49 protein-coding genes (2 of these 49 only partly in view) are annotated in these 57671 nt (G+C 72.4%); 30 read left to right on the forward strand and 19 right to left on the reverse strand.

Annotation, left to right across the window (positions count from 1 at the left end; all coding sequences use genetic code 11):
• On the forward strand, window positions 1–735 hold the 3' portion of the coding sequence (locus tag ACH4S8_RS19960; protein ID WP_398395682.1) for a DUF4232 domain-containing protein. The gene continues 36 nt to the left of window position 1, outside the view; only the last 735 of its 771 coding nucleotides appear in the window; its start codon lies off the left edge, out of view; its stop codon occupies window positions 733–735.
• A gap of 50 nt (window positions 736–785) precedes the next feature.
• Here ACH4S8_RS19960 and ACH4S8_RS19965 read toward each other — a convergent pair whose 3' ends face one another.
• Entirely contained in the window at window positions 786–1220 is a 435-nt protein-coding gene (locus ACH4S8_RS19965; protein ID WP_398395684.1) for an RrF2 family transcriptional regulator, read from the reverse strand.
• Between the two features lie 200 nt (window positions 1221–1420).
• Between ACH4S8_RS19965 and ACH4S8_RS19970 the strand changes: the two genes are divergently transcribed.
• Both ACH4S8_RS19970 and ACH4S8_RS19975 read left to right on the forward strand, forming a co-directional pair.
• The gene (locus ACH4S8_RS19970; RefSeq protein ID WP_398395686.1) at window positions 1421–2092 is read left to right on the forward strand and encodes a DUF3105 domain-containing protein; all 672 of its coding nucleotides are present in this window, start codon (window positions 1421–1423) and stop codon (window positions 2090–2092) included.
• Entirely contained in the window at window positions 2089–2730 is a 642-nt protein-coding gene (locus ACH4S8_RS19975) for a DUF305 domain-containing protein (RefSeq protein WP_398395688.1), read from the forward strand. Before ACH4S8_RS19970 ends, ACH4S8_RS19975 begins: the two co-directional genes overlap by 4 nt.
• A 231-nt stretch (window positions 2731–2961) precedes the next feature.
• Here the strand turns inward: ACH4S8_RS19975 and ACH4S8_RS19980 are convergent, their stop codons facing one another.
• Window positions 2962–3201 (reverse strand): sigma factor, encoded by a 240-nt coding sequence (locus tag ACH4S8_RS19980; RefSeq protein ID WP_398395690.1) that lies wholly within the window; start codon window positions 3199–3201, stop codon window positions 2962–2964.
• A 302-nt stretch (window positions 3202–3503) separates the two neighbouring features.
• Here ACH4S8_RS19980 and ACH4S8_RS19985 point away from each other — a divergent pair, with 302 nt between their 5' ends.
• Together ACH4S8_RS19985 and ACH4S8_RS19990 are read left to right on the forward strand one after the other, a co-directional pair.
• Complete coding sequence (locus ACH4S8_RS19985) at window positions 3504–5462, forward strand: protease pro-enzyme activation domain-containing protein (protein WP_398395692.1); 1959 nt, start codon at window positions 3504–3506, stop codon at window positions 5460–5462.
• A gap of 177 nt (window positions 5463–5639) precedes the next feature.
• Window positions 5640–7706, forward strand: a complete 2067-nt coding sequence (locus ACH4S8_RS19990; RefSeq protein ID WP_398395921.1) for an NAD(+) synthase — start codon at window positions 5640–5642, stop codon at window positions 7704–7706.
• Window positions 7707–7865: 159 nt separating this feature from the next.
• Here ACH4S8_RS19990 and ACH4S8_RS19995 read toward each other — a convergent pair whose 3' ends face one another.
• The 4 genes from ACH4S8_RS19995 to ACH4S8_RS20010 form a co-directional block, all read right to left on the reverse strand.
• The gene (locus ACH4S8_RS19995) at window positions 7866–9086 is read right to left on the reverse strand and encodes an MFS transporter (protein WP_398395694.1); all 1221 of its coding nucleotides are present in this window, start codon (window positions 9084–9086) and stop codon (window positions 7866–7868) included.
• A gap of 202 nt (window positions 9087–9288) precedes the next feature.
• Window positions 9289–10326: an endonuclease/exonuclease/phosphatase family protein gene (locus tag ACH4S8_RS20000; RefSeq protein ID WP_398395696.1), complete on the reverse strand. Its 1038-nt coding sequence runs from the start codon at window positions 10324–10326 to the stop codon at window positions 9289–9291.
• Window positions 10327–10526: 200 nt separating this feature from the next.
• Window positions 10527–11147, reverse strand: coding sequence for a TetR/AcrR family transcriptional regulator (locus ACH4S8_RS20005; protein WP_398395698.1), 621 nt, complete (start codon window positions 11145–11147; stop codon window positions 10527–10529).
• A 126-nt stretch (window positions 11148–11273) separates the two neighbouring features.
• Complete coding sequence (locus tag ACH4S8_RS20010) at window positions 11274–12875, reverse strand: DHA2 family efflux MFS transporter permease subunit (protein ID WP_398395700.1); 1602 nt, start codon at window positions 12873–12875, stop codon at window positions 11274–11276.
• Window positions 12876–13111: 236 nt separating this feature from the next.
• On the opposite strand from ACH4S8_RS20010, the gene panB reads away from it, so the two are divergent.
• The 3 genes from panB (at window position 13112) to ACH4S8_RS20025 (ending at window position 16199) form a co-directional block, all read left to right on the forward strand.
• Window positions 13112–13996, forward strand: coding sequence for a 3-methyl-2-oxobutanoate hydroxymethyltransferase (gene panB / locus ACH4S8_RS20015; protein WP_398395702.1), 885 nt, complete (start codon window positions 13112–13114; stop codon window positions 13994–13996).
• Window positions 13997–14343: 347 nt separating this feature from the next.
• Window positions 14344–15378, forward strand: a complete 1035-nt coding sequence (locus tag ACH4S8_RS20020) for an ATP-binding cassette domain-containing protein (protein ID WP_398395704.1) — start codon at window positions 14344–14346, stop codon at window positions 15376–15378.
• A complete protein-coding gene (locus ACH4S8_RS20025) occupies window positions 15375–16199 on the forward strand; it encodes an ABC transporter permease (protein WP_398395706.1) in 825 nt (274 codons plus the stop codon). Before ACH4S8_RS20020 ends, ACH4S8_RS20025 begins: the two co-directional genes overlap by 4 nt.
• A gap of 68 nt (window positions 16200–16267) precedes the next feature.
• Here the strand turns inward: ACH4S8_RS20025 and ACH4S8_RS20030 are convergent, their stop codons facing one another.
• A complete protein-coding gene (locus ACH4S8_RS20030) occupies window positions 16268–20041 on the reverse strand; it encodes a BTAD domain-containing putative transcriptional regulator (RefSeq protein ID WP_398395923.1) in 3774 nt (1257 codons plus the stop codon).
• 14 nt (window positions 20042–20055) lie between these two features.
• The gene (locus ACH4S8_RS20035; protein WP_398395708.1) at window positions 20056–20658 is read right to left on the reverse strand and encodes a DUF6578 domain-containing protein; all 603 of its coding nucleotides are present in this window, start codon (window positions 20656–20658) and stop codon (window positions 20056–20058) included.
• 113 nt (window positions 20659–20771) lie between these two features.
• On the opposite strand from ACH4S8_RS20035, the gene ACH4S8_RS20040 reads away from it, so the two are divergent.
• Window positions 20772–21569 carry a site-2 protease family protein gene (locus ACH4S8_RS20040; RefSeq protein ID WP_398395711.1) on the forward strand — a complete coding sequence of 266 codons (798 nt, stop codon included), beginning with the start codon at window positions 20772–20774 and terminating at the stop codon, window positions 21567–21569.
• A 51-nt stretch (window positions 21570–21620) separates the two neighbouring features.
• Here the strand turns inward: ACH4S8_RS20040 and ACH4S8_RS20045 are convergent, their stop codons facing one another.
• From ACH4S8_RS20045 to ACH4S8_RS20055, 3 genes are all read right to left on the reverse strand, one after another.
• Window positions 21621–21782, reverse strand: coding sequence for a hypothetical protein (locus tag ACH4S8_RS20045; RefSeq protein WP_167347425.1), 162 nt, complete (start codon window positions 21780–21782; stop codon window positions 21621–21623).
• 107 nt (window positions 21783–21889) lie between these two features.
• Window positions 21890–22594 carry an NADPH-dependent F420 reductase gene (gene npdG / locus ACH4S8_RS20050; RefSeq protein WP_398395714.1) on the reverse strand — a complete coding sequence of 235 codons (705 nt, stop codon included), beginning with the start codon at window positions 22592–22594 and terminating at the stop codon, window positions 21890–21892.
• A 68-nt stretch (window positions 22595–22662) separates the two neighbouring features.
• Window positions 22663–23802, reverse strand: a complete 1140-nt coding sequence (locus tag ACH4S8_RS20055) for an exo-alpha-sialidase (RefSeq protein WP_398395716.1) — start codon at window positions 23800–23802, stop codon at window positions 22663–22665.
• 116 nt (window positions 23803–23918) lie between these two features.
• On the opposite strand from ACH4S8_RS20055, the gene ACH4S8_RS20060 reads away from it, so the two are divergent.
• Window positions 23919–24521, forward strand: a complete 603-nt coding sequence (locus tag ACH4S8_RS20060) for a hypothetical protein (protein ID WP_398395718.1) — start codon at window positions 23919–23921, stop codon at window positions 24519–24521.
• A 138-nt stretch (window positions 24522–24659) separates the two neighbouring features.
• Here the strand turns inward: ACH4S8_RS20060 and ACH4S8_RS20065 are convergent, their stop codons facing one another.
• The gene (locus ACH4S8_RS20065; protein ID WP_398395720.1) at window positions 24660–24896 is read right to left on the reverse strand and encodes a hypothetical protein; all 237 of its coding nucleotides are present in this window, start codon (window positions 24894–24896) and stop codon (window positions 24660–24662) included.
• Window positions 24897–24954: 58 nt separating this feature from the next.
• Here ACH4S8_RS20065 and map point away from each other — a divergent pair, with 58 nt between their 5' ends.
• Window positions 24955–25812: a type I methionyl aminopeptidase gene (map, locus tag ACH4S8_RS20070; protein WP_398395722.1), complete on the forward strand. Its 858-nt coding sequence runs from the start codon at window positions 24955–24957 to the stop codon at window positions 25810–25812.
• A 218-nt stretch (window positions 25813–26030) separates the two neighbouring features.
• Complete coding sequence (locus ACH4S8_RS20075) at window positions 26031–26735, forward strand: heme oxygenase (biliverdin-producing) (RefSeq protein WP_398395724.1); 705 nt, start codon at window positions 26031–26033, stop codon at window positions 26733–26735.
• A 291-nt stretch (window positions 26736–27026) separates the two neighbouring features.
• On the opposite strand, the gene ACH4S8_RS20080 is transcribed toward ACH4S8_RS20075, so the two are convergent.
• Complete coding sequence (locus tag ACH4S8_RS20080) at window positions 27027–27671, reverse strand: PhzF family phenazine biosynthesis protein (RefSeq protein ID WP_398395726.1); 645 nt, start codon at window positions 27669–27671, stop codon at window positions 27027–27029.
• Between the two features lie 285 nt (window positions 27672–27956).
• Here ACH4S8_RS20080 and efeO point away from each other — a divergent pair, with 285 nt between their 5' ends.
• The 4 genes from efeO to ACH4S8_RS20100 are packed head-to-tail and all read left to right on the forward strand — an operon-like array spanning window position 27957 to window position 32256.
• The gene (gene efeO, locus ACH4S8_RS20085; RefSeq protein WP_398395728.1) at window positions 27957–29096 is read left to right on the forward strand and encodes an iron uptake system protein EfeO; all 1140 of its coding nucleotides are present in this window, start codon (window positions 27957–27959) and stop codon (window positions 29094–29096) included.
• 10 nt (window positions 29097–29106) lie between these two features.
• Window positions 29107–30408, forward strand: a complete 1302-nt coding sequence (efeB, locus tag ACH4S8_RS20090; RefSeq protein ID WP_398395730.1) for an iron uptake transporter deferrochelatase/peroxidase subunit — start codon at window positions 29107–29109, stop codon at window positions 30406–30408.
• 2 nt (window positions 30409–30410) lie between these two features.
• Complete coding sequence (efeU, locus tag ACH4S8_RS20095; protein WP_398395732.1) at window positions 30411–31286, forward strand: iron uptake transporter permease EfeU; 876 nt, start codon at window positions 30411–30413, stop codon at window positions 31284–31286.
• Window positions 31243–32256 (forward strand): hypothetical protein, encoded by a 1014-nt coding sequence (locus ACH4S8_RS20100; RefSeq protein ID WP_398395734.1) that lies wholly within the window; start codon window positions 31243–31245, stop codon window positions 32254–32256. Before efeU ends, ACH4S8_RS20100 begins: the two co-directional genes overlap by 44 nt.
• A 34-nt stretch (window positions 32257–32290) precedes the next feature.
• Here ACH4S8_RS20100 and ACH4S8_RS20105 read toward each other — a convergent pair whose 3' ends face one another.
• From ACH4S8_RS20105 to ACH4S8_RS20120, 4 genes are all read right to left on the reverse strand, one after another.
• Window positions 32291–33025 (reverse strand): bifunctional DNA primase/polymerase, encoded by a 735-nt coding sequence (locus ACH4S8_RS20105; RefSeq protein WP_398395736.1) that lies wholly within the window; start codon window positions 33023–33025, stop codon window positions 32291–32293.
• A 175-nt stretch (window positions 33026–33200) separates the two neighbouring features.
• Complete coding sequence (locus ACH4S8_RS20110; protein WP_398395738.1) at window positions 33201–34208, reverse strand: small ribosomal subunit Rsm22 family protein; 1008 nt, start codon at window positions 34206–34208, stop codon at window positions 33201–33203.
• An 88-nt stretch (window positions 34209–34296) separates the two neighbouring features.
• Window positions 34297–35478 carry a serine hydrolase domain-containing protein gene (locus ACH4S8_RS20115; protein ID WP_398395740.1) on the reverse strand — a complete coding sequence of 394 codons (1182 nt, stop codon included), beginning with the start codon at window positions 35476–35478 and terminating at the stop codon, window positions 34297–34299.
• Window positions 35424–36848: a multidrug effflux MFS transporter gene (locus ACH4S8_RS20120; RefSeq protein WP_398395742.1), complete on the reverse strand. Its 1425-nt coding sequence runs from the start codon at window positions 36846–36848 to the stop codon at window positions 35424–35426. Before ACH4S8_RS20120 ends, ACH4S8_RS20115 begins: the two co-directional genes overlap by 55 nt.
• Window positions 36849–36928: 80 nt before the next feature.
• On the opposite strand from ACH4S8_RS20120, the gene ACH4S8_RS20125 reads away from it, so the two are divergent.
• Entirely contained in the window at window positions 36929–37939 is a 1011-nt protein-coding gene (locus tag ACH4S8_RS20125; RefSeq protein WP_398395744.1) for a Gfo/Idh/MocA family protein, read from the forward strand.
• Between the two features lie 288 nt (window positions 37940–38227).
• Here the strand turns inward: ACH4S8_RS20125 and ACH4S8_RS20130 are convergent, their stop codons facing one another.
• Complete coding sequence (locus tag ACH4S8_RS20130; protein ID WP_398395746.1) at window positions 38228–39427, reverse strand: D-alanyl-D-alanine carboxypeptidase family protein; 1200 nt, start codon at window positions 39425–39427, stop codon at window positions 38228–38230.
• A 361-nt stretch (window positions 39428–39788) separates the two neighbouring features.
• Between ACH4S8_RS20130 and ACH4S8_RS20135 the strand changes: the two genes are divergently transcribed.
• Window positions 39789–41240 (forward strand): ABC transporter permease, encoded by a 1452-nt coding sequence (locus tag ACH4S8_RS20135; protein WP_398395748.1) that lies wholly within the window; start codon window positions 39789–39791, stop codon window positions 41238–41240.
• A 92-nt stretch (window positions 41241–41332) separates the two neighbouring features.
• Window positions 41333–42127, forward strand: coding sequence for an ABC transporter ATP-binding protein (locus tag ACH4S8_RS20140; protein WP_398395750.1), 795 nt, complete (start codon window positions 41333–41335; stop codon window positions 42125–42127).
• A gap of 88 nt (window positions 42128–42215) precedes the next feature.
• On the opposite strand, the gene ACH4S8_RS20145 is transcribed toward ACH4S8_RS20140, so the two are convergent.
• On the reverse strand, window positions 42216–42542 hold the full coding sequence (locus tag ACH4S8_RS20145) for a nuclear transport factor 2 family protein (RefSeq protein ID WP_398395752.1): 327 nt from the start codon (window positions 42540–42542) through the stop codon (window positions 42216–42218).
• A gap of 132 nt (window positions 42543–42674) precedes the next feature.
• Here ACH4S8_RS20145 and ACH4S8_RS20150 point away from each other — a divergent pair, with 132 nt between their 5' ends.
• From ACH4S8_RS20150 to ACH4S8_RS20200, 11 genes are all read left to right on the forward strand, one after another.
• A complete protein-coding gene (locus ACH4S8_RS20150; protein WP_398395754.1) occupies window positions 42675–43220 on the forward strand; it encodes a DoxX family protein in 546 nt (181 codons plus the stop codon).
• Window positions 43221–43435: 215 nt separating this feature from the next.
• A complete protein-coding gene (locus ACH4S8_RS20155; protein ID WP_398395925.1) occupies window positions 43436–43732 on the forward strand; it encodes a MazG-like family protein in 297 nt (98 codons plus the stop codon).
• Between the two features lie 242 nt (window positions 43733–43974).
• Window positions 43975–45165 (forward strand): hypothetical protein, encoded by a 1191-nt coding sequence (locus ACH4S8_RS20160; RefSeq protein ID WP_398395756.1) that lies wholly within the window; start codon window positions 43975–43977, stop codon window positions 45163–45165.
• 1 nt (window position 45166) lies between these two features.
• A complete protein-coding gene (locus tag ACH4S8_RS20165; protein ID WP_398395758.1) occupies window positions 45167–47179 on the forward strand; it encodes a caspase family protein in 2013 nt (670 codons plus the stop codon).
• Between the two features lie 35 nt (window positions 47180–47214).
• Window positions 47215–48327 carry an AAA family ATPase gene (locus ACH4S8_RS20170; RefSeq protein WP_398395760.1) on the forward strand — a complete coding sequence of 371 codons (1113 nt, stop codon included), beginning with the start codon at window positions 47215–47217 and terminating at the stop codon, window positions 48325–48327.
• Window positions 48328–48331: 4 nt separating this feature from the next.
• Window positions 48332–51235 (forward strand): SAV_2336 N-terminal domain-related protein, encoded by a 2904-nt coding sequence (locus ACH4S8_RS20175; RefSeq protein WP_398395762.1) that lies wholly within the window; start codon window positions 48332–48334, stop codon window positions 51233–51235.
• A gap of 1 nt (window position 51236) precedes the next feature.
• The gene (locus tag ACH4S8_RS20180) at window positions 51237–52169 is read left to right on the forward strand and encodes a hypothetical protein (protein WP_398395764.1); all 933 of its coding nucleotides are present in this window, start codon (window positions 51237–51239) and stop codon (window positions 52167–52169) included.
• Window positions 52170–52172: 3 nt separating this feature from the next.
• Window positions 52173–54203, forward strand: a complete 2031-nt coding sequence (locus tag ACH4S8_RS20185; RefSeq protein ID WP_398395766.1) for a PQQ-binding-like beta-propeller repeat protein — start codon at window positions 52173–52175, stop codon at window positions 54201–54203.
• A 239-nt stretch (window positions 54204–54442) separates the two neighbouring features.
• On the forward strand, window positions 54443–56536 hold the full coding sequence (locus ACH4S8_RS20190) for a hypothetical protein (protein ID WP_398395768.1): 2094 nt from the start codon (window positions 54443–54445) through the stop codon (window positions 56534–56536).
• Window positions 56529–57650, forward strand: coding sequence for a hypothetical protein (locus ACH4S8_RS20195; protein WP_398395770.1), 1122 nt, complete (start codon window positions 56529–56531; stop codon window positions 57648–57650). The genes ACH4S8_RS20190 and ACH4S8_RS20195 overlap by 8 nt, the downstream gene beginning before the upstream one ends.
• Window positions 57647–57671, forward strand: the beginning of a protein-coding gene (locus tag ACH4S8_RS20200) for a hypothetical protein (RefSeq protein WP_398395772.1). 2897 nt of this gene lie beyond the right edge of the window; 25 of the gene's 2922 nt are visible here — the first part of the coding sequence; it begins with the start codon at window positions 57647–57649; the stop codon falls past the right edge of the window. Before ACH4S8_RS20195 ends, ACH4S8_RS20200 begins: the two co-directional genes overlap by 4 nt.

Here is a 57671-nt window from a genome sequence, read left to right on the forward strand (position 1 = left end):
GCCACGGCCACGACCGCGCTCGCCCTGGCCCTCGGCGCCTGCGGGTCCGACGGATCCGGTACGAGGTCCTCGGCTCCGGAGACGGGCGGCGGCGCGCAGAGCGCCTCTCCGACGGCCTCCGCGGCAGGCACGACCGGCACGACCGGCGCGGCCGGCAGCTCCTCCGCCCGGAAGTCGTCGTCCGGCTCGGGCACGAAGGCGGGCTCCGGCTCCAAGGCGGGCTCGGGGTCGGGAAGCGCCGGGGGCGGCGGCAACGCGACCAGCGACAGCTACGCCTACCGGCACCCGTGCCCGGCCGGGCAGCTCTCGGTGAGCATGACCACCCCGGCCGACGCGGCCGGCCGGCGCGTGATCGCCGTACACAACAACGGCGCGAGCGCCTGCGGGCTGAGCTACTACCCGCAGGTCTACCTGGACGGCGCGAACGCCCAGGGCGGCAAGACCGTCAAGCCGCTGGTCCCCGGCGGGCTCGGCGGAGCCCCCGCCTACCCGGTGTACGCCGGGCGGACCGCCTACGCCGTCATCGACCTCGACCCCAGCGGGGCGACCACCGGCACCGTCTCCGGCATCGACGAGCTGAACGTCCTGGCCGACGGCGACCACATGGCCGACGCCGACACCCGCAACTTCCCGCTCGGGTCGGGCGCGCTCGTGCTGAAGCCGAAGCTCGGCCTGTACCGCTCCACCATCGCGGACGCCGTCGCCTCCATGAAGACCGCGGACACCTCGTCCTGACCCGAAGGCGGTACGGATCCGTCCGGGTCCGTACCGGCCCGTCCGGGCCTCTACGGCCTGCGGGTGATGCCCAGCAGGACGGGCCCGGTCGGTTCGGCGACGACGTCGGCGATGGTCAGCGGGTCCAGTGAGGCGTAGAAGGCCTCCTGAGCCCGCCGCAGGGCGCCCCGCAGCCGGCACGCCGAGACGAGCGGGCACGGCGTGTCGCCCTCGCACTCGACGACGTCGCCCTCTCCCTCGAAGGAGCGCACGATCGTGCCGACGGACTCCCCGCGCCCCTTCTCGGTGAGCGTGAGGCCGCCTCCCCTGCCGCGCCGGGCCTCGAGCAGTCCGCGGTGCTGGAGTTCGGCGACGACCTTGGCGGCGTGCGTGTAGGGGACCTGCATGTCGGCCGCGACCTCGCGCGTGGTGGGCGTCGAGTCGCCGGTGACGGCCAGTCGCATCAGGACGCGAAGGGCCAGGTCGGTGGAGCGCAGCAACCGCATACCCGCCAGGGTAGGTAATGCGCATCCGCGGTTCAAATATTCTTTCGGGGTCCGCATCCCCGTGCGCCCGCCCGCGTCCACCCCTTCTTCGGCCAATCCCGTGAGCAACCCGGGCCATTCCCGTGCCCTCCCTGCCGACGCCCCCTGCTTCCCGATTACGATCGGCGGACCCGCCCGTCCCATCCTCATAAGGACTCACCATGGGTTCCGCCAAGAACACCAGCACCGGATCGCGCAAAGAGCGCATCGAGGAGCTGCGCCGCGCCGAGCGTGCCCGTGAGCGGCGCAACCGGTTCCTCGTGATCGCGGCCAGTACGGTCGTCGTCGCCGGTCTCGTCGCCGGTGGTGTCGCGCTCGCCCGGTCGCAGTCGGACGACGCGAAGAAGAGCACGGCGAGCGACTCCAAGCAGGCTTCGGGGCATTTCGTCACGGGCGCGGACGGGGTGAGGACCTGGAAGGGCACGCTGACGCGCAACCACGTCACGAAGACCGTGACGTACGCGATGGAGCCGCCGGTCGGCGGTGACCACCTCCAGGTCTGGATGAACTGCAACGGCGACGTCTACGCCAAGGCCGTCAACCCCATGAACGCCGTGCACTCCCTGGAGCACGGGGCGGTCTGGGTGACGTACAACAGCAAGGCGTCGAAGGCCGATGTGAAGGCGCTCGAGGCCAAGGTCCGCAAGACCCCGTACACGCTGATGAGCCCGGTCGAGGACCAGAAGGACCCGATCATGATGAGCGCCTGGGGCAAGCAGCGCACGGTGACCGGCGCGAACGACAAGAACGTCGACGCGTTCCTCGCCGAGTTCGTGCAGGGCAAGCAGACCCCCGAGCCGGGCGCGGCCTGCACCAACGGCCTGTCCCAGTGAGGCACGTCGGGTGGGTCGCGGGTGCCGCGGCGGCCGTGCTCGTCGCGGCGGGGGCGATCACGTACGCGGTCGCCGACGGCGACGGCTCCGGCTCCGGCTCCGGCTCCGGGACGCGGACGCCCGCCGCCGACTCCGCGGACGCGGGCTTCGCCCGGGACATGGCGGTCCACCATCAGCAGGCCGTCGAGATGTCGTACATCGTGCGGGACCGCACGAAGAACGTGGAGGTACGGCGTCTCGCGTACGACATCGCGCAGACGCAGGCCAACCAGCGCGGCATGCTGCTCGGTTGGCTCGACCTGTGGGAGCTGCCGAAGGTGTCCTCGGACGCGCCGATGACCTGGATGGGCATGGGTGACATGGCGTCCGGCAAGGACGGCGCGCTGATGCCGGGCATGGCCACGAACGCCGAGATGAAGCGGCTCGGCACGCTCGGCGGGAAGCAGGCGGAGGTCTTCTACCTCCAGCTGATGACCGATCACCACAAGGGCGGTATCCACATGGCCGAGGGCTGTGTCGCCAAGTGCGAGGTCGGCGTGGAGAAGCGGCTCGCGCAGGGCATGGTCGACGCCCAGCAGTCGGAGATCACGATGATGGCCGACATGCTGAAGGCGCGGGGCGCGAAACCGCGCGACTAGGACCTGTCCGGTCGATCACGGCGGAGACGCGGGGGTGAACGGGTGCGGTGCGCCGCACCCGTTCACCCCCGCGCCGTTGCGGTCAACCGCGCCGTTCCGTACCGCACTTCAGGGTGACCCCGGCGGGAACGAGCCGTTCCCGCCGAGCCGGGACGGCCGTGGGTGACGGTGAGCCGGGCCTTGTCCGGACAGCCGATGAAGAGCTGGGTGCGGACGGGCACGGCCGCCGGGTCATGGACGAGGACGACGGTGCCGACGCCACCACGAGACACGGGTGTTGAGCGCGGTCCGGACGATCCACGCGCGGGGTGCGGGATGGCCGCGGCCCCGGGGCCAGGCCGCCCAGTCCCTGGCGAACGCCTCGGCCACGAGATCCTCGGCCGACTGCCGGTCGCCCACCGCGGCGAGGGCCGCCCGCAGGCGGACGCCCCGTCCGTTCCGGTGGAAGTCTTCGAACTCCGGCTGCTTCACACCTTCGACACGCCGCGGGGACTCGATCCGCTCACAGAAGCCCGGCACCCCTTTACAGGACCCCGATCGGGATCGAGGGAAAACCCTTGACTATGAGCGAGGGTGCACGTCAAACCACCCCAAATGATCGCCAGTTGCCGCCACTTGGTCTTTCCTTGGGTTTTTCATTCCCCTGGCATGAACGGTTCACCGTAAGAGTGGCCCCCATCTGTGATCCATTCCTCACGCTCCGGCAGGACGTGGGGCTTTCGCGTGGATCACCGCAACCACTACATGCGACGAATCGCATCGCAGGGGGTTCTATGAGATCCAACCGCGCCACCGCGCGCGCCGGAGTGAGCCTGGCGGCGACCCTGCCCCTGCTCGCCGGCGCGCTGGCGCTCGGCATACCCGCGGCCCACGCCGCGGACGGCCCGAGCCGGGTCACGCTCGCGGGCACCAAGCCCGCGTGGGCCACCGCCCACGCGGACAAGGGAGCGGCTTCCGCCGGCTCCCAGGTCTCGGCCCGGGTGTACTTCGCCGGACGGGACGCCAAGGGGCTGGCGGCGTACGCCAGGTCCGTGTCCGACCCGCACTCGGCTTCGTACGGGAAGTACCTCAGCGCCAAGAAGGCGCAGTCACGTTTCGGTGCCACCAAGGCCCAGGTCGCCGCGGTGAACGCCTGGCTGAAGTCGGCCGGCCTGAAGGTCACCGGAACGACGCAGCACTACGTCTCCGTCACCGGTGACGTGGCCGCCGCCGAGAAGGCGTTCGGCACCAAGCTGCACAACTACACCAAGGGCAACAAGGTGTACCGGGCGCCGTCGAAGACGGCTTCCGCTCCCGCCGCCCTGAACGGCGCCGTCCTGACCGTCACCGGCCTGGACAACGCTCCGCACAAGGCGACGCACTCCGACCAGCTGCCCGGTCCGGGCGCGGTGTTCAAGAACTCCGGTCCGTTCTCGTCGTACTACGGGTCGAACATCGCGAGCACCCTGCCGGACGCGTACGGAACGAAGATCCCGTACGCCGTCCAGGGCTACACCGGCAAGCAGCTGCGCGCGGCGTACGGGGCGGGCAAGCGGACCGGCAAGAACGTGCGTGTCGCCATCACCGACGCGTACGCCTCGCCGACCATCGCCTTCGACGCGGCCACCTACGCCGGAAAGCACGGCGACGCCGCGTACTCCAGCGGTCAGCTCCGTCAGGTGCTGCCCAAGAAGTACACGCTGACCGGGCCGGACGAGTGCGACGCCTCGGGCTGGTACGGCGAGGAGACCCTGGACGTCGAGGCCGTGCACGCGGTCGCGCCGGGCGCGAGCATCACGTACGTGGGTGCCGCCTCCTGCCAGGACGACGATCTGCTCGACTCGCTCAACAAGATCGTCGACGGGCACCTGGCCGACATCGTCTCCAACTCGTGGGGCGACATCGAGGCCAACCAGACCCCGGACCTGGCCGCCGCCTACGACCAGACGTTCCAGTTCGGAGCGGTCGAGGGCATCGGCTTCTACTTCTCCTCCGGTGACAACGGCGACGAGGTCGCCAACACCGGTACGAAGCAGGTCGACACCCCGGCCAACTCGGCGTGGGTGACGGCGGTCGGCGGCACCTCGCTGGCGGTCGGCAAGGGCGACTCGTACCTGTGGGAGACCGGCTGGGGCACCGAGAAGGCCACGCTGTCCACGGACGGCAAGAGCTGGACCGGGTTCCCGGGCGCGTTCACCTCGGGTGCCGGCGGCGGCACCAGCAAGACCGTGGCGGAGCCCTACTACCAGAAGGGTGTCGTCCCGGACGCGCTGGCCAAGGCCAACAACGCGGCGGGCAACCGGGTCGTCCCGGACATCGCGGCGATCGCCGACCCCAACACCGGTTTCAAGGTCGGCCAGACGCAGGCCTTCCCGGACGGGACCGAGCAGTACAGCGAGTACCGCATCGGCGGCACCTCGCTCGCCGCTCCGGTGATCGCGGCCGTCCAGGCCCTCGCCCAGGAGGCGCGCGGCGGCAAGGCGATCGGTTTCGCCAACCCGTCGATCTACGCCAAGGCCGGTTCGAAGTCGTACCACGACGTCACCGACACCCCGGGCGGCAAGCAGTACGCCGTGGCCCGCGTCGACTTCGTCAACGGCTTCGACGCCACGGGCGGCACGGCCACCTCGGTCCGCAGCCTCGGCCAGGACAGCTCGCTGAAGGCGGTCAAGGGCTACGACGACGTCACCGGTGTGGGTTCCCCCGCCCCGGGCTACGTCGAGTCGTACGTCATCACCAAGCGCCACCACTGACGTCCGTTCCACGGCCGTCAGTCGAACGCGCCCGCTCCCTTCGGGGGCGGGCGCGTTCGCGCGTGAGGGCACGCACGGGGCCCCGGACGCGCACGGGACGTACGGTGGCCGGAGCGCCCGGCACGGCCCACCACCCCATCGCGTCGCTCTGACGATTACACTGGCCGGGTGCCTCCTCTGAACTTCCGGTCGCTCTATCAGCACGGCTTCGCACGCGTCGCCGCCTGCACGGGCCACACCGTCATCGCGGACCCGCTCGCCAACGCCGAGGCCGTCCTGCGCCAGGCGCGCAGCTGCGCCGGGGAGGGTGTGGCCGTCGCCGTCTTCCCGGAGATGGGGCTGTGCGGCTACTCGATCGAGGACCTGCTCCTCCAGGACGCGCTCCTCGACCAGGTCGAGGAGGCGCTCGAAACGGTGGTGACGGGGTCGGCCGAGCTCCTGCCGGTCCTGGTGGTGGGCGCGCCGCTGCGCCACCGCAACCGGGTCTACAACTGCGCGGTGATCGTGCACCGCGGCCGGGTCCTCGGTGTCGTGCCCAAGTCGTACCCGCCGAACTACCGCGAGTTCTACGAGCGCCGGCAGATCGCCTCGGGCGACGACGAGCGCGGCGGCACGATCCGGGTCGGCGGGGAGTCCGTGCCGTTCGGCGTGGACCTGCTGTTCGCCGCCGAGGACGTCCCGGGCCTGGTGCTGCACGCGGAGATCTGCGAGGACATGTGGGTGCCGGTGCCGCCGAGCGCCGAGGCGGCCCTGGCGGGCGCCACCGTCCTCGCGAACCTCTCCGGCAGCCCGATCACCGTGGGCCGGGCCGAGGACCGCAAGCTGATGTGCCGTTCGGCGTCCTCACGCTGCGTCGCCGCGTACGTCTACGCGGCGGCCGGCCTCGGCGAGTCGACCACCGACCTGTCGTGGGACGGCCAGACCATGATCTACGAGAACGGGGCGCTGCTGGCCGAGTCCGACCGCTTCCCGCTCGACGACCAGTTCGCCGTGGCGGACGTCGACCTCGACCTGCTGCGGCAGGAGCGGAGCCGGACGGGCAGCTTCGACGACAACCGGCGTACCCACACCGCCCGCACCGCCGATTTCCGGACGGTGTCGTTCCTGCTCGACCCGCCGACCGGCGACCTGGGCCTGCGGCGCCGCATCGAGCGCTTCCCGTTCGTGCCCGCGGACCCCGACCGGCTGGCCCAGGACTGCTACGAGGCCTACAACATCCAGGTCGCGGGGCTCCAGCAGCGGCTCGCGGCGATCGGTGGCCCGAAGGTGGTCATCGGGGTGTCCGGCGGTCTCGACTCGACGCACGCGCTGATCGTCGCCGCCCGCGCGATGGACCGGGCGGGCCGCCCGCGCAGCGACATCCTCGCCTTCACCCTGCCGGGCTTCGCCACCAGCGACCACACCAAGGGCAACGCGCACGAGCTGATGCGCTCCCTCGGCGTCACCGCGGCCGAGCTGGACATCACGCCCACCGCCCGGCTGATGCTGAAGGAGATGGGACACCCCTTCGCCTCCGGCGAGCCGCAGTACGACGTCACCTTCGAGAACGTGCAGGCCGGTCTGCGCACCGACTATCTGTTCCGGCTCGCCAACCAGCGCGACGGCATCGTGCTCGGCACCGGTGACCTCTCGGAGCTGGCGCTCGGCTGGTCCACGTACGGCGTGGGCGACCAGATGAGCCACTACAACGTCAACTCGGGTGTGCCGAAGACGCTGATCCAGCATCTGATCCGCTGGGTCATCGGCACCGGACAGTTCGGCGCGGACACCGGCCGGACGCTCGCCGCGATCCTCGACACGGAGATCAGCCCCGAGCTCGTGCCGGGCGAGGAGCTGCAGTCCACCGAGTCGAAGATCGGCCCGTACGCGCTGCACGACTTCACCCTCTTCCATGTGCTGCGCTACGGCTTCCGGCCCTCGAAGATCGCCTTCCTGGCCTGGCACGCGTGGCACGACCCGGACGCCGGTGCCTGGCCGCCGGGCTTCCCCGAGGCCGAGCGGGTCGCGTACGACCTGCCGGAGATCCGGCGCTGGCTGGACGTGTTCTGCCGCCGCTTCTTCGGGTTCGCGCAGTTCAAGCGCTCGGCCATGCCCAACGGGCCGAAGGTCTCGGCGGGCGGTTCGCTCTCGCCGCGCGGCGACTGGCGCGCGCCGTCGGACGGTTCGGCCCGCGCCTGGCTGCGCGACCTGGCCCGCTTCGACCTCCCGGAAGCGAAGACGCAGGAGACGAAGGCGGAGGCCTGACGGTCCCGGCAGGACAGCGCCTCCGCCGGCCCGGCCCGCATCGACCGCCGAAGGCGGAGGCGAAGGCGAAGGTGAAGGTGAAGGCCTGACGGACCGGCGGCACAGCGCCTCCGTCGGCCCGGCCCCCTTCGGTCTCGTGGAAGCGGTCGGGCCGGCCGTTCAGCGGCGCAGCGCCTCCGGCCGGCCGGGCACGTGGGTGGCGACGACCCGCGCGGACCGGACCGGCCGCTTCGCGCGGCGCAGGTCCACCGCGTAGGCCGCGCCCGCCACCGCGATCCCGAGGACCGCGAGGCCCGCTCCGGCGGTCGCCGGTGCCGTCGCGCCGAAGCCCGCCGCCAGGGCGAGACCGCCGATCCACGCGCCGCCCGCGTTGGCCAGGTTGAACGCGGCCTGGTTGGCGGAGGAGGCGAGGGAGGGCGCGGCGGCGGCCTTCTCCATGACCATGAGCTGCAGGGGCGAGCCGGTGACGAAGGCGGCCGTGCCGAGCAGCACCACCGCGAGCGCGGCGCTCCACTCGGTGCGCATCAGCACCGGGAAGGCCGCCAGTACGGCCACCAGCGAGGCCAGGCCGCCGAACAGGGTGCGGCGCATCGCCTGGTCCGCGAGCCGACCGCCGAGCAGGTTGCCCGCCGTGGCGCCGACCCCGAACAGCGCGAGCAGCGGCGTGACACTGCCCTCGGTGTATCCGGCGGCGTCGGTGAGCATCGGCGCGATGTAGCTGTACGCGGAGAACAGGGCGGCGAAGCCGGCGACCGTCGTGCCGAGGGCGAGCCAGACGGGCAGCGGGCGCAGGGCGGCGAGTTCACCGCGCAGACCGCCGCCGGGGGTGTGTGCGGGGGTCCGCGGGATCAGCAGGAACAGCGCGGCGACGGCGGCCACGCCGATCGCGCTCACCCCGAGGAAGGTGGCCCGCCAGCCCAGGTGCTGTCCCACGAGGGTGGCGGCCGGGACACCGGCGATGTTCGCGACGGTCAGGCCGAGGAACATCAGCGACACGGAGCGGGCCTTGCGCTCGGGCGCGACCAGGCCGGTGGCCACGACGGCGCCGACCCCGAAGAAGGCGCCGTGCGGCAGTCCGCTGAGGAAGCGGGCGGCGAGCAGCCAGTTCTGGTCGGGGGCGAGCGCGGAGAGCGCGTTGCCCGCGACGAAGAGGCCCATCAGGGCGATCAGGACCGTGCGGCGGGACATGCGGGCGGTGGCCGCGGCGAGCAGCGGGGCGCCGACGACGACGCCGAGCGCGTAGGCGGAGACGAGATGCCCGGCGGAGGGGATGGACATGCCGAGGTCGCCGGCGACGTCGGGCAGCAGGCCCATCATGGCGAACTCGGTGGTGCCGATGCCGAAGGCGCCCACGGCGAGGGCGAGCAGGGCCAGAGGCATGAGAGGCCTTTCGAAGGAGCGGGGGCGAGCGGGACTGCGTACCGGCGCGGCTGTCTGCGGGAAGGCGCGCGGGTACGGGCACACCCGCGCACGGGGAGGTGCGCGGGAGCGGTCGGTCGGACACCGGCCTATTAAGTTTAGCCGGTGAACAAAGTCTGCTCGAACCAGTATTCCGGGAGGTTGAAAGGCGATTACGGGAAGGTCAGGACGCGGTGGCGTCCACCTTGACGCGGGCCGCGACCGGGAGGTGGTCGCTGCCGGTGGACGGAAGGGTCCAGGAGGTCACCGGCTCGATGCCCTTGACCATGATCTGGTCGATGCGGGCCATCGGGAACGAGGCCGGCCAGCTGAACCCGAAGCCGCTGCCCACCGCGCCCTGCGTGGAACGCATCTGCGAGGTGACCGCGTTCAGCGCCCGGTCGTTCATCGTGCCGTTGAGGTCACCGAGCAGGACGACCTGCTTCAGGGGCTCGTCGGCGATCGCCTCGCCCAGCGCGTTCGCGCTCTTGTCGCGCTGCCGGGCGGTGAACCCTGCCTTCATCTTCACGCGCACCGAGGGCATATGGGCCACATACACCGCGACGGACCCGGCCGGCGCCGTCACGGTCGCCCGCATGGCGCGGGTCCAGCCCAGCTTGATGTCCACCGGCCGCACGTCACCGAGCGGGTACTTGCTCCACAACCCGACCGTGCCCTGGACCGAGTGGTACTTGTACGTCGACGCGAGCGCCTTCTCGTACACCGGCACCGCCGACGCCGTCAGCTCCTCCAGGGCGAGCACGTCGGCGCCGGAGGCGGCCACGTCCCGGGCGGTGCCGGACGGGTCCGGGTTGTCGGCGTTGACGTTGTGGGTGGCGACGGTCAGATCGCCGCCCGAACCGGTCTTGTCGGTCAGCAGCCCGCCGAAGAGGTTCAGCCAGACCGCGCCGGTCAGCAGCACGGCGATCAGGGCGCTGGCGGACCTGCGCACGAAGGCGAGGACCAGCAGGACCGGGATGAACACCCCGAGCCACGGCAGGAACGTCTCGGTGAGACTGCCGAGGTTGCCGATCCGGTTCGGGATCCGCGCGTGCGTCAGCATCACCAGGGCGAGCAGCAGCGCGAGGGCGGCCAGGATCAGCCCGCGCCGCCAGATGCCGCGGTCCCCGCGCCAGCCGTCGAGCAGGCGCCGGAGCCGGGACTCTCTGCGCTCCGGCCCCCGGCCGTCGCTGCCCGTCTCCGTCATATACGCCTGCGCCATACCGTCGCCTCACAAAATGCCGTGCGCACCTTCTGCCCCTCGACTATGACCCTAGGGGATGTCCGGTGTCGTTCTCGCCGTACAGGACGGCCGTACAGGCAAGGGGACGTACAACTTCGTGCCCGGAGTTCCGCATCCTGGCACGAGGTGCGGCCTCTGTGACGAAACGCGCACATTCATGTCGTCAGAAACGGTTCGTGTCACGGCCGAACGGGGCGCAGGCCCTCCAGGAGCGTGTCGACGATCCGTTCGGCGAGGCCCTCGGGGAGGTCGGTGTCCGGGCGCATGACGGAGCGGACCAGCATGGGGCCGACGAACATGTCGTTGAGCAGCTCGATGTCGACGTCGTCGCGGAGTTCGCCGTTCTCCTGTCCGCGGCGCAGCACCGCGTAGCCCAGTTGGCGTCTGGGCGCCAGGACCGTGGCGTCGTACGCGGCCCACAGTTTGGGGCTGGACTTCATCTGCGCGTAGACGTTGTGCAGGATCGCCGACGAGCGGCTGACCAGACCGCGCCGGCGCAGCGACTCCAGCAGGACGACGAGGTCGTCGCGCAGGCAGACGCCGGGGAGTTCGGGGTCGTCGGGCTCGGCGCCGCGCAGGACGTCGACGAAGAGTTCCTCCTTGCCGCTCCAGCGGCGGTAGATCGTCGCCTTGCCGACTCCGGCGGTGCGCGCGAGGCGCTCGATGGAGATGTCCGCGAGGGGGACCCCGTCCTCCAGGAGCTTCATCACGCCCTCGACGATGGCGCGTTCCACCGCCTCGCTGCGGGGACGTCCCCGACCGGGGCACACCTGCCTGTCTCGGCTGTCCGCGAGGCTCACGTCGAACTCCGTTCCCATCGTTGACCAGGTGTCATTCTCCCCCGTTCACGGCGGCCGCGGGGTACGCGGCTCGACACGCTCACCGTGGGCACCCCGGCGGGGTACCCACGGTCGCGCACGCCGGTGTCAGTCCTGTCCGAGGTCGGCCGTCACCAGCTCGGCCTCGCCCTTGTCCTCCTGCGGGGCCGCGGGACGGCCGGGCAGGAACAGCGCGACGATCACCGCGCCGACGACCGCGACACCCGCGCCGCACAGGGCGGTGACGTGCATCGCGTGCAGGAAGGCGTCGTTGGCCGGGGTGATGAGGGCCTTGCCCTGCGGGCCCAGCTTGGCGGCGACGCCGAGGGTGGCCTCGATGGACTCGCCCGCGGTGTGCCGCAGCGGGGCCGGGACGAGGGCGAGCTTGCCGTCGATGCCGTTGCGGTAGGCGGTGGAGAGCACGGAGCCGAGGACCGCGATGCCGAGGGCACCGCCGACCTGGCGGAAGGTGTTGCTCAGCGCGGACGCGGAGCCGGCCTTCTCGCGCGGCAGCGCCTGCATGATGACGACGCTGGTCGGGGTCATGATGTGCGCCATGCCGGTGCCCATCAGGAAGAAGATGACCTCGAGCATCCAGATCGGGGTGTCCGCCTCCAGCGTGGCGAACGCGGCCAGCATCGCGGCGATGATCAGCAGGCCGGCCGTGCAGGTGGCGCGGTTGCCGAAGCGGTCGACGACCAGCCGGGCACGCGGAGCGAAGATCAGCTGGGCGACGGCCAGCGGGAGCATCAGCAGGCCGGTCTGCAGCGGCGAGTAGCCCCGCACGCTCTGGGTGTAGAAGACGGAGAAGAAGGTCACGCCCATGAGCGCGAAGAACACGAGCGCGATGGCGGAGATCGCCGCCGAGAAGACCTTGTTCTTGAAGTACGTGACGTCGATGGACGGGTGGTCGCTGCGCATCTCGAACACCACGAAGCCGACGAGGACGGCGAGTCCGGCGCCGATCGTCGCGAGGACCTGCGGGTCGGTGAAGTCGGCGAGCTGGCCGCCCTTGATGATGCCGTAGACGAGCAGGACGAGGCCGATGATCGAGAGGACCACGCCGACCGGGTCCAGGCGGCCCGGGTTCGGGTCGCGGGAGTCGGGGACCAGCCAGATCATCAGGCCGATCGCGAGGATCACGATCGGCACGTTGACCAGGAAGACCGAACCCCACCAGAAGTGGTCGAGGAGCACGCCGCCGGTGATCGGGCCGATCGCGATGGCGAGGCCGACGCCGCCGGCCCAGATGCCGATGGCCTTGGGCTGCTCGTCGCGCTCGAAGACGTTCATCAGGACGGCGAGGGTGGCGGGCATCACGAAGGCGGCGCCGAGGCCCATCACGGCACGGAACACGATGAGCTGGACCGGCGAGCCGGACTCGGCGGCCAGCGCGGAACCGATGCCGAAGACGGCGAGACCGGCGAGCAGCACCTTCTTGCGGCCGAGCCGGTCGCCGAGGAGGCCCGCGGTGAACAGGAGACCGGCGAAGACGAGGGTGTAGGCGTTGATGGCCCACTCCAGCTCACCCTGGGTGGCCCCGAGCCCGGTGGGCGCGGGTGTCGAGATCGTCTTGATCGCGACGTTCAGGATGGAGTTGTCGAGCACCACGATCAGCAGGCTGAGCATGAGCGCGCCGAGGATCGCCCAGCGGCGCCGGTGCACCGCCTCGGGCACCCGTCGGTCGAGCGGAGGAGCGGAAGTTGTCATGGCGACCACCCTAGAATGAATTCGATACGGAACCGTCTCGTATCGGAAAGGCTTTACGGAGAACTTACGAAGGGACCCGGGGCCGTGGACGGAGGCCGGCGAGCGGGGAGCGGCGTGGCGGGAACGACACCGGGTCCGGCGGGCCCGGTCTAGCCGCGCGTACCACGAGGTGCCACCATGGAGGTGATCCGGGGACGCCGTCAGGGTGCCTCGAGATGACATAAGGAGCCGTTGCGATGACGCAGCTTTCGGCTGCCCAGAAGCAGCCTGCGGAGGGTGCCCTCAAGGCCACCGGCAGCAAGGCGCTGTACGGGGGCAAGAGCACCCGCCGTATCACGGTGCGCGACATCACCGCCGCCAAGGAGCGCGGCGAGAAGTGGCCCATGCTCACCGCCTACGACGCGATGACCGCCTCCGTCTTCGACGAGGCCGGCATCCCGGTCATGCTCGTCGGCGACTCGGCCGGCAACTGCCACCTGGGGTACGAGACGACCGTCCCGGTGACCATGGACGAGATGACCATGCTGTCCGCCGCGGTCGTGCGGGGCACCAGCCGGGCCCTGATCGTCGGCGACCTGCCCTTCGGGTCCTACCAGGAGGGCCCGGTGCAGGCGCTGCGCTCGGCGACCCGGCTGGTCAAGGAGGCCGGGGTGGGCGCGGTGAAGCTGGAGGGCGGCGAGCGCTCGCACCGCCAGATCGAGCTGCTGGTGGAGTCCGGCATCCCGGTGATGGCGCACATCGGCCTGACCCCGCAGTCCGTGAACTCCATGGGCTACCGCGTCCAGGGCCGGGGCGAGGAGGCCGCGCACCAGCTGCTGCGGGACGCCAAGGCGGTCCAGGACGCGGGCGCCTTCGCCGTCGTCCTCGAACTGGTCCCGGCGGAACTCGCCGCCGAGGTCACGCGCACCCTGCACATCCCGACCGTCGGCATCGGCGCGGGCGCCGAGACCGACGCGCAGGTCCTGGTGTGGACCGACATGCTCGGCCTGACCGGCGGCAGGATGCCGAAGTTCGTCAAGCAGTACGCCGACCTGCGCCGCGTGATGGGCGACGCGGCCAAGGCGTTCGCCGAGGACGTGGTCGGCGGGACGTTCCCGATGGAGGAGCACTCCGTCCACTGACCCCCGGGCGCCCGGGGTCTCACCGCCGGTGGGCCCCGACCGCCCCGAGCCCCTTGAGTCCCCTGCGCCTCTTGAGCCCCTTGCGGCCCCGGGACCTCGAGGCCTTGAGCCACTGCGGCACCAGGGACAACCCGCCGATCTTCCCCCGTCGGCGGGTTGTCGCCGTTGCGGGCGCGGTGCCGGCCGGTTGCGGGCGTGGTGTCGGTCAGTTGTGGGCGTGGTGTCGGCCGGTTGTGGGCGCGGTGTCGGTCAGTTGTGGGCGTAGTGTCGGCGACCTATCGGTAACAGTCGGAGTCTGTCGGTGGCCTGTCGGTCGTTTGTCGGTGGCGGCTGGCACCTTGATGGACATGACGCGAATCGACAACACGCCCCGGCAAGCTGCGACCGGCCGCAGCGCCGTCACCGTACGGGGGCTGGTCAAGCACTACGGCGAGACCAAGGCGCTGGACGGGATCGACCTGGACGTGCGCGAGGGTACCGTCCTCGGAGTCCTCGGCCCCAACGGCGCCGGCAAGACCACCCTCGTCCGCTGCCTGTCCACCCTCATCACCCCCGACGCCGGAACGGCCACGGTCGCCGGCTACGACGTGCTGAAGCAGCCCCGGCAGCTGCGCCGGGTGATAGGCCTCACCGGCCAGTACGCCTCGGTCGACGAGAAGCTCCCGGGCTGGGAGAACCTCTACATGATCGGGCGGCTGCTCGACCTGCCCCGCAAGGAGGCCCGCCGGCGCGCCGACGAGCTCCTGGAGCGCTTCTCCCTCACCGAGGCGGCCAAGCGCCCCGCGTCGACGTACTCCGGCGGTATGCGCCGCCGGCTCGACCTCGCCGCCTCGATGATCGGCAGCCCGGCCGTGCTGTACCTGGACGAGCCGACGACCGGCCTCGACCCGCGCACCCGCAACGAGGTGTGGCAGGAGGTCAAGCGCATGGTCGCCGACGGCGTCACCGTGCTGCTCACCACCCAGTACATGGAGGAGGCCGAGCAACTCGCCTCCGAGCTGACGGTCATCGACCGCGGCAAGGTCATCGCCGGCGGCCGGATCGACGAGCTGAAGGCCCGCGTCGGCGGCCGGACGCTGCGGATCCGCCCGGCGGACCCGCTGCAACTGCGCCCGCTGGCGGCCATGTTCGACGAACTGGGGCTCACCGGCCTCGCCACGACGATCGTGGACAGCGAGACCGACAGCGTGCTGGTCCCGATCCTCAGCGACGAGCAGCTCACCGCCGTGGTCGGCGCGGTCACCGCGCGCGGCATCACCATCGCCTCCATCTCCACCGAACTGCCCAGTCTGGACGAGGTGTTCCTCTCCCTCACCGGCCACAAGGCCAGTGCCCCGCAGGACGAGAACCCCGCCCGCGCCTACGAGGAGGTCTCCGCATGAGTACCGCCACTGTCGAAGCCCCCTTCACCGTCGAGGCCGACCCCCGCATCTCGCCCCGCGCGCACGCCCGCCACATAGGCGCCCTCATCCGCCGCAATCTGCTGTGGATCCGCCAGGACCCCGAGTCGATGTTCGACGCCGTCCTGATGCCGATCATCTTCACCCTGCTGTTCGTGTACGTCTTCGGCGGTTCCATCGGGCAGTCGCTGGGCGGCGGCCAGGACGCCTACGTGCAGTACGTGATGCCCGGCCTGATGGCGATGACAACCATGAACATGGCGACCGCCGTCGGCACCGGCTTCAACGAGGACTTCCACAAGGGGGTGATGGACCGCTTCCGCACCCTGCCCATCGGCCGGGGCTCCGTGCTCTTCGCCAAGATCGTGGTGGAGCTCATGCGGATGCTCGTCGCCACCACCGTCCTCATGGTCGTGGGGGTGCTGGTCGGCTTCGACATCACCGACTGGCCCGGTCTGCTCGCCTCCGTGGGGCTCGCCACCCTCTTCGCCTCGGCCCTGATGTGGATCTTCCTGGTCCTCGGGGTGACGATGAAGAACGCCCAGTCCGTGCAGGCGATGGGCTTCCTGGTGCTGTTCCCCCTGCAGTTCGGCTCGTCGATCTTCTCGCCGACCGCGACCATGCCCGGCTGGCTGCAGACCTTCACGGACTACAACCCGCTGTCCAACCTCGCGGACACCACCCGCGGTCTGATGGTGGGCGGTCCGGTCACGCACAGCCTGTGGCTGACCCTCGGCTGGACGGCTGCCCTCACCGTGGTGATGGCGCCCATCGCCATCCACAAGTTCCGCACCAAGAGCTGACGTACGGCGCCCGGACCCGGACCCGCTCACCGGGGCCGGGGCGGGTCGGGCCGGTTCGCGTCCGCGCCTCAGATCAGGGCGGTGGCCTCTTCCAGGGAGAGGCCACCGCCCTCCGCGTATGCCGCCTCGAACACCGCGTCATCGAGCAGGGCCCGCGCTCCCGTCTCGGCCCGCTCGCGCACCTCCACCTCCATGGGGCCGGCGAAGTGGCCCGGCGGCAGCAGGGCGTCCGCCGCGCCCAGCACCCGGGCCGCGTCCAGGGCGCGACGGCCGCCGTCCAGGTCGCCCAGGGCGATGGAGGCGGTCATCAGATGGGCGGAGGGCATGTGCGGCGCGATCATCCGCGACAGCCGGTCGGCGGACCCCAGGGCCCGGCGCACCTTCTCCAGGGCGCTCTCGCACTGCCCGTCGATCGCGTCCAGCCAGGCCTCGACACCCAGCATGAATCCGTCGAACAGGGCGAAGGAAGCGGCCCCGAAGTCCTGACGGAGCAGCCGTATCTGCTCACGCGCCTCGTCCGTCCGGCCGGTGCGGCCGAGCCAGGTCGCGAGGAAGAGGTGAGCCGCCGGCAGGGCCTCGTTGTGGGCGCCGTGCCCGGTCGCGAGGACATCGCGGATCATCCGCTCGCCGCGCTCGGGCTCCCCCAGCTCCATGTACATGCAGCCGAGCCGGACGTCGAGCACCGCCGTCTGGGCGCGCGCGCCCAGACGCTCGGCGTACTTACCCGCCTCCGCGTAGTCCGCGGCGGCGGCCCGGAAGTCGCCCTTGCGCTCATGGGCCTCCCCGCGCGCGGAGAGCGATTCGGCGGCACCCCAGGCGTCCCCGATGCGTCCGAAGAGTTCCAGTGCCTCGTCGGCGTCCACGGTGGCGTCGCCCGCCATGTCGGTACGGTTGGCGAGGATGTTGGCGCGCATCTGCAGGGAGGTGGCCAGTTCCCAGTCGTAGCCGAGTTCACGGCAGGTGCTGACCGTCTTGTTGATCACCTCGGTGAACCGCTCCATCGTGCCGGTGAGCAGCACGGCGTAGAACCAGAGGTAGCCGGGGGTGCGGCAGGTCTGCGGCATGCCGGGCTCGTAGGTCGCGCTGATGGTACGGAGCTTCTCCTGGGCCTCCGGGGTCTGCCAGGCTCCCATGTCCATGTCCATGTAGGCGAGATGGACGAGGTGGACGCCGCGCCGGGCCTCTTCGAGGACCTCCTCGCGCATCGGCGGCGGGAAGTCCGTACAGCGTTCGTACAGGGGGACGGCCGGACGCACGGGCGGGGCGAAGGGGTCCGGGCCGAGGCCCATCACCTCCAGGGACCAGGCACGGGCGTCGACACGCTGGTCGCGGATCTGCCAGTACCAGGCCAGCGAGAGGACCATGCACAGCGCCTCCTGCTCGTCGCGTTCGGCGACCGCGTGCCGCAGGGCGGTGCGCAGGTTCTCGTACTCGCGCTCGATGGCGTCGATCGCGGAACGCTGTCCGGGGCCGCGCAGCAACGGGTCGGTGGTCCGGACGAGTTCGCGGTAGTACGTGAGATGGGCGCGCTCGGCGGCCTCGCGGGCACCGGACTCGTCGAGGCGTTCCCCCGCGTACTCGGCGACGGTCTCCAGCAGCCGGTAGCGCATCTGGCCGTCCTCGTCGCCCGAAGGCGCCGCGACGACGAGGGACTTGTCGACGAGCGAGCCGAGGACGTCCAGCGCGGCCGGGCCGCAGACGGCCTCGGCGGCGGCGAGGTCGCAGCCGCCGGCGAACACGGACAGCCGTCCCAGGGTGTCCCGTTCGGCCTCGTCGAGCAGATCCCAGGACCAGTCGACGACGGCGCGCAGCGTCTGCTGGCGGGGCAGCACCGTGCGGCTGCCCGAGGTCAGCAGCCGGAAGCGGTCGTCGAGCCGGTCGGCTATCTGGCGCGGGGTGAGCATCCGCAGCCGGGCGGCGGCGAGTTCGATGGCGAGCGGGAGGCCGTCGAGACGCCGGCAGATCTCCGCCGCCGCCTCGGGGTGGTCCTCGACCCGGAAGCCGGGCCGGGCGGCTGCTCCCCGGTCGGCGAGCAGCCGCAGCGCGACGGGTTCCGGCAGCGGGTCCACCGGGCGCAGCAACTCCCCCGGCACGCCGAGGGGTTCACGGCTGGTGGCGAGCACGGTCACACCGGGACAGCGCTCCAGCAGTGCCTCGGCGAGGTGCGCGGCGGCGTCGACGACATGCTCGCAGTTGTCGAGGACGATCAGCATCCGGCGCTTGGCGCAGTGTTCGGCGAGCCGGGTGAGCGGGTCGTCGTGCCGGTCGGCCACGGCGCGCATCTCCTCGGCACCGGCGCCGCGCAGCACGGTCTCACGGGCGCCGACGGCGGTCAGCACGGCCTCGGGCACGGCCTTCGGGTCGTCCACCGGGGCCAGTTCGGCCAGCCACACCCCGTCGCGCAGGGTCGGCGCCAGTGCCTCGGCCGCCTCCTGCGACAGCCGCGTCTTGCCCGCGCCGCCGGGCCCGAGCAGGGTCACGAGCCGGGCCGCCGCGAGGTCGCCCCGGATGGCATCGATGTCCTTCTCGCGTCCCACGAAGGAGGTGAGCCGGGCCCGGAGGTTGCCGGGCGGCGGTACCGCGGGACGAGTACGGGAGGCGGACGCCTCCTCCGGGACGCGGGCGGCCGGATCCGGGGTCCCGGCGGTCCGGTCGCCGCCGGGGACGAGGGCGTACGGCTGGGGGTGTCCGACGGCCGGGGCGGGGTGACCGGCGCCCGGCGCGGGGTGCCGGGCGGCCGTGGCCTCGGTGTCCGGGGTGCCGGGGCGGGTGAAGGTGCCGGTGTCCCCGGGCGCGGCCGCGGGGTCGGCGGCCGAGGTGAGGGCGCCGTCGGCGGAGACGGGCACGGAGACGCCGGAACCCGGTCCTGCGCCACCGGGACGCACACCGGTCGCGCCGGCCCCGGAGCGGTCCCGGGGGCCGGAGCCGTCTCCGGGTCCGTGGTCGTCCCGGGATCCGGAACGGTGACCGGCGCCGGAGCCGTCCCGGGGTTCCGAGCCGTCCCGGACTCCGAAACCGTCCCGGGCTCCGGAGCCGTCCCCACGTCCGGAATCGTCCCGGGGGCCTGAACGGTAACGGGGGCCGGAGCCGCCCCGGGGGCCAGAGCGGTGTCCGGGGCCGGTCAGGAGTTCCGTGTGCAGGGCGCGCAGTTCGGGTCCCGGGTCCGAGCCCAGGCGGTCGGCGAGGAGCGCGCGGACGGATTCGTAGGCGGCGAGGGCCTCGGCGGGGCGGCCCGCGTCGCGCAGCGCCCGCAGCCGCAGGACGTGCAACGGCTCGTCGAGCGGGTGCACGTCGCAGAGGGCGGTGAGCTCGGGCAGGGCTTCCTCGGCATGGCCGAGGGCGAGGGCCGCGGCGAACCGGGCGCGCCGGACGTCGAGACGGCGGGTCTCCCAGCGGGCCGCCTCGGCGGCGCGGTCCGGGAGGTCGGCGAGGGCCGGCCCCTGCCACAGGGCGAGGGCGTCGTCCAGGACGGCGGCCGCCTTGGCGGGGTCGCCGTCGGCGAGGGCCCGGATGCCCTCGCCCGCGAGCCGCGCGAAACGGTGCAGGTCGATGTCGTCGGACGCCGCCGCCAGCCGGTAGCCGCCCTCGACCGAGTCCACCGCGTCCGCGCCGAGCGCCCTGCGCAGCCGCCCGACCAGCGCCTGCAGCGCGCCGGGCGCGTCCGCGGGCAGGCCGCCGTCCCACACCTCGTCGACCAGGACGGCGGCGGGAACGGTGCGTCCGGGCCGCAGCGCGAGGACGGTCAGCAGGGCACGCAGCCGCGCCCCGCCGACCGGGACGGGCGTGCCGTCGGGGCGGAGTGCCTGGGTGGTGCCGAGAATGCGATAGCGCACGGGGTCCATTGTCTCCGGTGACATCAGGTGCGGGAGCCGGGTACGTACAGTTCGGCCAGGACGCCGACCCGGCTCTCGCCGAACCACTTGGGGCTGCGGTCCACGGCCTCCAACGAGCGTGACGCGGGCACCGGTTCCCAGGTGTGGGAGCCGGGCGCGGTCTCCGCGAACTCCTGGTGCACCAGGTGGATCGTACGGACCGTGCCGGTCGTCTCGGGCCACCGGGCACTGTGCCGCTCGACGGTGAGCAGACCGCCCCTGGCGACCGGCGGGCCGGACCGCGCCCCCGTTCCGTCACCGCCCGAGCCGGTGCCCGTGCCCGCACGCATGCCCCTGTCCCTTCCTCTGCCTCTGCCCCTTCCTCTGCCCGCGGGCTCGTCCTCGGGGTCGGCGTTCAGGGCCACGACCAGGCCGTCGTCCGCTCGCAGCACCCGGATCCCGGCTCCGTCGTCGCGCACGTACTCCACCGCCGCCGTGATCTCGCCGAGCGCCCCGGCCCAGCCTCCGCCGAGCGTCCGGCCCCCTTCGTCCAGCAGGAGCGGCCAGCTCACCTCGTCCCCGGCCGAGAAGGGCGTGCCGCAGCACTCCATCTGCCAGTCCGCGTAGAACACCCGCCACAACCCCATTCCCCCAGCCTCCCCGGAACCGATACCCGATCGCGAGACGTTTTCGGCGTGAGCCCGGTACGGTCGGGCAGGCCCCGAGCACACCGTCGTCAGCCCAGCCAGTCAGGAGCACCATGACCACCGCCGCGACCCGCCCCAGCGACAGGAGGATCAGCCCCGTCTTCGTCGGCATCGCCGCCGTCATGGGGGTGACCGGCTGGGCCACCTGGACCGGGTTCGCCGAGAAGCCCGGTGTGGCCGTCTTCCTGTTCGTGACGGCGGCCTGGGTCGTCTCGCTCTGCCTCCACGAGTACGCGCACGCCCGCACCGCCCTGCACAGCGGGGACATCTCGATCGGGGCCAAGGGTTATCTGACCCTCAACCCGCTGAAGTACACCCACGCCCTGCTGAGCATCGTGCTGCCCGTGCTCTTCGTGATCATGGGCGGGATCGGTCTGCCGGGCGGCGCGGTGTTCATCGAGCGGAGCCGCATCCACGGCCGCTGGAAGCACAGCGTGATCTCGGCCGCGGGCCCGCTGACGAACGTGCTGTTCGCCGTCGTGTGCACGGCGCCGTTCTGGCTGCACGCGCTGGACGGCGTCCCGCCCGCCTTCCGCTACGCGCTGGCGTTCCTCGCGCTGCTCCAGGTCACGGCCGCGATCCTGAACTTCCTGCCGGTCCCGGGCCTGGACGGCTACGGCGTGATCGAGCCCTGGCTGTCGTACGGGGTGCGCCGCCAGGTCGAGCCCTTCGCGCCGTTCGGACTGCTCGCGGTGTTCGGGCTGCTGTGGATCCCGTCGGTGAACCGGGAGTTCTTCCACCTGATCGACGCCGTCCTGGGCGGCCTCGGCATCGACGGCCGGGACACCGACTGCGGACAGTGGCTCTACCGCTTCTGGGAGCCGAACAGCGACATCTGCGTGAGGTCCTGACCGGACGGGGACCCGGACCGGCCGGCCGGCGGACCGGACCCCGGCCGATGGTCACGCCCTGCCGCGCCGCGCGTAGTACCAGGTCATGTTCGACGACAGGCCCGCCAGCAGCACCCACACGACGCCCAGCCAGCTGCCCTGGACGAACGAGACGACGGCCGCGGCCACGGACAGGACACAGACGGCGAGGGCGTAGAGAGCGAGGCGGGGCATGGGGTCGGCTCCTGTCGGGGGGACACTGCTGGGCACCAGTGTCCCCCACGCGAGCCCCGGGGCCGTGTCGCACCCCCGGGGCCTGCCGCCGATCCGGGCGAGGGGCTCTAGACGTCCGTCACCCGCAGACCGGCGTGCGCCTTGTAGCGGCGGTTCACCGAGATCAGGTTGGCGACCAGTGCCTCGACCTGGTGGGCGTTGCGCAGCCGGCCGGAGAAGACGCCCCGCATACCGGGGATGCGGCCCGCGAGGGCCTGGACGATCTCGACGTCGGCCCGCTCCTCGCCGAGGACCATCACATCGGTGTCGATCTCCTCGATCTCCGGGTCCGCGAGCAGCACGGCGGAGAGGTGGTGGAAGGCCGCGGTGACCCGGGAGCCGGGCAGCAGGACGGCGGCCTGTTCGGCGGCGCTGCCCTCCTCCGGCTTCAGCGCGTAGGCACCCTGCTTGTCGAAGCCGAGCGGGTTGACGCAGTCGACGACCAGCTTCCCGGCCAGTTCCTCGCGCAGCGATTCCAGGGTCTTGCCGTGGCCCTCCCACGGCACGGCGACGATCACGATGTCGCTGCGCCGCGCGGTCTCCGCGTTGTCGGCCCCCTCCACACCGTTGCCGAGTTCCTCGGCGGCGGCCTGCGCGCGGTCGGCGGCGCGCGAGCCGATGATCACCTTCTGTCCCGCCTTGGCGAGGCGGTAGGCGAGGCCCTTGCCCTGCGGACCGGTGCCGCCGAGCACGCCGACAACGAGCCCGGACACGTCGGGCAGGTCCCAGGGGTCCTTGGCGGGGGCCTTCTGTGCACTGTCAGTAGAGGTCATGGGCCGACTTTACGTGCGCGGGCCGGGGCGGGGCGCCCGAGGCGGCCGAGCGCCCGGGGTGAGGACGGTCACCCGAGCACGGCCACCGGGACGCGCCGGAAGGTGATCGTCTCGTACGCGCCGAAGTCGCCGGTCTCGTAGAGGAGTCCGACCGTGTCGGTGTCGACGCGGACCAGATCGGAGTACGCGGCGGGCAGTCCGTCGACCGTGTGCGCGGACCGCCAGGTGGTGCCGCCGTCGGCCGAGGCCCGGACCGTCATCAGGGCGCGGAACTGCGGGTCGGCGGGCCCGGAGAACAGGAGCAGGTCCGGGTCGCGGAGCTGGAGCAGGCTGCCCTGGACGACGGGGGCGACCAGACCGGCCTGCGGCCGGAACGGCTTGGCCAGGGTCCGGCCGCCGTCCGGCGAGTGGGCGTCGGCACGGTTCCCGGGCGAGGGCGAGTCGTTGCGGGTGTTGAAGTAGACGCGGCCGTCGGGCAGTTCGGCGGCGGTGGTCTCGTTGACGTTGACGTAGCCGTCGGTGTTCTCGTCGACGTAGCCGAGGTACCAGGTCGCGCCCCGGTCGTCGCTGAGCAGGCAGTGCCCGCTGTTGTACTTCGCCTCGGTTCCGTTGTCGGTGCCGGTGGGCGCCACGGTGTGGTTGCCGGGGACCACCACCCGGCCGGAGCCGAGCTGGAGGGCGTGCCCCGGTGTCGTGGCGTACCACCGCCAGCCCGCCTTCTTCACCCGTGCGGTGATCTCCTTGGGCGCTGACCAGGTGAGTCCGTCGTCGTCGCTGTGCTGCACCCACACGCGCCGCCCGTCGGCCGCCTTCACCCTGCCGCGCAGCAGCGCGTCCTCGGAGGCGCTCGCGGCGCTGCGGACGTGGACGAGCAGGACGCGCCCGGTGTCGAGGGTGACGGGCGCGGGGTTGCCGGCGAGGTCGGTCCCGTTGTTCGCGGCGACCTGGAGCGGGCCCCAGGTCCGGCCGCCGTCCATGGACCGCTTGAGCACGATGTCGATGTTCCCGTGGTCCTGCGCGGAGCCGACCCTGCCCTCGCAGAAGGCCAGCAGGGTGCCGGTGCGGGTGGCGACGACGGCGGGGATGCGGAAGCTGGCGTAGCCCTCGCGCCCGGCACGGAAGGGGACGCTCGCCCCGGTGCCCGCGCCCGTACCGGTGCCCGTCGTCCCGTCCGTGCCGGTGCCGGGTTCCGCGCTCGACTGTGTCATGGCCGGGCTCCCTGCTGCGCTCGCTCGTGGGGTCGGTGATGCGTACTTCTGCCCGACTCGGGCGAATTCGCGGTGAACTCCGGGTCACGAGTGGAGCGTTGCGGCAGGATGCGGCCATGGATGCCGTACGGGTCGCATTGCTGCGCGAGGTGCTTGCCGGGACCGAATGGCTGGGTGCGACACGGCGGTTCGGGGGAACCCTGCGGGGGGCCGTGGTGTCGCACGGCGGCGGGCTGCTGCTGGTCGGCTCCGCGGCCTACGAACCCTGGCACCTCGCGGCGCACCTGGTGGACGAGGCGGCCTGGTCGGGGACGCCGGAGCTGGCGCCGACGCTGGTGCGGCACGGGGCGCGGGAGTCCGATCCGGCTCACCTGGCGGTGGGGCTCGGACGGATCGAGGCGGCCCGGCGCGGGGAGACCCTGCTCGTGGTGGCGCCGGACGCGCCCGGGGACGCGCTGCTGGAGCGGGTGCACGACGCCCGGCGGGCCGGGGCGACGATCCTGGCCCTGTCCGGCCGGGAGGGCGAGTTGCCGGCGCTGGCGCACGAGTCGCTCGCGGTACCCCCGGACCCCGAGCTCGACCTCGACACCGTGCAGCACCTGGTCAGCGCGGCGGCCGGGGAGAACGCGCTGCCCTCACCGCGGGGCCGCCGCCGCTTCCGTGACCGGCTCTCCCGCATCGCGGACCAGCTGACGGCCCCACCGTCGTACCGCTGGTAGCGGGCACGGACTCCGGCCGGGACGGGCTCCGGCCGGGACGGACTCCTGCCGGGACGGGCTCCGGTACGGACGGGCTCGGCGGAGGAAGACTCCCCCGCGGCGGCGAGAGCACCTACGGGGGCGGGGCCGCCCGTCGCCTCAGTCGTCCCCGGTGCCCTGCGCCTTGTCCGACGCGTCGTGCCACTTCGGGTCCGTCTCCCATTCGAGGTTCCGTTCCCGCGCGAGGTCCATCGCGTGCGTGGCCTCCTCACGGGTGGCGTACGGGCCGAAGCGGTCCTTGCCGGGGCACTCGGGGCCCTCCTCGACCTTCTTGTGCTCCAGGCAGTAGTACCACTCGCCGGGCTTGCCGACCGTCCGCTTCTTGAACAGGGCCATCACCAGCTCCTTTCGCCTAGGACATGTTCCCCCATGCCCGCTGGTTAGACTCGCTGTCATGTCTGGCCAGTCGCTGCTCGTACCAGGGGAGCTTTCTCCCACCCGCCCCGTGCCGGGAAACATCAGGCGCCCCGAGTACGTCGGAAAGCCCGCGCCCACGCCGTACACCGGACCGGAGGTGCAGACGCCCGAGACGATCGAGGCGATGCGCGTCGCCGGGCGGATCGCCGCGCAGGCGATGGCCGAGGCCGCGAAGCTCATCGCGCCGGGCGTGACGACCGACGAGCTGGACCGGGTGGCGCACGCCTACATGTGCGACCACGGCGCCTACCCGTCGACCCTCGGCTACCGCGGCTTCCCCAAGTCGCTGTGCACCTCGGTCAACGAGGTCATCTGCCACGGCATCCCCGACTCCACGGTGCTGCGCGACGGGGACATCGTGAACCTCGACGTGACGGCGTACATCGGCGGCGTGCACGGGGACAACAACGCGACCTACCTGGTCGGCGACGTCGACGACGAGTCGCGGCTCCTCGTCGAGCGGACCCGGGAGTCGCTCGACCGCGCGATCAAGGCGGTCAGGCCGGGGCGCCAGATCAACATCATCGGGCGCGTCATCGAGTCGTACGCGAAGCGCTTCGGGTACGGGGTCGTCCGCGACTTCACCGGGCACGGGATCAACTCCTCGTTCCACTCCGGGCTGATCGTCCCGCACTACGACAATCCGCACGCGACCACCGTCATGCAGCCCGGGATGACCTTCACCATCGAGCCCATGCTCACGCTCGGCACGCACGACTACGACATGTGGGACGACGGCTGGACCGTCGTGACGAAGGACCGCAAGCGCACGGCGCAGTTCGAGCACACCCTCGTCGTCACCGGCACCGGCGCGGAGATCCTCACCCTGCCGTAGCCCCCTTCCGCAGCCGCCGCGAGTCCCCGGACCCGCCGAAGTCACCGAACCCGCCCTGTCCGCAGGGCGGGTTTTCGCATGGGGTCGCGGCCGCGGATCGGGGTACGGTTTTACCGACAGGACGTCGGGAAAGCTCTTGACTTAGGTAAGCCTAACCGCAGAAGATTCGACTGATCCAGCAACGGCTCGCGCCCTGCGCCATCGGCTCCGGAGGCCCCATGAACGCGTCGGACACGTCGGACCAGACGAGCACGCCGGACACCACGGGCCCGGCGGCCACCCCGTTCTCGACGCTCATCCGCACCGCGTCGCACGAAGCGCACACCGAGGCGGAGTCCTCGACGTTCATGAGCGACCTGCTCGGCGGCCGGCTCGGGGTCGAGGCGTACGCGCGCTACACCGAGCAGCTGTGGTTCGTGTACGAGGCGCTGGAGGCGGAGGCCGGGCGGCTGGCCGCCGATCCGGTGACCGGGCCCTTCGTACGGCCCGAGTTGCTGCGCCGGGCCGCACTGGAGCGCGACCTCGCCCATCTGCGGGGACCCGGCTGGCGCGGCTCGCTCAGCGCGCTGCCCGCGACCCGCGCGTACGCGGACCGGGTCACGGAGTGCGCCCGCGCGTGGCCGGGAGGCTATGTCGCCCACCACTACACGCGCTACCTGGGCGACCTCTCCGGCGGCCAGATCATCCGCGACAAGGCCGAGCGGACCTGGGGCTTCGGCCGCAAGGGCGACGGCGTCCGCTTCTACGTCTTCGAGGACATCCCCAACCCGGCCGCGTTCAAGCGGAGTTACCGCGAACTGCTGGACGGGATGCGGGCCGACGACCTGGAGAGGCAGCGGATCGTGGCGGAGTGCAAGCGGGCCTTCGCCCTGAACACCGGGGTGTTCAGGGCCCTCGGCGAGGAGTTCCCGCTGACCGCGTGAAAGTTCGCCCCGGGCGCGGGTTCGGGGGGCGGGGGTCGGGCTCCGGGCGCCGGAGCGCTCCGGGCCCGTGTCCCCGTCCCCACCCCGCCCCGCCCCGCCACCGGGGAAGGGGCCTACTCGGTTCGTGCGTCCGCGCGCCGGTGGGGGCAGGTCGCGCAGTTCCCCGCGCCCCCAAGGGGCGCGGGCGTGGCCCCGGGTTTCAAGTGGACCGCCCCTGAAGGGCGTGGGCGCGGCCCCCGGTTTCGAGCGGACCGCCCCGAGGGGCACGGACCGGCCCTGGCGGGCGTCGGCTCAGCGTTCCAGGCGGACCCGGCCGCCGATCTCGACCCAGTCGCCCGGCTGCGGCGCGGTGAGGATCTGCGAACCCACGCCCTGGGTGATGTTGAGGGCGCGTCCGAGCTGCTGGGTCAGCAGCAGCGCCGCCGCCCCGGTGGCCTCGTCCTCCTCGATGCCGTCGTTGCGGCCGGGGAAGCCGCGGGCCCGCACCCGGCCGGCGGCCTCGTCCTCCCAGGCCCAGGCGTAGATCCACTCCCCCGACGGCGGCACGGCCAGCGCGTCCACCTCGGCCGCGGTCCCGTGCCGCCGGAGCGTCCGCGGCGGCGCCCACTCGGCGCGCGCCTCGATCCAGCTGAACTCGCCGTCCAGCCGGACCCCCACCACACCGGCGGGCGTGACCAGTTCGGGCACATCGAGAAGCCAGCCCACCCCGACGCAGGGGTATCCCGCGAACGGCAGCCGCTGCGACGGGGTGTAGATGTCGATGACCCCGCGCTCGGGGTCGTCGACGAACACGGTCTCGCTGAAGCCGAGTTTCGCGGCGAACTCCTGTCGTTCCGCGCGGTCCGGCATCACCGAGCCCTCGCGCACGACACCGAGTTCATTGCCATACCCGCCGCCTGGTCCGCAGAAGACCCGCAGCACGTCGTAGTCAGTCACTCCGGCATTCAAACATTCATCCGCCTGATCGGCGGCCCACACGAGCGGACCGCCCGCTTCCGAAAGCCGGGCCGCCCGGACGAATCCCTCCCTTGACCTTTCCTTGACCTTTCCATGGGGTTCGTTTTGAGTCGTCGTGATCAAGCCGTTCCTGTACGGCATCTGTGAGAGCTGAATCACCGCATAGGTGGGTATCACTGAGGCAAGCCTCAGATAAGTTAGGCCAGCCTCACCATGCCGAACGGGCCCCGCCGTGCGGCTTGTCCGACTTCTCTTGGAGCCTGCATGCGAGCCGTCCGACTGTCCGTCGTCACCGCTGCCGCCACCGCGGCCGCCCTGGCCGCCGTCACGGGTTGCACCCAGAAGAGCGACGCGAAGAACGGCGACGCGATCCAGGTGACGGCCACCGACACCGCGTGCAAGGTGTCCAAGAAGGAGTTCCCCGCAGGACACGTCCAGCTCGACATCGAGAACAAGGGCTCCAAGGTCACCGAGGTCTACCTGCTGTTCCCGGACGACCGGATCGTCAGCGAGCGCGAGAACATCGGCCCCGGCACCAAGCAGAAGGTCACCGCGGAGGTGAAGGCCGGCGCGTACACGCTCGTCTGCAAGCCCGGGATGAAGGGCAAGGGCATCCGCCAGGCGGTCAAGGCCACCGGCGGCGGCACGGTCGCCAAGCGCGACCCGCGCCTGGACAAGGCCGTCGCCGCCTACCGTGAGTGGGCGCAGTCGGAGGCCGACGCCACGATCCCGAAGGTGAAGACGTTCGCCGACGCGATCAAGGCCGGCGACCTCGAGGCCGCCAAGAAGGCCTACGCCCCCTCCCGCGTCGGCTGGGAGAGCACCGAGCCGATCGCCGAGTCCTTCGGGGACATCGACCCCAAGACGGACACCCGCGTCAACGACCTGGAGAAGGGCCAGAAGTGGACCGGCTGGCACGCGCTGGAGAAGGCCCTGTGGGCGGACAAGAAGATCGGCGCTGAGCAGAAGACCCTCGCCGACCAGCTCGTCACCGACCTGACCGACTGGCAGAAGCGCGTCGGCAAGGCCGAGATCACCCCGACCTCCATGGCCAACGGCGCCAAGGAGCTGCTCGACGAGGTCGCCACCGGCAAGGTCACCGGCGAGGAGGACCGCTACTCGCACACGGACCTCAGCGACTTCAAGGGCAACGTCGACGGCGCGCAGAAGGCGTACGAGCTGCTCAAGCCGGTCGCCTCGGAGAACGACGCGGCGCTGACGGCGGAGCTCGACAAGCAGTTCGCCGCGCTGAACAAGCTGCTCGACACGTACCGCACGGACAAGACCTCGGACGGTTTCGTCTCGTACGACACCGTCGGCAAGGCCGACCGCAAGAAGCTCTCGGACGCGGTCAACGCGCTCGCCGAGCCCCTGTCCAAGCTCGCCGCCGCCGTCGTGAAGTAGGAGCAGCGCCATGACGGACATCCAGGACAGCACGCAGGGCGCGGACGGCGCCGAGACTGCCCTCGCGGGCTCCGCGCCGACCCGGCGTTCCCTGATCGGCTGGGGCAGTGCCGGGCTCGCGCTCGGTGCCGCCGCGGCCGGCGGCGCCGTCGCGATGACGCGCGCCGGCAACGACGTCGACCCGGTCGGTGCCGACACCGGTGCCGCCGTCCCCTTCCACGGCCCGCACCAGGCCGGCATCGCGACGGCGGTGCAGGACCGGCTGCACTTCGCCGCGTTCGACGTGAAGACGGACGACCGCGCCGAGTTCGTCCAGCTCCTCAAGGACTGGACGCAGGCCGCCGCCCGTATGACCGCCGGACACACGGTCGGCGAGGGCGCGTACGGCGGTCTGGCCGAGGCGCCGCCGGACGACACCGGTGAGGCGCTCGGTCTCAAGCCGTCCCGGCTGACGCTGACCATCGGCTTCGGTCCGTCGCTGTTCACGAAGTTCGGCCTGGCGGACCGGCGGCCGGAGGCGCTCGTCGACCTCCCGGCGTTCCCGGGCGACAACCTGGACAAGGCCCGCAGCGACGGCGACCTGTGCATCCAGGCCTGCGCGGACGACCCCCAGGTGGCGGTGCACGCCATCCGCAACCTGGCCCGGATCGGCTTCGGCAAGGTCGCCATCCGCTGGTCGCAGCTCGGCTTCGGCAAGACGTCCTCGACGACCCCCGAGGCGCAGACCCCGCGCAACCTGATGGGCTTCAAGGACGGCACCCGCAACATCGCGGGCACCGAGACCGCGCGGCTGGACAAGTTCGTGTGGGCCGGCGAGAAGGACAACGGCGCGAACTCCGCCTGGATGAGCGGCGGTTCCTACCTCGTCGCCCGGCGCATCCGGATGAACATCGAGACCTGGGACCGTACCTCGCTGCAGGAGCAGGAGGACGTCTTCGGCCGCGACAAGGGCGAGGGCGCCCCCGTCGGCAAGGCCAAGGAGCACGACAAGCCGTTCCTGAAGGCGATGAAGCCCGACGCGCACGTCCGGCTCGCGCACCCCGACTCCAACGGCGGGATCACGATCCTGCGCCGGGGCTACTCCTTCACCGACGGCACGGACGGTCTCGGCCGTCTCGAGGCGGGCCTGTTCTTCCTGGCCTACATGCGTGACGTGCGCCACGGGTTCATCCCGCTGCAGCGCAAGCTGTCGGCCTCGGACGCGCTCAACGAGTACATCCAGCACGTGAGTTCGGCGGTCTTCGCCGTCCCGCCCGGCGTCCGGGACAAGGACGACTGGTGGGGCCGGACGCTGTTCTCCAAGGAGGCGTAACCGTGTTCAGCAACTACCTGATCGGTCTCCGCGAGGGCCTGGAGGCCAGCCTCGTCGTCTGCATCCTCATCGCCTACCTGGTGAAGACGGAGCGCACGGACGCCCTCAAGCCGATCTGGGCCGGCATCGCCGTCGCGATCACCGTCGCGTTCGGTTTCGGCTGCGCCCTCGAGTTCGGCTCCCAGGAGATGACGTTCCAGGCCCAGGAGGGGCTCGGCGGTTCGCTGTCGATCCTCGCCGTCGGCCTGGTGACGTGGATGGTCTTCTGGATGCGGCGCACCGCCCGGCATCTGAAGTCCGAGCTGCACGGCAAGCTGGACGCGGCGCTCGCCATGGGAACGGGCGCGCTGGTGGCGACCGCGTTCCTGGCGGTCGGCCGGGAGGGCCTGGAGACGGCCCTGTTCGTGTGGGCCTCGGTGCACGCGGCCAGCGACGGCACCCCCCGCCCGCTGATCGGCGTGGCGCTGGGCCTGGCCACCGCGGTCCTGCTCGGCTGGCTCTTCTACCGCGGCGCGCTGAAGATCAACCTCGCCAAGTTCTTCACCTGGACCGGCGGCATGCTGGTCGTCGTCGCCGCGGGCGTGCTCGCGTACGGCGTCCACGACCTTCAGGAGGCCGACTTCATCCCCGGTCTGACGAACCTGGCCTTCGACATCAGCGGCACGATCGACCCGACGAGCTGGTACGGCACCCTGCTGAAGGGCGTCTTCAACTTCCAGCCCGACCCGACCGTCCTTCAGGTCACGGTGTGGGCCCTGTACTTGGTGCCGACGCTCACGATCTTCTTCGCCCCGGTAGGGTTCGCCTCCGGGAAGAAGAAGGTGAAGGCAGCTGATGCGCAGGGATCGCACGGATCGCAGCCCTCGAAGGCCTCGTAGTCTCGGCCGTCTCGCCCTGGCGGCGTCGACGGTGACCGCGCTGTGGGCGGCGGCGAGCGGCTGCGTGGTGGTGCACGGCGAGCGGGAGGTCGTGCCGGCCACGACCCGCGCCGACGCCGCCCGCGCGCTCGCCGACTTCACCGCCGCGTACAACAAGGCGGACGCGACGTACGACCGTTCGAAGGACGCGGACCGGGTGACCGGTCCGCTCGCCGCCATAGACGCCGCCAAGCTGAAGGCCGGCCGTGCCGGCAACCCGGGCGGCAATCCCGCGCATTCGGCGCTGACGTTCGGCGACGCCCGGTTCTCGATCCCCGCGAAGGCGGGCTGGCCGCGCTGGTTCGTGGCGGACGCGACGGCCAACAAGGGCGTCCCGGGCAGCCGTTGGCTCCTCGTCTTCACCCGGGACAACGCGCGCGAGCCGTGGCAGGCCTCGTACCTGACGGTCCTGGGCGCCGGTGCCGTACCGAAGTTCGCGACGGACGCCGGCGGCTGGGCGCAGCCCGTCGCGGCCGACGACCCGGCGCTCGCGGTCGAACCGCGCGGACTCGGCCGGTCGTACGCGACGTATCTGAAGACCGGCGGCGACACCTTCGCCGCGGGTGTCCACACCTCGCAGTGGCGGGCCCAGCGCGAGAAGTACGCCAGCCGGCCCGGCCTCGCCCGGCAGTACATCGACGAGCCGCTGACCTCGGGCGACTACGCGCCGGTGGGTCTTCGCACGGCGGACGGCGGGGCGCTGGTGTTCTTCGCGACCCACCGCTTCGAGAAGGAGACCGCCGCCGCGGGCACCGAGATCCCCTCTCCCGGCGCGGACGTCCAGGCCCTGACCACCGGCGAGATCGGCCAGTCGCTGACCCTGGAGTTCGTCTCCAACCAGGTCGTCCTGGACCCGCCGAAGAGATCGGGCGGGGGACGGGTGTCCGTCCTCGGCCGGGTCGAGGGGCTGACGGGCGCCAAGGGCGAGTAGCCCGTCCCGTGGTTCCCGCGCCCCGGGCGGGGGCTCAGCCCCGGTGGGGCCAGGCGGCGAGCTGGTCCGCGTCGCTGCGGCCGACGTGGCGGGCGCATTCGTCGGTCAGGATCTCCAGGAGCGTGAGCGGGTCCGGCAGCGCGTGCTCGGGGCCGCGCACCCAGTCGACGCCCAGACCGCCGGGCAGCCGGGCCGGCGGCACGAGGACGTACGAGCCGCGGCAGTGCCAGCGGAAGCCGGGGTGTTCGTCCATCGTCTCGGGATGGCAGTCCAGCTCGCAGGGCCACCACTCGTCCTCGTCCTCGGGGGTGCCGCGGGTGAGGGTGAAGAAGAGCATGCGTCCGTCGCCGGTCTCCGCGACGGGCCCGACCTCGATGCCGGAGGCGAGCAGGCGCTCCAGCGCCTCGCGCCCGGCGTCCAGCGGCACGTCCAGGACGTCGTGCACCATGCCGGTCGCGGTGATGAAGTTCGCCTTCGGCTGGTGCCGGGCCCAGCGCTCGATCTGGGCCCGGTCGGTCGTCGACTGGGTCTGCCAGGCGAAGGAGACGGGGTGGCGCGCGGGCGTGGGGCAGCCGACGCGGTCACAGGAACAGCGGTATCCGGAGGGGTACGCGGCCTGCGCGAGCGGCAGCCCCGCGGCGGCGGCGGCGAGCAGCAGGGCCTCACGGCCGTCGGCGGTGGTCTCCGCCGGGGCTTTGGGCCGGCGTCCGCCCAGCCATTTCGAGATCCTGTCCCACGTGCCGGAGCGGCGGCCGAACTCTGCGCTCATCTATCCCCTCGCCTCACCGTAGTGCACCTCGTCCTTGCCCCATGGTCCCACCATCCTGCGCCCCGGGTGGCCGGAGCCGACAACCGGGGTAGGTGGGGCGATGCGTCCGCCAGGCCCTGATCAGGTGTTATTGCATGATGTGAGGTGATTTGGCAGGCGCTCGACGAGGGCGGGATCACGATGCGGGCGGAGCGGTGTCCCCGGGCGGCGGCCAGGCGTCGCCCCACTCGGCGTCGCGGGCCGCCTTGTACAGCGGCCCGTGGCGCTTGGTCACCGTCTCCCGGCGCAGTGCCTCGTCCCGCTCGCACAGGTCGAGCAGCACCTGTCCCTTGCGGATCTGCGGTCTGCGCACGATGCGCGAGGGCGCCGGGGCGGGCGGGAAGCGGGTCGCGGCGACATAGCTGAACTTCTCGTCCTCGTACGCCAGCGAGCCGCCCTTGACCTGGCGGTGCAGGGAGGAACGGGCGACCCGCGCGGAGAAGTGGCACCAGTCCTGACCGGGGACGATCGGGCAGGCCGCGCTGTGCGGGCAGGGAGCAGCGACGTGGAAGCCGGCGCCGGTCAGCCGCTCGCGGGCGGCGAGGACCCGGGTGTAGCCGTCGGGGGTGCCGGGTTCGATGATCACGACGGCCTGCGCGGCGCTCGCGGCGGCGTCCACGACAAAGGCGCGGTCGTCCTCGGTGAGCTCGCCGAGGACGTACGACACGGTGACGAGATCGGTGCTCTCGACGGTGAGCGCCGCTCCGATACGAGAGCGCTGCCACACGGCGCCCTCCAGTTCCGGGTTGGCGGCGGCGATCTCACGGCCGAGCGCGAGGGCCGGCTCGGCCCAGTCGAGGACGGTCACCGGGCGGACGCCCGCCCAGGTGGCGTTCACCGCCCAGGTGGCCGCGCCGGTGCCGCCACCGATGTCCACGTGGCTCCCCGGCACCCAGTTAGGCGCCGCGTCCGCGAACGCCTCCAGCGCCGCGCAGACCGCCTCGAACGTCGCGGGCATCCGGTACGCGGCGTACGCGGCCACGTCCGAGCGGTCCCGCAGGATCGGCGTGTGGGTCGGGGTGGTCCCCCGGTAGTTCGCGATCAGCCGCTCGACCGCCTGCGCGGCGGCTTTCGGCGGCAGACCGTCGAGCAGTCCGGCGAGGGCGCTGCGCAGGATGTCGGCGGGGGGTACGGGGGCGTTCACGGCCCGATTCTCTCAGGTGCCGCGCACCCCCCGTACCGGCCGGGCGGTCTCCCGGGCGCCCCCGCGCCGCCCGCCGTCGCGCGATCCCTCAGGCGCCGCGCACCGCCCTCCGCAGCCGGGTGGCCGCCGCCGCCCGAGGCGCGTTGTCCGCCGGGCGGCGCCGGGGGTGGACCGTGTTGGCCAGCAGCACCAGGAACGTGTCCGTCGCCGGGTCGAGGACCAGGGAGGTGCCGGTGAACCCGGTGTGGCCGGCCGCGCCGTGGCCCGCGAGGGTGCCCATGAACCAGGGCTGGTCGAGGGCGAATCCGAGGCCGGGCGGGGTGAGGAGGAGTTCGACGAAGTCGGGGCCGAGGATGCGGGCGGGGCCGTACGAACCACCCGCGAGCAGCGTGCGGCAGAACACGGCCAGATCGCGCGCGGTGGAGAACAGTCCGGCGTGACCGGCCACCCCGCCGAGCGCCCAGGCGTTCTCGTCGTGCACCACGCCCCGCAGCATGCCCCGGTCCGCCTTGGCCCACGGCCGCCGCTGGTCCTCGGTGGCCGCCGCGCCGGGACAGGGTCCGAAGGCGGTGGCGTTCATCCCGAGGGGACGGGTGATGCCGTCCCGGACGAGGACGTCGAGCCCCCGGCCGGTGACGCGTTCCAGCACGTACTGCAGCAGGAGCAGGTTGACGTCGGAGTAGCGGTACTCGCCCGGCGGTGACGAGGGGGCCTCCGCCCGCAGCAGCGCCAGCCGGGCCGTGTCGTCCGGGCAGTCGTACAGCGGGAGTTCGGGGCGCAGCCCGGAGGTGTGGGTGAGCAGCTGCCGTACGGTGACGCCGTGTTCGCGGGCCGCGCGGAACTCCGGCAGGTACGCGCCGACGCGCGCGTCGATGCCCAGGGTGCCGCGCTCCAGCTGCTGCACCGCGGCGACCGCCGTGAACAGCTTGGTGAGGGAGGCCAGGTCGAAGGGCGTGTCCACGGTCATCGGCACCCGTGTCCGCGGCGGCAGTTCGACCCCGGTGTCCTTGTCCTTGTCGTGGGCCGCGTAGCGCACGGCCCAGCCCGTCGCCTCCTCGACGGCGATGACCGGGCCCCGTCCCGCGACCACCACGACGCCCGCGGCCCACGGGTCCGTCCCGCGGGTGAGGGCACGGACCTCCTGGACCAGCTGCCGCAGTTCACCGGAGTCGAGTCCGGCCCGTTCCGGCGTACCGGTCCGCAGTCTTGGTGCGCTCAGTTCTCCGCCCCTTTTCCGTTCGAAGTGCGGTCGGTCCGCCGAGGACGGCACAGTCCCACGAAGCAGCCGACGGCCACCAGTGCGGCCACCAGCTGGACAACGGCCATCGGGACGGCGGTGTGCTCCCCGGCGACGCCGACGAGCGGGGAGGCGACCGCCCCGATGAGGAAGGAGGAGGTGCCGAGCAGCGCGGAGGCGGAGCCGGCCGCGTGCCGCACGCGCATCAGGGCGAGTGCCTGGGTGTTGGGCAGGGTGAGGCCCATGGCGGACATCAGCACGAACAGCGCGGCGGCGACCGGGGCGAGCCCGACCGGGCCGAGGGCGCCGGTGGACATCAGCAGCAGCGCGGTCGCGGCGAGGACGACGAGGGCGAGGCCGGTGGCGAGGACCTTTTCGAGGGCGACCCGGCCGACGAGCAGTTTGCCGTTGACCTGCCCGGCGATCACGAGGCCGACGGAGTTCGCGCCGAAGAGCAGGCTGAAGGTCTGCGGGGAGGCGCCGTACAGGTCCTGGATCACGAACGGGGAGGCCGAGATGTAGGCGAAGAGGGCCGCGAAGGAGAAGCCGCCGGCGAGCGTGTACCCGGTGAAGGCGCGGTCGGCGAGCAGCCGGCGCATGGCACGCAGTGCCTCTTCGACGCCGCCGCCGTGCCGGTCCGCGGGCCTCAGGGTCTCGGGCAGCTTCGTCCAGACGAGGGCCGTCAGCGCGATGCCGACGGCGGTGAGGACCACGAACACGCCCCGCCAGTCGGTGAAGCGCAGGATCTGTCCGCCGATGAGCGGCGCGACGACGGGGGCGACGCCGGAGATCAGCATGAGGGTGGAGAAGAAACGGGCCATCGCCACGCCGTCGTACAGGTCGCGGACGACCGCGCGGGCGATCACTATCCCGGCCGCGCCGGCCAGCCCCTGGACGAGACGGAAGGCGACGAGGAGGCCGATGCCGGGCGCGAGGGCGCACAGGGCGGTGGCGAGGACGTAGACGGCGAGGCCCACGAGCAGCGGCCGACGGCGGCCCCACCGGTCGCTCATGGGTCCGACGACGAGCTGCCCGAGCGCCATGCCCGCGAGGCACGCGGTGAGCGTGAGCTGCACGGTGGCGGCGGGGGCGTGCAGGGAACCGGTGACCTCCGGCAGCGAGGGGAGGTACATGTCCATCGCGAGCGGGGGCGTGGCGGTGAGCCCGCCGAGGACGAGGGTGACGAGCAGTCCGGTGCGGCCCGGGGCGCCGGGGCCGTCGCCCGCTCGGGCCACGGCGGCGGATCGCGCCTGCGCGGCGGATCCCGCTTCCGCGCCGGATCGCGCCTCGGCGGCCGGTGGCGATGCCTCCGCGACCGCCGGTGCCGTGCCCGTGGTCCCTGCCTCCGGTATGTGCCCTCGCGGGTCTTCCTGGTCCCGCGCGGTGCGGCCACGCTCGGGCATGTGCCCCCCTCTCCGAAAGATGCGGCCCCTATGCTCTCAGTTCGGACAGCGGGTTCGAAGTCACGGATCAAGGGGCGGGCATGACGGGCGAGCGTGAACGCGTGCGGTGGGGGATTCTGGCGACCGGCGGGATCGCCGCGGCGTTCACGGCCGACCTGGTGGACATGCCGGACGCCGAGGTGGTGGCCGTCGCCTCGCGGTCGGACGCCCCGGCGAAGGCGTTCGCGGAGCGGTTCGGCATCCCGCGGGCGTATGGGGACTGGGCGTCGCTCGCCGCGGACGAGGACGTCGACGTCGTGTACGTCGCCACGCCGCACTCGGCGCACCGGGTGGCCGCCGGGATGTGCCTGGAGGCGGGACGCCATGTGCTGTGCGAGAAGGCGTTCACGCTGAACGCGCGGGAGGCCGGGGAGCTGGTCGCGCTCGCCCGCAGCCGCGACCGCTTCCTGATGGAGGCCATGTGGATGTACTGCAACCCGCTGGTCGGACGGCTGAAGGCACTGGTCGACGACGGGGTGATCGGTGACGTGCGCACGGTGCAGGCCGACTTCGGTCTGGCGGGGCCGTTCCCGCCCTCGCACCGGCTGCGGGACCCCGCGCAGGGCGGCGGCGCGCTGCTCGACCTCGGCGTCTATCCGGTGTCGTTCGCGCAGCTGCTGCTCGGGGAGCCCTCGGACATCGTGGCGAGAGCGGTGCTCTCCGACGAGGGCGTCGATCTCCAGACGGGTGCGGTGCTCTCCTTCGAGAGCGGCGCTCTGGCTTCGGTGCACTGCTCCATCAACGGCGGCACCCCCGTCGCGGCCTCTGTCACCGGCTCCGCGGGCCGCATCGACGTCCCGGGCGGCTTCTTCTTCCCGGAGCACTTCGTCCTGCACCGCGACGGCCGCGAGCCGGAGACCTTCCGCGCCGACCCCGCCTCCGGCCCCCGCAACAGCCTCAAGCACGAGGCCGCCGAGGTGATGCGTGCCCTGCGCGCCGGCGAGACCGAGTCCCCGCTCGTCCCGCTCGACGGCACCCTCGCCGTCATGCGGACCCTCGACACCATCCGGGAGCGCATCGGCGTCCGCTACCCCGGCGAGGCGACGGCGTAGAAGACCGACAGCGGCCGACTGTCACGTACGGGGAAGCCCGGCGGTTCACCAAGGAATGGTCAACGCCGCAACCTGCACATACGGAAGCTGACTATCCGGACCATATAAGCCGTTGATGCGCTTATGCTCGTCATCTCCCCCATCAGAGCTTCACAGTTGAAGCACACGACTTCGGTACGGCCACGGTCCACTCCGAGGGGGGAGGTGACAGTCGCTCCGCGGCCCGGGTGGGGGCCGACCTCGCGCGGGACCGCGAGGCGCGCACCGGACCGCGGAGCGGCTGTCCCGTCATCGGTCCCGGCGGCGCCCCTGCGTCTCGGCGGACTCGGCCGTCTCGGCCGGCTCCTCGGCGGACCGGCGCCTGCGGCCGCGCAGCGCGAGCGCGCCGCCCGCGAGGAGCGCCACCGCCGCCCCGGCCCCGCCGGCCAGTCCCCACGGCACGCCGTCCGCCTTCGCGGCGGCGGCCGGAGCCGGAGCGCCCGCCGCGGCCTTGGCCTTGCGGGTGGGTGCCGCGCTCGGGCCGCGCTCGCTGAGCGGACCGACCAGCGTGCCGACCGGTTCGGCGTGCGCCCCCTTGCCGAACCCCCAGTCGAGCAACTGGGCCGTCTCCTCGTAGACGCCGCTGCCGCCGCTCTTCGGGTGCATCACCGTGACGAGCAGGGTCCGTCCGTCGCGGGTCGCCGCGCCGGTGAAGGTGTTGCCGGCATGGCTCGTGTAGCCGTTCTTCACCCCGATCAGCCCTTCGTACGGCCGCACGCCCCACGCGCCCGTCAGCAGACGGTCGGTGTTCTGGATCTGGAAGGTCTTCTTGCCTCCGGCCGGGAAGTCCGCGGTCTTCGTCGAGCAGTAGCCTCGGAAGTCGGCGTCCGCGAGACCGTGCCGGGCGAAGAGCGTCAGGTCGTAGGCGGACGAGAGCTGGCCCTTGTGGTCGAAGCCGTCCGGGCTGACCACATGGGTGTCCAGGGCCTGCAGGTCCTTCGCGAGCGCCTGCATCTCGGCGACGGTGGACGGGAGGCCGCCGTTCATGTGGCTGAGCACGTGCACCGCGTCGTTGCCGGAGCGCAGGAAGACGCCCTGCCACAACTGCTCGACGGTGTAGGTGATGCCGGGCTTGACGCCGACGAGGCTGGAGCCCGCGGGGACGTCGGCGAGGTCGGCGTCGACCACCTTGTACGTCTCGGTGCGCTCGAACTTCTTCAGCACGGCGTCCGCGAACAGCATCTTCAGCGTGGAGGCGGGCGGGAGACGCAGGTGCGCGTTGTACGAGGCGAGCACCTCACCGCTGGTGTGGTCGGCGACCAGCCAGGAACGGGCGGTGAGATGCTTGGGCAGCCCCGACGCGCCGCTCGTCTGGATCCCGGCGCGGGCCAGTCTCGCACCGCCGATCGTCGACGTGGCGTACGCGGTCGTGGCCGTCGCGGCGGCAAGGGGGACGGCGGCGGCGAGGCCCAGAGCGGCACGACGGGAGAGCCCGGAAGAATCACGCATCCCGGGACCGTACAAAGTCCGTCCGGGACGCCCGACAGCGGGGTGACAAAGAGAAGGAAAGGCGATCCCAAAGCGGGGGCAAAACAGGGCGTACGAAAACGGGCACACCCGTCGGCAGCGGCCGGAGATCCACCGGAAATACCCTTGCGGCGGGCCCGCCCGTCGGCATCGCGGGGTCACTCAACAGGGCTTTCCTGGCAGTGGGCCCTCGAAAGGCTGAGAATGGGCTGTCTGACCCAATATTGATTCCTGGGTCCGGATTCTCAGCCCTCACACATCTCTTGCTCAGCCCGGCTCAAAGGTTCCTCCCTAGCTTGTGACTGCGCCCACAGGGGGGCGCCAAGAACCTTTGAGGAACGGGATGTTTGGCATCTATCTCAAGCGTGAGCTGAGCCGGCGCAAAAAGGCGGCGCTGGTGATCGCCATGGGTCTGGCGCTCGGTATCGCGCTGGTCATCACCGTCAACTCGGTGTCGGCCGGCATGCAGCAGGCCCAGGACAAGGTCCTGAAGTCGCTGTACGGGCTCGGCACGGACATGACCGTCACCAAGGCCCAGGCGGCACCGTCGGGCAACTCGTCCGACCGCCCGAAGTTCGACTTCGACGCCAAGTCGAGCGGCAGCAAGAAGCAGAGTTCGGACCGGGTGATGACGCAGGGCGGACAGACCCTGAAGTCCTCGCTGGTCACCGAAGTGGCCGCGCAGAAGGGCGTGGCGAGCGCGGTGGGCTCGCTCAGCCTGAACGTCGTCAAGGTCGACGGCTCGTTCACCCAGGGCAAGGCGAAGTCCTCGACGTCGAACTCCCAGGGCGGCCCCGGCGGCCAGGGCGGCAGCACCGGCATGCCCCAGGTGCAGGGCGGCGGCGCCTCCTTCGACGTGAACTCCTACTCCGTCGCGGGTGTCGACGTGAGCCGTCAGGCACTCGGCCCGCTGGCCACCTCGAAGATCACCTCGGGCAAGACCTTCACCTCCGCGCAGACCTCCGCGAAGGTCGCGGTGCTCAGCAAGTCGTACGCCAAGGAGAACAAGTACAAGGTCGGCTCGACGCTCAAGATCTCCGGTACCAAGTACAAGGTCATCGGCATCGCGACGCCCGACAGCAGTGAGTCGACCACCGACGTCTACCTGCCGCTGAAGCAGGCCCAGACGCTGGGCGACGCCAAGAACAAGGTCACCACGATCTACGTCAAGGCGACCGACTCGAAGCAGATCTCCACGGTCAAGACGACCATCCAGAAGAACATCTCCGGGACGACCGTCACCACCTCCGCCGACCTCGCGGACACCGTCTCCGGCTCGCTGTCCACCGCCTCGAACCTCGCCACGAACGTCGGCAAGTGGCTGTCCATCGCGGTCCTGGTCGCCGCGTTCCTGGTCGCGGCGCTGCTCACCTCCTCCGCCGTATCCCGCCGGGTGCGCGAGTTCGGCACGCTGAAGGCACTCGGCTGGCCGTCCCGCAGGGTCACCCGGCAGGTCGTCGGCGAGTCGATCGTGAACGGTCTGCTCGGCGGCGCCCTCGGCATCGCGCTCGGTCTCGGCGCGGCCTACACCGTCACCGCGATCAGCCCGAAGCTGACGGCGGAGCTCGGCTCCACCGGAGGCAGTGGCGGCCCCGGCGGCATGGGCGGCCCCGGCGGGCCGGCGGCCTCCGCGGCCAAGAACACCGTCGACATCGCCCTGTCCGCGCCGGTCTCGGTCACCACCATCGCGCTCGCCGTGGGCCTGGCCGTCACCGGCGGTCTGATCGCCGGCGCGATGGGCGGCTGGCGCGCCTCCCGGATGCGCCCGGCGGACGCGCTCCGCAGCGTCTCCTGACCCACCCCGGGCACACCCCCCGAGTCGGGGCGCCGCGTCCACTCCCCCGGGACGCGGCGCCCCCACCCACCCTTCGTCCTCGGAGAACCAACATGTACAAGCTCACCGGCGTCACCAAGCGCTACACGCGGGGCAAGGAGACGGTCGAGGCCCTGCGGGGCGTCGACCTCACCATCGAGGACGGCGACCAACTCGTCATCCAGGGCCCCACGGGCGGCGGCAAGTCGACGCTGCTCCAGATGATCGGCGGGCTCGACCGGCCGACCTCCGGTTCGGTCGAGCTGGACGGCGTGGACCTCGCCGGCATCAGCGAGGCCAAGCTGACCCGGCTGCGGGCCGAGAAGATCGGCATCATCTTCCAGTCGTTCAACCTCATCCCGACGCTGACCGCGCAGGAGAACGTCGAGACCGCGCTGGTCCCGCTCGGGGTCAAGCCCGCCGAGCGGCGCGAGCGGGCCGCCGAGGCGCTGCGCTCGGTCGGTCTCGGCGAACGGCTCACGCACGTGCCGACCGAGCTGTCCGGCGGTCAGCAGCAGCGCGTCGCGATCGCCCGGGCGCTGGTCAAGAAGCCGAAGGTGCTGCTCGCCGACGAGCCGACCGGCAACCTCGACGAGGGCACCCGTGACGACATCATGGGCCTGCTCGAAGGGCTGTGGCACGAGTACGGGCTGACGTTCGTCATGGTCACCCACGACTCGTCCATCGCCCGCCGCGCACCGCGCCTCGCGACCATCAGGGCCGGGCAGATCACCCTGACCGAGCAGGGTGCCCGCCGGGCCGTCCCCCAGGGGGCCGGACACCCGGCCCCGCAGCAGCAGTTCACGCCGCAGGAGTACGCGCAGGCGCAGTACACGCAGGAACGGTACGGCGCCGCCCAGGGCCACTGAGCCCCACGACGGCCCCCGGCTCCCCGCCCACGCCCCTCTTCGCGCCCCCCGGCCGCTCACCGGACCTCGGTGAGCGGCCTCCCGGCGTTCACGCCTGGCCGGTCTCGAAGCGGCTGATCCTGCCGCCGTCGTCGACGGTGAAGCTCCACCGGGTCTTCATCTCGCCCCAGGTGTCGTTGCTGTACCGCACGAGGAGGGAGCGCCCGCCGGCGGACTCGCTGTCGACGTCCATGTGGCCGCGCGAGGAGAAGATCTCCCGGTCGGTCCAGTCACCGAGGTCACGGTCGGCGCCGTCGTCCGCCATGGTGGCGCCCGGCGCGAGGAGCGCCTCGAAGGCGGCCCGGTCATGGGCGTTCACCGCGGCGACGAAGGCCCGGACGGCCGGGTCGCTGAGTCTCGTTACCTGAATGGTCATGGGAGTCACCCTCACACCGGCTCCCCGCACCCGCCACCCGAACGGCGGCGCGGGCCCGCCGGTCCCGTCCGATCGGTGCGACGGTGGACACCCGGGAGGAAACCGCTGCCGCCGACTGGACTGGGAGTCACCGTGACCTGCATCGACCGGCGTGACCTGGGACTGCTGCTGCTCCGTCTGAGCACGGGCGGTGTGCTGGCCGCGCACGGAGCGCAGAAGCTGTTCGGCTGGTTCGGCGGCGGTGGCATCGAGGGCACCGGACAGGCCATGGAGGCCATGGGGTACGCGCCCGGGAGGGCCAGTGCCACGGCCGCCGGTCTCGCGGAGGCCGGCGGCGGCACCCTGCTGGCACTGGGCCTGGCCACCCCCGCGGCCGGTGCCGCGGCGGCCGGCGCGATGGCGGGCGCGGCAGCGGTGCACGTACCGAACGGGTTCTTCGCGATGAACGGCGGCTACGAGTACACGGCCTCGCTCGGCCTGTCGGCGGCGGGCCTCGCGGTGACGGGTCCGGGCCGGCTGTCCCTCGACCATCTGCTGGGCCACGCCGTGAACCGCGGCTGGATGGTGCCGATCGCGCTGGGTACGACGGCCGCGGTCACCGCGGTCGTCGTGGGCATCCGGAACAACCGGGTGCGCACGGCGCGGGAGGGCAAGCAGGAAGCCCTGTTCGACGAGTAGGAGTCGGCCCCGCGGACCCCGGGGAGGCTCGCCCCATGACCCGTCACGCCGCGAGCGACCCCCGGGCCGGACACACCGGCACCGACCCCGCCGGACACACCGGTCCCGATCCCGCAGGGCACACCGCCACCGGCACGGCCGGGCACATCGCCTCCGGTCCCGCCGCGCACGCCGGGACCGGCACGGCGTCCGGGCGCACCCGGGACGCCGACGGCGTGGATCCCTGGCCGACGATCGACCGGGCGCACGGCGGCCGGGAGGGGCTGCTGCTGCGTGTCCTGAAGCTGTCGGAGGAGGTGGGCGAGGTCGCCCAGGCGGTCATCGGCGCGACGGGCCAGAACCCGCGCAAGGGCGTGAGCCACACCTGGGACGACGTCCGGTCGGAGCTGTGCGACGTCGTGATCACGGCGATGGTGGCGCTGCGCACCCTCGCGCCGGACGCGCGCGAGGTCTTCGCCGCCCGTCTGGCGTCCGTCGCCGACCGTTCGCTCGGCGGTCCGCCGACACCCTGACACGGCACGGCACTTCACCACGCCACCCCAACACCCCGCCACCGCAAGGCACTTCATCGCATCACCCCCTGTCCGGTGCGCGCCCGTTCCTGATCGATTTCCATTCGATTGTGTTTGCGAAATGCCCGTTCCTTTGACATCGCGGCTGAATGCGCGGAGCGCGATCCAAGGGCCCCCGCATCACGCTACCGTTGACCTCCGTCACGGTGTCCCTTGCCGTGACACGGGGGTTTGGGGGGAAAGTGACGACGATTCTCTTCGTCCACGGAACGGGCGTCCGATCGAGACGTGAAAAGGAAGCGCTCGACCGCATCGAGGACGGTTTCCGTCATGCCCTGCCGGACACGACGGTGGAGACGTGCTCCTGGGGTGACGCGCTGGGCGTCGCCCCGGCCGGCGCGTCGGCGGAGGAGGACGGCACGGGGGACGCGGCCGACCCGGCGCCTCCGGACGGCTTACGTGTGACCTGGTCGGACGCGGAACGAGCGGTGTGGGCCCGGCTGTACGACGACCCGTTGTTCGAGATCCGGCTGGCGGTGTCGGCGGAGCCCGGCGACGCGTCCGCCGTTTCACCGAGGGTTCTGGAACTGCTCCTGTCGCGCATCCGGAAAGCGTCCGACGAACCCGCTGTCCAGGCGTCGATGCCGCCCGGGGAATCCTGGGACCAATTGCGTGAAGCCGTGGCGGAGATGCTGCGGAACACGGAATTCACGGCGGCTCTCCCTTTTCTCGCCGCCAGGAAATCCCACGACCTCGTCGCCCGTTGCCTGACAGCCTTCCATGTCCGGGTCCGCGAGCGGGACGGCAGCACCGTGGTCGTCTCCGCCATGGAGCGTGACGCCCTGTGGCGCGTCCTCGAGAAGTGCCTGGGCTCCGCGCCCCTGGGCCTGGGCGACAGAACCCGCGCCGTGGCCTGGTCGACGGCGCAGCACATGGCGCGGCCGGTCGTCCGGCGCCATCGCGGCCGGCTGCTCACCGGGGCGACGCCCGCCCTCGGCGACATCCTGCTCTACCAGGCCCGCGGCGGGCCCTTGCGGACCTTCCTGGCCGAGCGGGTCAGGGAGATCGCCGGCCCCGTGGCCCTGCTCGGACACAGCCTCGGCGGGGTGGCGTGCTTCGAGAGCCTGGTGGCCCACGACCTGCCCAACGTACGGCTCCTGGTGACCGTCGGCAGCCAGGTGCCGTACCTCCACGGCCTGGACGCGCTGGCCACCCACCGCCTCGGCGCGCCCCTGCCGGACCACTTCCGGGCCCGGTGGGTCAACGTGGTCGACCCGGAGGACCTCCTGGCCTTCACCGCGGAGGACGGCTTCCGGGGCCGGGTCACGGACGTCGAGGTCGACACCCGGGAACCCTTTCCCCGGGCGCACGGCGCCTACTGGACCACCCCGCAGGTCTACGAGGCGGTCCGCGCGGCCGTCGAGGAGCGCTGAGGTGGCGATACGCGCTCTGGTGGTGTGTCCGGAGACGTACGAGGGCTCGTCGCTGCGGGAGCTGCCCGGCTCGGCGGCCACCGGTGCCCGCTTCGCCTCCTGGCTGTCGAACCACGTCGAGGAGCCCTGTTCCGTCACCCTCCTGACCAACGCCGACCGGTTGCCCGACGAACCGGGCACCGGCGCGGTGTCCCGGCAGCGGGCCGAACTCGGCACGCTGTCGAACCTCTTCCTCCGACCGGGCCCCCTGGACGAACTCCGGGAGGAGGACGCGTTCGTCCTGTACTGGCTCGGCCACGGCGCGATCGGCCGGGAGAACAACCGCCACCGTCTGTACGTGTCCCACAAGGGGTACGTCGAGCTGGAGGATCTGGAAGCCCGTATGGCCGGCCCGGGCAGGCCCAGGCGCCTGCTCTTCGTGGTCGACGCCTGCCGGGAGGGCGACGCGGGAGCCGGCGGTGACGCCGGCGGCCAGATGCTGGTCACCGCCAAGGACGCCGTACCGCACCCGGACTGGAACGGACTCGTGCTCTACGGCGCCCGCCACGGCGAGCAGGCCCTGTTCGACGACCAGGGCGGGATCTTCACCCGTCGGCTCGTCGAGGCCCTCGGGACGCTGCCGCGCGGCGGCCGGCTCGACCTCGCCCCGATCGAGCGGACCGCCGTGGACCTCGAAGCACGCTTCCGGGAGGCCTACGAGCAGGACGATCCCGACTACGGCCAGATACCCACGCACTACTGGATCTCCCAGCGGGGCCGGACGCTCGTGGACAAGGACTTCCGGCCCGGCATGGCGGTGACACACCGCCAGGCCCACCAACTGCGCATGCTCCTCAGCGAGGCCCGCCTGACCGCCCAGGAGGAGGGCGAGGTGTGGGACTGGCTGGACACCTTCGGCCCCCGTATGCAGGACGACGACCTGCCCCTGCCGGAGCTGGCGGTGCACATGACGCAGCTGCCCCACCGCTCGGACGGCAGCCACGGCATCACCGGACTCTGCGCCGTTCTGGCCCGGATCGAACGCCTGCGGGACGGCGTCCACGACTGGTACGGCCCCTTGGCCGCCGACAAGAAACTGCCTCCTCTGCCCCGGGAACACCCGGACCTTCCGCCGCCCCGGCCGCAGGCCCACCTGGTCATCGACCTGGAGCGGCTGGACGAGATCACCCACGGCAGCGCCGCCGTGTCCGGCCGGGATCCCCAGGAGCCGGGCTACCGCGCCCAGGCGTGGTTCTACACCGGGTCCAGGCGCCGCCGAATCGTTGTTCCGCAACGAACCTGGTACAAGGACGAGTTCGCCGCCCTCGTCGAGCAGATCTACGACGGGGCCCACGCCAAGGTCCGCTCCGAACTGCACAACGCCTGGGTGGAGTTCATCGTCGAGCGGGACCTGTTCGGCCACCGGTTCGACACGATCCCCAGTTTCACCGTGCCCAGCGGGAAGCCGCCGCTGCTGGGGGACAACGCCCCGGTGGTGCTGCGCGACCGCTGGCGAAACCTCGGGGGCCCGCGGACGCTGAACTGGGCCCGCCTGGGCGCGATGCTGGACTCCGTCCCCGCGGCACGGCTGAAGTGGCTGGACTGCGCCGTGCCGTGCGCACCTGGACGAGAGCAGCCCGCAGGGACGATCCGCGCCATGGAGTACGCCTTCACCGCGCAGGACGCGAAGGACGTGTGCGCCGGGATCGTGCTCTCCCGCCCCCTGGAGGCCGGCGCGTCCTCCGACATCGTCGGCACGGCCCTCAACAACGGCGCCGTCCTGGCCATCTGGCCCGACCGGTCCGCCGGCGACTGTGTGCGCGGCGGTGACGGCGGTGCGCTCTGCGACAGCACGCTGGTGCGCGAGAGTCTGCTCCGGCAGCTCAAGGGCCGTCCCCTGCGCGACGTACCAAAGATCATCTTCGACCTGCGCTGCGAAGGAGGCGACGAGGCCGAGGTGTTCCGCGACGTGGTCGTGCTCTTCGACGATCCACGTCGTTCTCCTTTGGCACGGACCCCGGTGGCCATGCCGTGACCGGGGTCCGGTCCGGCGAGCGGAAAGGAAGAACGATGACGGAAGGCCCGAGCGCCGCTTCGGAGGCCCCCGACTGGTGGGTCTACCGCGGGCATTGGCGTTCCTCCTGGAACACCGCGACCGCGCCGCCCGCCATCCCGGAGCCCCCGCCCTGGCGTTCCTTCGGCCTGTCCGCGCTGGTGGCCCCGGACCAGGAGGCCCGGCTGCGGGAGCGGGATCCGGATCACCTCAGCCTTCCGGTGCCTCCGCCCGGCTCCGCGGGCGAGCAGGCGTGGGACGACCGGGTGGCGGTCTCCTACCGCGGCGACCGCGAAGTGCACGAGTTGGTGAACGCCGCCATCCAGCTGCGCCGCCCCCTGCTGGTCACCGGCCCGCCCGGCACCGGAAAGACCACCCTGGCCTCCTCCGTGGCCCGGGAACTCGGTCTGGGTCCGGTGCTGCGGTGGGGCATCACCAGCCGCTCGACCCTGCGCGAGGGGCTCTACGACTACGACGTGCTGGGCCGCCTGCACGACATGAACCTGCGCAACGGCTCGGCCCTGAACCGCAGGGGGAGCAAGGGCAAGGGCGAGGACGACAACATCGGGCAGTACATCAGGCTCGGCGCGCTGGGGGACGCCCTGCTGCCCCGGCGCCGGCCCCGGGTCCTCCTGATCGACGAGATCGACAAGAGCGACGTGGACCTCCCCAACGACCTGCTGCACGTCTTCGAGACGGGGGGATACGAGATCCCCGAGCTGCGCCGGATCGCCGACTCCCCGGTCCGGGTGCTCAGTTGGGACGGCAACGACCGGGCACCCGTGCACAACGGACGGGTGCAGTGCGCGCAGTTCCCCGTCGTCATCCTCACCAGCAACGGTGACCGCGAGTTCTCGCCGGCCTTCCGCCGTCGCTGTCTGTTCCTGGTCCTCAAACGCCCCGAGGGAGAGCGCCTCCACGAGATCCTCCGGGCCCATGTGCCTCAGCTACGGGACCTGTCCCAGGTCGAGGACGTCCTGAAGTGCTACGACCGGCTGACCACCGACGGCCGTCAGCTGTCGCCCGACCAGCTGATCAACGCCGTACGCCTGAGGCTCACGACCCAGTTGGGGCCGGAGGACATGGAGACCATCGCGAACGCGGTGTTCCACCCGCTCTCCGGGGCGTGACGCGATGAACCCCGAGTTCGCGAGGGTACTGCTGGACTGCGACGCCGGGATCGGGATGGAGGAGATCCTCGACGTCGCCTGGCTGGCCGCACGGCTACCCGCGGTGAACTCGGCCTGGGGTGAGGGGCGTCCGGACACGGGACACGGGTCCGCGGGTCCGGGGGGCGACGGCGCGGGCGGGCACGAACGGCGGGGATCCGAGAATCCGGCGGCCGCCGGCGGGCCTCTCTCGGTGCCCGTCGCCCCGCACAAGGACCTGGGGGTGTGGCCGCGTACCGCCGAACCCGCGATCACCGAGATGGGCGGGTTCTCCAGCCGTGTCGTGGCGCCGCTCCCCGCTCAGTGGCTGCCCCGCCGGTCGGAGCTGGGCAACGCTCTGCGCCCGCTGCGGCGCACCAGCCCCTCGCCGGTGCGGACCGTGGTGGACGAGGAGCTGACCGCCGAATGGGCGGCGGCGACCGGCATGGTCGTGCCCATGGTCACGGCCGCCGAGGAGCCGCACTACGACCTCGCGCTGGTGTGCGACACCACGCCCTCCATGAAACTGTGGACACCGCTGGTCCGCGAGATGGGCCGGGCCGCAGCCCGGTTCGGCGCCTTCCGGTCGGTGACCGTACGCCGGCTGGACTCCGACGCCGCCCTGACCACGCCGACCTCCGCCGGTGGCGGCCGCGCCGGTCTGCGCACTCTGCTGGCACCCGACAGCAGGCGCGTGATCGCCTTCGTCACCGACGGCGTCGGACGCGGCTGGCACGACGGACGACTGGCCGCGCAGGTCCATCTGCTCGCGGCGTACGGGCCGGTGGTGATCGTCCATCTCCTCCCCCGCCACCTGTGGGGGCGCACGGGTGTCTCCCCGCTGCCGGTGTCCTTCCCTCCACAGGCGGAGGGGACGGGGACCGGGTGGTCCGTTCCGCCGGCCCAGCGCTTCAGTCCGGCCGGCTGGTCGCTGCGGGACCTGTGGCCCTCCGGCCGTCCGCCCGGCGGCGGACGGCCGCACGCCGTCCCGGTGGTGCCGCTGGAGCCGGACTCCCTCAACCGATGGGCCTCGTTCGTGACCGGTCCCCGTGCCCGCGCCGTGACCGCGCCGGCCTGGGTGGTGACGTCCGGGCCGGACGACGGGCCGGACGGCGCCGGACCCGCCCCGGACATCACGGACGAATGTCCCGTGGACGAGGAGGAGTTGCTCGACGATTTCGACGCCACCGCCACCCCGAGGGCCCGGCGGCTGCTGCGCAGCCTGGCCGCGGTGCCCCTGAACCTGTCCACCATGTGGCTCACCCACATGGTCACCAGCCAATGGCGCAGGGAACCCTACGACCCGGCACCGCTGGCCGAGGTCTTCTTCAGCGGTCTGCTGCGGCCCAGACCCGTACCGGACGGCGGGCACGACGGAGAGCCTTCCTACAAGTTCGTCGGGGACACCCGGCAGACGCTCCTGGAGGGCATGGACCGGGTCGAGGCGGTGCGGACCTTCCAGACGGTCTCCGCCTATGTGTCCACGACGATGGGCCGGGCCGCGCTCGCCTTCCCCGCGCTGCTGGCCTCGCCGCGCGACGTCAGGCTCGTCGGGCAGATCGACCCGGAGACGCGTCCGTTCGCGGAGGTCGCGGCCCGGATCCTGAGGGGGCTCGGGCCCGCCTACGGCGAAGCCGTGCGCCGTATCGAGGCCGCCGTCGCCGAATTCACCGACGGCCTCGGCGCATCCGGTGCCTCCGGCTCGCCCGACCCATCCGGCTCGCCCGGTCCGTCCGGTCCCCCCGGCTCGCCCGGCGCCGCGCAGGCCGCCGCGGTGCCTCCCGCTCCTCCGATCCCCGCTTCCGCGCCTCCCGGGCCCGATCCCGCCCCTCCGCCCGTCATCGACCGGTCCCTGTTCCCGGAGCTCGCCCTGGCGATGGCTGCTCCCGCCCTCACCGAGGAGGACCCGGTACCGGCCGGGCGACCGCCGCTCGTCCCGGCGGCCGCCTTCACCGGCGCCGAGAGGGACCCGGCACCGTCCAAGGACGCGCCGCACCGGGCCGCGCGGCAGCGAAGGCGCACGATCGCCGTCCTCGGGGCGGCGAACAGCGGCAAGACCACGTTCCTCGCCGCGGCCTCGCTCGCCGCGACGACGGCCCGGCCGGGGCTGGGCCGCTGGAACATCGTCGCCGAGAGCGAACGGGCCGAGAACTTCCTGGTCCAGCAGACCAACGCCCTGGCGGTGGTGCGCCGTTTCCCCGAGGCGACGATGGGCCCGACGGCGTTCTCGTACGTCTTCCGCGCCGAGGTGAGCGAGGGGCGGCGCGCCGAACGGATCGACTTCGCGCTGGACTTCTGCGATGTCGGGGGCGGCGAGTTCCGGCGGGAGAACTACGGCCGCAACCATGTCCTCGACGCGCACCTGGGACGCGCCGGGCACCTGGTGATCCTGCTCGACCCGCTGAGCCGCGGCGGTCAGGCCGAGTTGCTGGTTCCCCATCTGCAGCGGCTGGCGCAGGAGTTCCACGAGGGCGGGCGGCTGATCGGGGGACGTCTGCCCCACCACGTCGCCTTCTGCGTGACGAAGTTCGACGACCCCGCCGTCTTCCAGGACGCGCGGCGCGGCAACTGGGTCGGCCAGACCTCGCAGGGGGACCCGTGTGTGCCCGCCGCCGACGCCGCGGACTACGTCGCCTGGCTGAGCCGCCGTTCGGCGGACGTGGCCGGGGCCAGGAACCTGGTGCTGGAGCACTTCCTGGCACGACGGGTGCGGTGGTACGCGGTGTCGGCGATCGGTTTCCACCGCACCCGCGACGGGTTCCTCGATCTGGACGACTGCTCGAACCAGACGTACGACGAGAACGGCCTGAGGGCGCTGCGGGGTCCGGCCCGGCCGCTGAACGTGCTGGAGCCCCTGATCGCTCTGGGGCGGGCGTCGGGAGGCATCTGACATGAACCCTTCCCTCACCCTGCGGGCGCGGTGGGCCCTGCTGTCGAAGCCCCAGGCCGACAGCAGCGACTACCGCGTCCTGGTGTGCAGCGACGGCCCCGAGGCCGTGTCCTGGTTCGAGCGCGTCGTCCGCGACACGCTGTTCGGAACCCCGCCGCCGTGGTCCACGGCGGGACGACCCGGCGAGACGCTGCCGTGGATCTCGTTCGGGGCGTGCGACGCCGGGACGGCGGCCGGGGACGGCCGGTGGGTGACCGTATCCGTGACGGACTGGAACAGTCCCGCGCAGGCGACCTGGGACTCCTCCGGCCGGCGCTCGGCCACCACCCGCTGCTTCCTGGTGCCCTACGCGGAGGTGGCCCGGCACCACGTGGGGCTGGTCTCCCTCTGGAACGCGGTACGGCCCGTGCAGCTGCCCTCGGAGACGAGGGGGGAGACGGCCCCCGTGCTCATCGAGGCGCAGACCGACCACCTGGAGCGGACCGCGCGGACGGTGGACCGGCTCGGCTTCCGCTGGGTGGCTGCCACGGCGGCGGCGGCGCTGGAGTCGCCGCTGGCCCTGACCGCCCCGGGCGACCGGTTCGCCCTGGTCCGGATCGGCACCATCGACGCGATCGCGGCCCTGCTGCCCTTCGGCTACCGGGCCACGCTGACCGCGTCGACGTGGGCCCCGGACGCCACGGCGACCGATCCGTGGATCTGCTACACGAGGGGGTCCTCGACGCGGCGGCTGCCCGTGCACGAAGGCGACGTGCCCACACCCGCCTCTCCCCGGGCGCGCGCCCATCTGGCGCGACTGCAGCTGCTGCACGGCGAGCTCGGCACCCTCGGCCTGCTGCGCACGCTGGCCGAGCGGACCGCTCCCGTGTCGTTCCCCGGCGTCGTCGGCGCACGACTGCGGGCGCGGCCCTCCGACTCGTACCCCAAGGACTGATCGATGGAAGCGCTGCGCAGTGACGACCCCAGACGGCTCGGGCGGTTCGGGCTGCTGTGCCGCATCGGCGCGGGCGGCTTCGGCGAGGTGTTCCTGGGGGAGGAGGAGTCGGCCACGGGCCGGCTCGCGGCGATCAAGCTCATCCGGGCCGACGTCGCCGAGTCGGAGCGGCTGCGGCCACGGTTCCGCAGCGAGATCGAGGCGGTGAACCGCGCGGGCGGCGAAGGCATTCCGGAGCTGCTGGACGCCGACCCGGCGGCCGCCCGGCCCTGGCTCGCCACGCGCTACGTCCCGGGCCCGTCCCTGCAGCGGCTGGTCGACGACGCCGGTCCGCTGCCCGAGGACACCGTGCTCGCCCTCGGCCACGACCTCGCGGGCACCCTGGCCGACCTGCACGGCTCCGGGCTCTACCACCGGGACATGAAGCCCAGCAACGTCCTGGTCACCAGGGCCCGGCCCTGGATCATCGACTTCAGCCTCGTCCGGCTCGCCGCCGACCCGAGCCTGACGGTCACCGCGGACGCCATGGGCAGCTTCCAGTACGCCGCACCCGAACAGGCGAGCGGACTGGGCCGCGCACAGGGGCCCGCCGACGTGTTCGCCTTCGCCGCGACCCTGTTGTTCGCCGCCACCGGACACCCGCCCTACAGCGGCCGCAACCAGTTCGACATCCGGCTGCGGGCGCTCACCGAGCCACCGGACATCAGCGGCGTGCCGGAGGGGGCGCTGCTCGAACTCATCACCTCCTGCCTGCGGTTCACGGACACCGAACGCCCCACGATGGACGAGGTGCGGGCCACCCTGACCCGTGTGGCGGACGCGGTCCGCATCCCCTATCCGCCCTCCGCGCTGCGCGTGTTCGAACGGCACCGGGAGGGACTGCGCGCCCTCCTCGGGCCGTCGGCCGACCGGTTGGACCGGGAGGAGGGGGGCGGGCGGAAACAGCCCCTGAGCCGGCTGCGGCACGAGCCGCCGACGGCAGCGTCCGCCGCCGTCGGCGAGCAGTGGGTGTGGTCCTGTCACGACTGGATCCGTGTTCCCCCCTGGCTGCGCGGGAACGTGGTCCTCGCGGTCACGGCAGCCGGGGTCCTCTACTGGGTGGACTACCGCAGCGGGCTGCCCCTGCGGCGGCTGGACCTCGGGGCGCCGGTGCGGGGCGGGATGATCCCGGCGGACGACGCGGTGGTCGTGGGCACCGCCGACGGAACGGTGCACCACGTCCGGCCGGCGGCGGACGACCTCGTGCTCGCACGGCACCGGTTCCCGGCGCCGGTGCACGCGGTGGGCTGGTCCGGGGAGCGTGGATCCGGGGCCCGTGAGGGAGGTCCCGGCCGGCTCGTCGTCGCCGCGGGGACGGCCGTGCGGATGATCGACCTCGGCACGGGGAACCGTCGCTGGGCCGCCGAGGACGTCGGGGCGGTGACGGGACGGCTCCTGCTGACCGGCACGGCGGTGGTCTGCTGCACCGACCGCGGCTCGGTGCGAGGCCTGCGGGCGGACGACGGGAAAGGGCTCTGGGAAGCGGACCTTCACGCCGTCTGCCCGGCCGGTCCGACGGCGCTCGGTGACGCCGTGGTCGTCGCGGCGGCGGACGGGCGGGTCGAGGCCCTGCACCGGGACACGGGCCGCCGTCTGTGGGGCACGTCGGCGGGCGGCACCGTGCACGTGCCGGCCGTCTGCCGCGCGGGGACCGTGGTGCTGGCCACCGTCGAGGGCGCGGTGACCGCCCTGGACGCCGCGGACGGCAGCGCGAGGTGGACGGTGACGGCCGCCGACGGCCCGGGCCCACGGGCCCTGGACGTCCTCGTGGACGGCTCGGCGGTGTGCGTCGCCGACCAGGGCGGAATCCGGCTGCTGGACATCGCCGACGGCCGGGAGCGACGGCGCTGGGACCTGCCCTCGGTGTCGGCTCTGCGCCCGGTCGAGGGCGGTCTGATCGCGGTCGGGCTCGACGGCGCGGTCCGCCGGATGTCGCTGGGCGGCACAGGCGTCCCGGCGAAGGCCCGCGCAGTCGATCTCCACCGAATTCACTGACACATACATTCTCAATGTGTCACATTCCGAAGAAATATGTCATTTCATCAGATAGCTGACGGTTATCCCACTACGATCGCTGGCGATCCTCAGCTGCCAGTCCTTCACCGTGAGTTCATCGCCCCGGTGCAGCCGTGGGGACGCCGGTCCGAGGGGGAAACCGTGCACAGCGTTACGAGGGCGCGCATGCGCCCGGCACCCGCGTCCCGCGGGCAGGATCCGGCCCGCGGGCATCACCCGTGACGAGCTCCCGCCGGGACGGATCCGGGCCCTTCGAGCCGCGGCCCCCGGGAGCCGGGGACCGGGCCGCCGAACAGCCCGGCCCTTGTCCCGTCTGCTGGTCGGGCGGCGGCCCCGGGCGTTGCGGCACCTGCGGCTGGGAGCCGGACGCGGCCACCGGCCCCGGGGCGCGCGACGAGGAGATCGCCGCCTGCTGGTCCTGGGACATCGCCGCCGCCGTCCTCGCCTCGCGGCACATGGCGGCGATCGGCACGGCGCGCGGCAGGCCGCCGGGCGGCACCGTCGACATGCGGCTGCGGTCGCTGATCCGACGCGCCCCCTCCCGCCGGCCGGTCCGCGATGTCCGGGGCCTCGACGCCGAGGAGAGCCGCGGGGCGCCGCGCGGCGCTCTCGCGGGAGCCGTGTCCGTCCTCTCCGCACTCGCGGCCGGCGAGTGCGACGCCGTCTGCGTCCTCGGCATCTCCGTGACCGGCCTGGCCGTACGGGAGCTGGGGCGGGACGGGGCCGGGACCGGCTGGACCCACGGCCTCGCCGAAGGCGGGACGACCTGGTCGGAGGCCGCGTCCTGGCTGCCCTCCTCCGCGGTGGAGCGCGCCTTCGTCCTGGCGGGAGGCATCGGCACGGCACCCCCCTACGGGATCCGGGGCGTGCAGCGGGCCGCCGACCGGGCCTGGGAGCCCGTCATCGACCGGGCCCTGACCACCGCGCTGGCCTCCCTTCGCGCCGCGCGCGCCCAGGGCCGCATGGTGCCGCTGGTCCTGGTCTGCCAGACGGCCGGCTGGCGCTGGCCCGGCCACGCGGCCCAGGCACTGACGGCCCGGGCGCCCGCGGCGGCCCGGGTGCTGCTCGACGCCTCCGACCCCCGCACCCTGGACGAGATCGTGGCCGAGGCCTGCCGTCGGGTACCGCTGCGCCACGGCTACGCCCTGCTCACCCGCCCCGGCCGGCCCGGATCACCGGGCCGGCCGGGAACCGCGGCCCGCATCCTCTTCCCCGGCGGCACCACCCTGCCCCGGGAGGGCGAACTGCTGTCCTCCGTCGAGCTGTTGGCGGACCCCGGACAGACCTCCGGGGTGTACGCCCTGCCGCTCGTCACCGCCTGGGGGGCCCGCGCCGAGGACTGGCCCGTCCTGCGGACCGGGCGTGCCCGGGTGCGCCCCGGCCTGCGGACCACCGTCACGGTCGCGCTCGACCGCGACGGCCGGCTGCGGTTCACCGAACCGGAGCTGTTCACCGAGGAGCGGGGCGGGCACACGCTGCCGTTGCCGGCCGACCCCACGCCGCACCCCTCCGGCCCCGCCGATCTGCTGCTTCTGCTCGAACTGGGCTGTGAACGCGGCGAGTTCGAGACCCGCTCGGGCTTTCTGCGGGCACTGCTCCGGCAGGTCGACGGCGCCTGGCGGCAAACCCGCGACGGCGACGTCCCGGGCGGGGGAACACCGGGAGGTCTGCGGGTCGGGCTCATCGGCTACGAGGACCACACGTTCCTGCCCGCGCGTGCCGCGAGGGCCGCCGATGTGCTCAGGCCCTGGGGTCCCGGCTCCGCCGGGGCCGCCGCCGAGGCCGTCCGCCTGCTCGCCCCGCGCCCCGTACGGCACGACTACGCGGCCCCGCTGGAGGACGCCCTGCATGCCGCGGCGCGCTGGCCGCACTGGCGGGACGGTGCCCGGCAGGTGCTGCTCGTACTGGCCCGGCGGCCGCCCCATCCGGTGCGCCAGCAGGCCGACCTCAGCCTGCCCTGCCCCGACGGGCGCGACTACGAGAGGTCCCTGGACCGTCTGCGGTCGGAGACCTGCCCCGGCCTGACCGTCGTCGGCGTACGCCACCCGGCCGCCGGCGGCTCCGGGCACTGGCGCCCCAAGACCCTCGAACGACAGCAGAAGGCATGGCGCGGCCTCGGCCGCGACCACCTCTTCGCCCTCGGGACCCACACTCCGGAAGATGTCGCCCTCTGTGTCAGCGGTGCCCTGGGCCGCCCCGCCGAGGCGCCCGGACTGCTGACCGATCCCGGCGTCCGACGTTCCGCCGTGCCGCACGGCTTCGGCCCCTCGCCGGCACGGCTCAGCCTGAAGGACAGTGAGCACGATGACTGAAGACGAGTCGGACAAGACCCGGTTCCCGCCGGCTCTCCTGCCGCCGAACCTCTTCGGGGAACCCGTCGAGGACGACGGTGTGGAACAGATGTGGCCGGTCGAGGCCTCGCCCGGTCCGGCCGACCACGGCGTCCGGGAGGACACGTCGGCCGTCCCCGGCGAGCCCGCCTCCTCCCGGCAGCAGGACGGCACGACCCGGATCGGGGTGTGGGGTTCTCCGGCCTCGGGCAAGACCACGTTCCTGGGCGCCCTGCGGCTCGCGGCGCTCGACCCGGACGGGCCGTTCGGCCGCTGGCAGGTGGTGCCGTCGGACGACGCGTCGGAGGCCTTCCTGGTGGAGACCTCCCGGCAGCTGGCCATCGACCGGGTCTTCCCGCCGGCGACCCAGCAGGTCCGGTCGTACGCCTGGCGTTTCCGCGGGGACGTCAGCGGCACCCCCTTCGGCAGACGCAGGCTCTGGCGCGCGCGGCCGTCGCCGCGGATGGAGTTCGACCTGAGTGTGCTGGACGTGCCCGGCGGCGCGTACGAGGACCTCAGGGGCGGCGCCGTCGCCACGCGCAGCATCGAGCATCTGGCCCAGGCACAGGGCCTGGTCTATCTCTTCGACCCGCTGCGGGAGGCCCAGGACAGCGATTCCTTCGCCTATCTCAACGGAACGCTCACCCGGATCACCCGCATCTGCATGGAGGAGAACCGGCTGGACGGCCCCTATCTGCCGCACCACATCGCCGTCTGCCTGACGAAGTTCGACGACCCGGAGGTCTTCGACCGGGCCCGGCGCGGCGGCTGGACCGACCTCGGCCGGGGCGGTGTGCCCGTGGTGTCCGACCCGGCCGGCTTCTTCGACTGGCTGGCCGACGACCTGCACGGCAGCACCATGCGGCTGGTGGGGCAGACCCTGCGGGCCAACTTCCATCCCTCGCGCATCCACTACTTCACCACGTCCGCGATCGGGTTCGGCACCATGCCGGGCGGCTCGATCGACCTCAAGCGGTTCGGCAACGTCAACGTCGTCGACGGGAACTACCGCATCGTGGGCCCGCTCAGCCCGTACAACGTCATGGACCCGCTCGTGGCCCTGCTGCTCGGCATGCGGGACGGGGTACGCGCATGAACGACCGGTTCGCCGTGAAGG

Source organism: Streptomyces sp. NPDC021080 (assembly GCF_044333225.1).
Taxonomy (GTDB): Bacteria; Actinomycetota; Actinomycetes; order Streptomycetales; family Streptomycetaceae; genus Streptomyces.

Coding starts and splice junctions, on each gene's coding strand:
- ACH4S8_RS20040 (WP_398395711.1), top strand. CDS start 20,772: ATGACCACCGCCGCGACCCGCCCCAGCGACAGGAGGATCAGCCCCGTC.
- efeO (WP_398395728.1), top strand. CDS start 27,957: ATGCGAGCCGTCCGACTGTCCGTCGTCACCGCTGCCGCCACCGCGGCC.
- map (WP_398395722.1), top strand. CDS start 24,955: ATGTCTGGCCAGTCGCTGCTCGTACCAGGGGAGCTTTCTCCCACCCGC.
- ACH4S8_RS19970 (WP_398395686.1), top strand. CDS start 1,421: ATGGGTTCCGCCAAGAACACCAGCACCGGATCGCGCAAAGAGCGCATC.
- ACH4S8_RS19965 (WP_398395684.1), bottom strand. CDS start 1,220: ATGCGGTTGCTGCGCTCCACCGACCTGGCCCTTCGCGTCCTGATGCGA.
- ACH4S8_RS19985 (WP_398395692.1), top strand. CDS start 3,504: ATGAGATCCAACCGCGCCACCGCGCGCGCCGGAGTGAGCCTGGCGGCG.
- ACH4S8_RS20045 (WP_167347425.1), bottom strand. CDS start 21,782: ATGCCCCGCCTCGCTCTCTACGCCCTCGCCGTCTGTGTCCTGTCCGTG.
- ACH4S8_RS19995 (WP_398395694.1), bottom strand. CDS start 9,086: ATGCCTCTGGCCCTGCTCGCCCTCGCCGTGGGCGCCTTCGGCATCGGC.
- ACH4S8_RS20170 (WP_398395760.1), top strand. CDS start 47,215: ATGACGGAAGGCCCGAGCGCCGCTTCGGAGGCCCCCGACTGGTGGGTC.
- ACH4S8_RS20060 (WP_398395718.1), top strand. CDS start 23,919: ATGGATGCCGTACGGGTCGCATTGCTGCGCGAGGTGCTTGCCGGGACC.
- ACH4S8_RS20175 (WP_398395762.1), top strand. CDS start 48,332: ATGAACCCCGAGTTCGCGAGGGTACTGCTGGACTGCGACGCCGGGATC.
- npdG (WP_398395714.1), bottom strand. CDS start 22,594: ATGACCTCTACTGACAGTGCACAGAAGGCCCCCGCCAAGGACCCCTGG.
- ACH4S8_RS20010 (WP_398395700.1), bottom strand. CDS start 12,875: ATGACAACTTCCGCTCCTCCGCTCGACCGACGGGTGCCCGAGGCGGTG.
- ACH4S8_RS20125 (WP_398395744.1), top strand. CDS start 36,929: ATGACGGGCGAGCGTGAACGCGTGCGGTGGGGGATTCTGGCGACCGGC.
- ACH4S8_RS20140 (WP_398395750.1), top strand. CDS start 41,333: ATGTACAAGCTCACCGGCGTCACCAAGCGCTACACGCGGGGCAAGGAG.
- panB (WP_398395702.1), top strand. CDS start 13,112: ATGACGCAGCTTTCGGCTGCCCAGAAGCAGCCTGCGGAGGGTGCCCTC.
- ACH4S8_RS20025 (WP_398395706.1), top strand. CDS start 15,375: ATGAGTACCGCCACTGTCGAAGCCCCCTTCACCGTCGAGGCCGACCCC.
- ACH4S8_RS20145 (WP_398395752.1), bottom strand. CDS start 42,542: ATGACCATTCAGGTAACGAGACTCAGCGACCCGGCCGTCCGGGCCTTC.
- ACH4S8_RS20195 (WP_398395770.1), top strand. CDS start 56,529: ATGACTGAAGACGAGTCGGACAAGACCCGGTTCCCGCCGGCTCTCCTG.
- ACH4S8_RS20105 (WP_398395736.1), bottom strand. CDS start 33,025: ATGAGCGCAGAGTTCGGCCGCCGCTCCGGCACGTGGGACAGGATCTCG.
- ACH4S8_RS20130 (WP_398395746.1), bottom strand. CDS start 39,427: ATGCGTGATTCTTCCGGGCTCTCCCGTCGTGCCGCTCTGGGCCTCGCC.
- ACH4S8_RS20030 (WP_398395923.1), bottom strand. CDS start 20,041: ATGGACCCCGTGCGCTATCGCATTCTCGGCACCACCCAGGCACTCCGC.
- ACH4S8_RS20180 (WP_398395764.1), top strand. CDS start 51,237: ATGAACCCTTCCCTCACCCTGCGGGCGCGGTGGGCCCTGCTGTCGAAG.
- ACH4S8_RS20135 (WP_398395748.1), top strand. CDS start 39,789: ATGTTTGGCATCTATCTCAAGCGTGAGCTGAGCCGGCGCAAAAAGGCG.
- ACH4S8_RS20020 (WP_398395704.1), top strand. CDS start 14,344: ATGACGCGAATCGACAACACGCCCCGGCAAGCTGCGACCGGCCGCAGC.
- ACH4S8_RS20035 (WP_398395708.1), bottom strand. CDS start 20,658: ATGGGGTTGTGGCGGGTGTTCTACGCGGACTGGCAGATGGAGTGCTGC.
- ACH4S8_RS20065 (WP_398395720.1), bottom strand. CDS start 24,896: ATGGCCCTGTTCAAGAAGCGGACGGTCGGCAAGCCCGGCGAGTGGTAC.
- ACH4S8_RS20120 (WP_398395742.1), bottom strand. CDS start 36,848: ATGCCCGAGCGTGGCCGCACCGCGCGGGACCAGGAAGACCCGCGAGGG.
- efeB (WP_398395730.1), top strand. CDS start 29,107: ATGACGGACATCCAGGACAGCACGCAGGGCGCGGACGGCGCCGAGACT.
- ACH4S8_RS20185 (WP_398395766.1), top strand. CDS start 52,173: ATGGAAGCGCTGCGCAGTGACGACCCCAGACGGCTCGGGCGGTTCGGG.
- ACH4S8_RS20075 (WP_398395724.1), top strand. CDS start 26,031: ATGAACGCGTCGGACACGTCGGACCAGACGAGCACGCCGGACACCACG.
- ACH4S8_RS20055 (WP_398395716.1), bottom strand. CDS start 23,802: ATGACACAGTCGAGCGCGGAACCCGGCACCGGCACGGACGGGACGACG.
- ACH4S8_RS20000 (WP_398395696.1), bottom strand. CDS start 10,326: ATGGCGCAGGCGTATATGACGGAGACGGGCAGCGACGGCCGGGGGCCG.
- ACH4S8_RS20100 (WP_398395734.1), top strand. CDS start 31,243: ATGCGCAGGGATCGCACGGATCGCAGCCCTCGAAGGCCTCGTAGTCTC.